Below are 55,717 nucleotides of genomic sequence, written 5' to 3'. Positions count from 1 at the left end.
TGTCTACACCCTCGACTGGGACAACCGCGCGGTGGTTCGCCATCGTCTGCACTGGACCCATTGCGAAGCCAGCGCCGCTGCCAGTGCGTTGCTCAAACGCACCGGCGAGGAGCAATACGAAGCCTGGTACCGACTGTTCTGGGATTTCTGTGACAGTCATTTCATCGACCGCTGCGATGGCAGTTGGCACCATGAACTCGACCCGCAAAACCGCCCGAGCGCCGATATCTGGGCCGGCAAACCGGATCTGTATCACGCCTGGCAAGCCGTGCTGATTCCGCGCCTGCCGCTGGCGCCGAGCATGGCGACTGCCTTGGGGCAGTTGTCCCAGAGTGCTCCTGTGTAACCATGTGGTGACATTCAAGCGTCCCTTCGTTACCTGCGAAGGGATAACTCCTGTTTAAAATCCCATGCAGCGCAAGCACCAGACTTGCATGCATAACAACAAGAAAGGTAATTCTAGATGAATGCGATTTCTCGCCTCGCTACTGTCATTTCTCTTGCCTCATTGCTTCCTATCTCTGCATTCCCTGTCAGTGCGCTTGCCGCCGAATCCAAAGGTTCGGTAGAAGTCGTTCACTGGTGGACCTCCGGTGGCGAAAAAGCTGCCGTTGACGTGCTCAAAGCCCAAGTCGAAAAAGACGGTTTCACCTGGAAGGACGGCGCTGTCGCCGGTGGTGGCGGAGCTACGGCCATGACCGTGCTCAAGAGCCGCGCCGTTGCCGGTAACCCGCCGGGTGTCGCACAGATCAAAGGTCCAGACATCCAGGAATGGGCGTCTACCGGTCTGCTCGACACCGACGTCTTGAAAGACGTTTCCAAATCAGAGAAGTGGGACAGCCTGCTCGACAAGAAAGTCTCTGATACCGTGAAGTACAACGGCGACTATGTGGCCGTGCCGGTGAATATCCACCGCGTCAACTGGCTGTGGATCAACCCGGAAGTCTTCAAGAAAGCCGGCATCGAAAAAGCCCCAACCACACTCGAAGAATTCTACGTCGCCGGCGACAAGCTGAAAAAAGCAGGCTTCATCGCGCTTGCTCACGGCGGCCAGCCTTGGCAGGACAGCACCGTGTTTGAAGCGGTGGTTCTTTCTGTCATGGGCGTCGACGGTTACAAGAAAGCCCTGGTCGACCTGGACAACGCTGCTCTGACCGGTCCTGAAATGGTCAAGTCGCTGACCGAGCTGAAGAAAGTCGCGACCTACATGGACGTCGACGGCAAAGGCCAGGACTGGAACCTGGAAGCGGCCAAAGTCATCAACGGCAAGGCCGGCATGCAGATCATGGGTGACTGGGCCAAGAGCGAGTGGACAGCGGCCAAGAAAGTCGCCGGCAAGGACTACGAGTGCGTAGCCTTCCCGGGCACCGAAAAGGCATTCACCTACAACATCGACTCCCTGGCAGTGTTCAAGCAGAAAAACGCGGGCACTGCTGCCGGTCAGCAGGACATTGCCAAGGTCGTGCTGGGTGAGAACTTCCAGAAAGTCTTCAGCATCAACAAGGGCTCGATCCCGGTTCGAATCGACATGCTGAACGACATGGCCAAGTACGGCTTCGACTCCTGCGCCCAGACCGCTGCCAAGGACTTCCTGGCGGATGCCAAGTCCGGCGGCCTGCAGCCGAGCATGGCGCACAACATGGCGACCACGCTGGCGGTACAGGGTGCGTTCTTTGATGTCGTGACCAACTTCATCAACGACCCGAAAGCCGATCCGGCCGATGCTGCCAAGAAACTCGGCGCAGCGGTCAAGTCTGCCAAGTAACTGTTAGAGCCGCAGCCCCCTGTGGGAGTGGCTTTTGTGGGAGCCGGGCTTGCCCGCGATGCAGACAACTCGGTTTATCAGTTGCACCGAGGTAATGCCATCGCAGGCAAGCCAGCTCCCACAGAAGCCCGCTCCCACAAGGGAATGCGCTTGTAATCCTTTCTCTACGTACTGGATCTTCCCATGAGTTCTGTTGCTGTGTTCAGCAAGGCCTCGCCGTTAGATGCACTGCAGCGCTGGCTCCCAAAACTGGTGCTGGCGCCTAGCATGTTCATCGTCCTGGTGGGCTTCTATGGCTATATCCTGTGGACGTTCGTCCTGTCGTTCACCACTTCGACCTTCCTGCCGACTTATAAATGGGCCGGTTTGGCGCAATACCAGCGGCTGTTCGAGAACGACCGTTGGTGGGTAGCAAGCAAGAACCTCGCGGTTTTCGGCGGCATGTTTATCGGCATCACCCTGGTGATCGGTGTGCTGCTGGCGGTGTTCCTGGATCAGCGCATTCGTCGCGAAGGTTTCATTCGCACCATTTACCTGTACCCGATGGCGCTCTCGATGATCGTCACCGGTACGGCCTGGAAATGGCTGCTCAACCCGGGCATGGGCCTGGACAAATTGCTGCGTGACTGGGGTTGGGAAGGCTTCCGCCTGGACTGGCTGATCGACCCGGATCGCGTTGTGTATTGCCTGGTGATCGCTGCGGTATGGCAAGCCTCGGGTTTTATCATGGCGATGTTCCTCGCCGGCCTGCGTGGCGTTGATCAATCGATCATCCGTGCCGCCCAGATCGATGGCGCGAGCATGCCGCGCATTTACCTGAAAGTGGTGTTGCCAAGCCTGCGCCCGGTGTTCTTCAGCGCCGTGATGATCCTGGCCCACATCGCGATCAAGAGTTTCGACCTGGTGGCGGCAATGACTGCCGGTGGTCCGGGTTACTCCTCCGACCTGCCTGCGATGTTCATGTATTCCTTCACCTTCAGTCGCGGCCAGATGGGCATGGGTTCGGCCAGTGCGATTCTGATGCTCGGTGCGATTCTCGCAATCATCGTGCCTTACCTGTACTCCGAGCTGAGGACCAAGCGTCATGACTAGTTTCGCCGCCAAACCTTCCATCAGCCTGAGTCGCATCGCGATCTACGCGGTGCTGATCCTTGCGGTATTTCTTTACCTGATACCGCTGGTGGTCATGCTGTTGACCAGTTTCAAGACGCCGGAAGACATCAACACCGGCAACCTGCTGAGCTGGCCGACCGTGGTCAGCGGCATTGGCTGGGTCAAGGCCTGGGCCACGGTCGACGGGTATTTCTGGAACTCGATCAAGATCACCGTCCCGGCGGTTTTGATCTCCACGGCCATCGGTGCGCTGAACGGCTATGTGCTGTCGATGTGGCGCTTTCGTGGGTCGCAGCTGTTCTTCGGCCTGTTGCTGTTCGGTTGCTTCCTGCCGTTCCAGACAGTCCTGCTGCCAGCCTCGTTCACCCTCGGCAAAATGGGCCTGGCCAGCACCACCACCGGCCTGGTGTTTGTGCACGTGGTCTACGGCCTGGCGTTCACCACGCTGTTTTTCCGTAACTACTACGTCAGCGTTCCGGATGCGTTGGTGAAAGCGGCGCGGCTGGATGGCGCGGGTTTCTTCACCATCTTCCGTTTGATCATCCTGCCGATGTCCACCCCGATCATCATGGTCTGCCTGATCTGGCAGTTCACCCAGATCTGGAACGACTTCCTGTTCGGCGTGGTGTTCTCCAGCGGTGACTCGCAACCCATCACAGTGGCGCTGAATAACTTGGTCAACACCAGTACCGGTGCCAAGGAATACAACGTTGATATGGCGGCGGCGATGATCGCCGGGCTGCCGACCCTGCTGGTCTATGTGGTCGCAGGCAAGTATTTCGTGCGCGGGCTGACGGCCGGCGCAGTCAAGGGGTAATCATGGCTACGCTCGAACTTCGCAATGTAAACAAGACCTATGGCCCCGGCCTGCCGGACACCCTCAAGAACATCGAACTGTCGATCAAGGACGGTGAGTTCCTGATCCTGGTCGGACCTTCGGGTTGCGGCAAGTCGACCTTGATGAACTGCATCGCCGGCCTGGAAACCATCACCGGCGGCGCGATCATGATCGGTGACCAGGACGTCAGTGGCATGAGCCCGAAAGACCGCGACATCGCCATGGTGTTCCAGTCCTACGCGCTGTACCCGACCATGAGCGTGCGCGAGAACATCGCCTTTGGCTTGAAGATCCGCAAAATGCCCGCCGCCGATATCGAAGCCGAAGTGGCGCGGGTGTCCAAGCTGTTGCAGATCGAACACTTGCTTAACCGTAAACCCGGCCAGCTCTCCGGTGGCCAGCAACAGCGTGTGGCCATGGGTCGTGCCCTGGCGCGGCGGCCGAAGATTTACCTGTTCGACGAACCGCTGTCCAACCTCGACGCCAAGCTGCGGGTCGAGATGCGTACCGAAATGAAACTGATGCACCAGCGCCTGAAAACCACCACGGTCTACGTGACCCACGACCAGATCGAAGCGATGACTCTGGGCGACAAAGTGGCAGTGATGAAGGACGGAATCATTCAGCAGTTCGGTACGCCGAAAGACATCTACAACAACCCGGCCAACCTGTTCGTGGCGAGCTTCATCGGTTCGCCGCCGATGAACTTCATCCCGCTGCGTTTGCAGCGCAAGGATGGTCGTCTGGTAGCGCTGCTCGACAGCGGCCAGGCCCGTTGCGAACTGCCAATGGGCATGCAAGACGCTGGGCTGGAAGATCGCGAAGTGATCCTCGGCTTGCGTCCGGAGCAGATCGTGCTGGCCGGCAGCGAAGCCAATGGTTTGCCGACCATTCGTGCCGAAGTCCAGGTGACTGAGCCGACCGGTCCGGACACCCTGGTGTTCGTCAATCTGAATGAAACCAAGGTCTGCTGCCGCTTGGCGCCAGACGTTGCGCCGGGTGTGGGCGAGACCCTGACCCTGCAATTTGATCCGTCGAAAGTGCTGTTGTTCGATGCCAAGACTGGGGAGCGCCTGGGGGTTGCCGGTGTGCCAAAAGCCGAAGCATCGGTAGGCAACATCGCCCAGTTCAAGGGTCGCTGAAGATCAAATGTGGGAGCGGGCTTGCTCGCGAAAGCGGTCTGACATTCACCTGTGATGTCGACAGATACACCGTTTTCGCGAGCAAGCCCGCTCCCACAAGGGGATACGCGACGGATGGGGACATCCGTCGCATTCAATGTAAACCGCGTTAGATAAAAACAGTTAATAACAATAAAACGAGGATGTAGGGATGAAGAAGAAGAACAACGCTCAGCTTATCTGCCAGTTGTCTGCTGTTGCGGCGGCATTAACCCTGGCCGGTAGCGTTCACGCGGCTGACGCGTTCAGCGCCGATTCCAAGTGGATGACCGGTGACTGGGGTGGCGAGCGGACCAAGCTGCTTGAGCAGGGTGTCGACATCAAGGCTGACTACGTCGGTGAAGTGGGCGGCAACCTTCATGGCGGCTACAACAACGACAAGACCGCGCGTTACGCCGACCAGTTTGGCTTGGGCGTGGCGCTGGACCTGCAAAAACTGATGGGCTGGGATAACACCCAGGCCAAGATCGAGCTTACCAGCCGTAACGGTCAGAACATCTCCAATGACCGTGTGGGCGACCCGCGTGCCGGCACCTTGAGTTCCTCCCAGGAAGTCTACGGCCGTGGCCATATGGTCCGTCTGACCCAGTTGTGGGTTCAGCACCAGTTCCTCGACGGCAAGCTGGACGTCAAGGCCGGTTACTTCGGCGAAGGCGAAGACTTCAACACCTTCCCGTGCGAGTTCCAGAACCTGGCGTTCTGCGGTTCCCAGGCGGGGAACTGGGCGACCGGTATCTGGTACAACTGGCCAGTCAGCCAAGCCGCGCTGCGTGTGAAGTACAACATCACACCTGAGTTGTATGCGCAGATCGGTGCGTACAACCAGAACCCGTCGCAACTGGAACACGGCAACGGTTTCAAACTCAGCGGCAGTGGTACCGCGGGCACCGTGTTGCCGGTCGAATTGGTCTGGTCGCCGAAGCTCAACGGCCTGCCGGGTGAATACCGTGTGGGTTACTACAAGAGCACGGCCAACGCCAATGACGTTCTCAAGGACAGCAACGGCAATGACGCAGCGACCACCGGTGAAGCCTATCGCGTTCACGACAGCAAGCACGGCTACTGGGGCGTCATCCAACAGCAACTTACGACCCACAACGGCGACGCTTCCCGCGGTCTGAACGTTGCGGCCAACGCCACCTTCCACGACAAAGACACCAACGTCGTCGACAACTATCAGTCGCTGATGTTTGTCTACAAAGGTCCGTTTGATGCACGTCCAAAAGATGACGTCGGGATCGGTTTCGCCCGTATCCATGTCAACGATGACGTGAAGAAAAACGCCGAGTTGGTCAACGCCGCCGATGGTGCCACCAACTACGACGATCCGCTGTTCTCGCCGCTGCGTTCCACCGAATACAACTACGAGATCAACTACGGCTTCCACGTTACTAACTGGCTGACTGTGCGTCCTAACCTGCAATACATCACTCACCCGGGCGGTGTTGATGAAGTCGACAACGCGCTGGTGGCCGGTCTGAAAATTCAGTCGGTGTTCTAACGCTGTTGCGATAAGCTCCTCTCTATGTGCGCATATTTGCGGATGGCCAAGGCTATCCGCTTTTTTTTGGGGGCTGCGCACCCCGGGTAAAAGATGATTTTCAGGACCGCGGCACATGCATGAGCATCCGCTACAACGCTTCTTCAAATCCTTGCGCGAACGTCCGGTGTTTGCGTGGGAACGCTATCAGATGCGCGATGTGCTGGTGATCGATCATCCGCTGTGCCAGGCGGTGTTCAGTCGCCAGGGCGCGCAGTTGTTGCACTTTCAGCCAAAGGGGCAGAAACCCTGGTTATGGTGCGCAGCGAAATGGCCGCAGGTGGGTGCCATTCGGGGCGGCGTGCCGGTGTGCTGGCCGTGGTTTGGTCGTCATCCGAGCGAAAACGCCTGGCCGTCCCATGGTTGGGCGCGGCTGATTGACTGGAAGCTGCTCGACAGCAGTCATGACGACGATGGTGTGCGCCTGCATTGGCAATTGCAGCTGTGCGACTGGACGGTGGACCTGCATGCGCACCTGGGCGAACGCATGGATTTGCGCCTGAGCACTGAGCATCAAGACACCTTACCGTGCCAACTGAGTCAGGCATTGCATGCTTACTGGCGTATTGGTGACGTGGGTGAGGTAGCGCTGTCCGGGCTTGATGGGGCGCAAGGTTACGATCAGTTGAACCGCCAGGTTTGTCATCAGGAAGGCGAGTTGCGGGTCGACGGCGGCTGTCAGCGAGTGTTCCAGCATGACGGCGAATTGCAGCTCAAGGATCACGCCTGGCAGCGCGAATTGTGCATCGACACCGGTGACCATGCAGACACGGTGGTCTGGCATCCGGGGGCGCGGCCGTTGCTGGGAGTGAGCTGGAACGAGGTGTTGGAATTTGTCTGTGTGGAAGCGGCGAGTGGCGGGACCGACAGCCTGAGCCTGGCGCCGGGGGAGAGGGCGCATCTGAGCTTGCAGGCGTGGGCTGCGGCTTAGTGAATTGATGATGACATTGTTGCCCCTCACCCTAGCCCTCTCCCGGAGGGAGAGGGGACCGAATGGGGGATGCTTAAGAGTTACGCCGACGTGAAAGTGCAGTACTGAATCTAAAATCGACTCGATCATTCGGGTCGATGGACAGCGCAAGACACCTCGATCGCCCCCTCTCCCTCCGGGAGAGGGCTGGGGTGGGTAAAGACCGGGTACATCCTTTACGTTTGAGACCGGGGACATGGTTTACAGGTATCAATCATGGTCAGGAGGTGCTGACCATGCCCTGGAATCAAGAATCCCCAATGGATCAACGAGTGAAGTTAGTCAGCGACTGGCTTGGCGGCAGTTACACCAAAAGCCAATTAAGTCGGCGCTATGGCGTCAGCCGTCCAACCATCGACAAGTGGCTGGAACGGTATGCAGCGCTGGGCGTGGATGGCTTGAAAGAGCAATCGCGTAAGCCATTGAATTGCCCTCATCAGACTCCCGACGAAATCATAGCCACGCTGCTGACCAAGAAAAACGAGCATCCCGATCGGGGGCCGAAGCAGATCATTGATCGTCTACGCGTCTCCGATCCGGATATCCACTGGCCGGCCGCGAGTACCGCCGGGATATGGTTGAAGAAGGCTGGTCTGGTCACCGCGCGGCGCCCCTATCCCGTGCGCCCACGCGCTCCGACGCATTTGCGTCCGGTCGATCAACCCAATCAGACCTGGTGTGCCGATTACAAAGGGCAATTCAAAATGCAGGATGGCAATTGGTGCTATCCGCTGACCATTACCGACCAGATGAGTCGCTATCTGCTGCTTTGCCGGGCATTGCCCAGCACGCATGGGGAGCCGACGCGGCAGGGCTTCGAGTGGGCCTTCCGGGAGTTTGGGTTGCCGGATGTGATTCGCACGGACAATGGCGCTCCCTTCGCATCAACGGGTTTGGCGCGTTTGTCGAAGTTGTCGGTGTGGTTCATCAGGCACGGAATCCACGTCGAGACAATTACGCCTGGCCGTCCCGACCAAAATGGCCGGCACGAACGGATGCACCGAACGCTGAAAGCAGCGGTATTACGAACACCTGCGGAAAATCTTGTGCGCCAGCAATTGGCCTTTGAGGATTTCATCCAGGACTTCAATCAGGTTCGACCGCACACCGCGTTGGACATGAAGCCACCCGCTTCGGTGTATAGCCCGTCGTTACGACCCTACCCCGGTTACCTGCCAGCGGTTGAATACGGCACTGACGTTGAAGTGCGTAAGGTTCGTTCGAACGGAGAGTTCAAATGGAAAGGACAGCTGATTTTTCTGGGAGAGGCACTGATCGGCGAAGAGATCGCGCTGAAGGAGGTGGCTGATGATGTGTGGGAGTTGTACCTTTGCACCTTCTGTTTAGGCAGGCTTGAACGCGGCGCTAAACGCGTAGCAAGCCTGGAAAAGGTGTAAACGATGTCCCCGGTCTAATGTGTAAAGGATGTACCGGTCTCTACAGTGAGGGGCTTTTGATCTCTAGTTGAACTCGTCACCCACCGGATATCGGCTTGCATTCAAACTCTCTTTGATCTTGCGCAAATGCGGCTGGAAATCCACCCCGCGGCGCAAGGTCATGCCGGTCGCCAACACGTCCAGCACGGTCAGTTGAATAATTCGCGACGTCATCGGCATATAGATGTCGGTGTCTTCTGGCAGCGGAATGTTCAAGCTCAGGGTACTGGCCTTGGCCAATGGCGAACCTTCGGCGGTCAAACCCAGCACCGAAGCACCGTTCGCCCGGGCGATGCGCGCCACTTCCACCAGTTCGCGGGTGCGGCCGGTGTAGGAAATAATCACGAACAACTCGCCGGTGTGCGCCACGGAGGCAATCATCCGTTGCATCAGCACATCGGCGTGGGCGGTAACGGCCAGATTGAAACGGAAGAACTTGTGCTGCGCATCCAGCGCCACCGGGGCCGAAGCACCGAGGCCGAAAAAGTGGATCTGCCGGGCCTGGATCAGCAGGTCGACGGCGCGGCTGATCAGGCTTGGGTCCAGGGCCTGCAAAGCACTGTCCAGCGAGGCGATGGCGCTGCCGAAGATCTTCTGGGTGTAGGCTTCAGGATTGTCATCGGCCTCAACCGCTCGGCTGACATACGCCGCGCCACTGGCCAGGCTCTGGGCCAGTTGCAGTTTGAGTTCCGGGTAGCCGCTGACGCCGAATGAGCGGCAGAAACGGTTGACCGTCGGCTCGCTGACTTTTGAAGCTTGGGCGAGCGCAGCGATGCTGAACCGGGTGGCCTGCTGTGGGTTGAGCAGGATCACTTCAGCGACTTTGCGTTCGGCCTTGTTCAGGTCTTCAAGGCGACTCTGGATTTGTTCCAGTAAATTTCGCACGCGGTCCATAGATGTTCCTTGAGTCAGCAGCGCAAACACGCAGTCTGCTATGCAAAAAGGGCCTTTGATGTGGCCCGTAACGGTGGCCTATCCTACTGATGGCTCCGACCGACCACCACTCGGAATCTGTATTTTGAGAAAATGTTGTGGTTATTACTACATTTTCCCTTGAGTGATGCCTTGAAAAAAGGTATTTGTAGCTTAACTTGATAAAAGAACAAACATCATGCCTTCGATTACGGTTGAACCGTGCACCTTTGCCTTGTTCGGCGCCCTTGGCGATCTGGCCTTGCGCAAGCTGTTTCCTGCCCTTTATCAACTCGACGGCGCCGGCCTGTTGCACGAGGACTCGCGAATCATCGCGCTGGCCCGTGAACCCGGCAGCGAGCAGCAACACCTGGCGTTCATCGCCTCGGAGCTGCGCCGCTACGTCGACGCCAAAGAGCTGGACGAGGCCGTGCTCGAACGCTTCCTCGCTCGGTTGAGCTACCTGCACGTCGACTTCCTCAAGGCTGACGACTACGTCGCCCTGGCCGAACAGGCCGGGACCGCTCAGCGAGTCATTGCTTACTTCGCCACCCCGGCAGCGGTCTACGGCGCCATCTGCGACAACCTGTCGAAGGTCGGTCTGACTGAAAACACCCGTGTCGTTCTGGAAAAACCCATCGGTTCGGACCTGGAATCCTCGCGCAAGGTCAACGACGCTGTGGCGCAGTTCTTCCCGGAGAACCGCACCTACCGCATCGACCATTACCTGGGCAAAGAGACCGTTCAGAACCTGATCGCCCTGCGGTTTGCCAACAGTCTGTTCGAAACCCAGTGGAACCAGAATTACATCTCCCACGTGGAAATTACCGTGGCCGAGAAGGTCGGGATCGAAGGCCGCTGGGGTTACTTCGACAAGGCCGGCCAGCTGCGGGACATGATCCAGAATCACCTGCTGCAACTGCTCTGCCTGATCGCCATGGACCCACCGGCCGACCTGTCCGCCGACAGCATCCGTGACGAGAAAGTCAAAGTGCTCAAGGCGCTGGCGCCGATCAGTCCGGAAGGCCTGACCACTCAGGTCGTACGCGGTCAGTACATTGCCGGTTACAGCGAAGGCAAACCGGTGCCGGGTTATCTGGAAGAGCCGAATTCCAATACCCAGAGTGACACCGAAACCTTCGTCGCCCTGCGTGCTGACATCCGCAACTGGCGCTGGGCCGGCGTGCCGTTTTACTTGCGTACCGGCAAGCGCATGCCGCAGAAGCTGTCGCAGATCGTCATCCACTTCAAGGAGCCGTCGCACTACATCTTCGCTCCCGAGCAGCGCCTGCAAATCAGCAACAAGCTGATTATCCGCCTGCAACCGGACGAAGGCATCTCCTTGCGCGTGATGACCAAAGAACAAGGCCTGGACAAGGGCATGCAGCTGCGCAGCGGTCCGTTGCAGCTGAATTTTTCCGACACTTATCGCAGCGCGCGGATTCCCGATGCCTACGAGCGGTTGTTGCTGGAAGTGATGCGCGGCAATCAGAACCTGTTTGTCCGTAAAGATGAAATCGAAGCCGCGTGGAAGTGGTGTGACCAGTTGATCGCCGGGTGGAAAAAATCCGGTGATGCGCCCAAGCCGTACGCGGCCGGGTCCTGGGGGCCGATGAGCTCCATTGCACTGATCACGCGGGATGGGAGGTCGTGGTATGGCGATATCTAATTTGAAACTGCCTCAGGGCGTCAGCGCCCATGAGTTCAAGAGCCCGGCGTTGTTGGCCGAAGGCCTCGCGCTGAGCGTGGCCAAGCAACTGAGTGAGGCGGTCGACGCTCGCGGCACCGCGACCCTGGTGGTTTCCGGTGGTCGCAGCCCGGTAGCGTTCTTCCAGCATCTGGCCAAGCAGACGCTGGACTGGTCCAAGGTTGTCGTGACCCTGGCCGACGAGCGCTGGGTACCCGTCGAGCACGCCGACAGCAATGCTGGTTTGCTCAAGCGGTACTTGTTGCAAGGCCCGGCGTCGAAGGCGAAGTTTCTGAGCCTCTATAGCGCCACGGCCAACCTTGAACTGGCAGCCGAGCAGGCCGACCGTTTGCTCGCCGAACTACCGGCGATCGACGTACTAATCCTGGGCATGGGCGACGACGGTCACACCGCCTCGCTGTTCCCCAACAGCCCGAACCTGGCCGACGCCTTGAAAGTCGACGGCAGCCGTCGTTGCTGGCCGATGCTGGCGCCGACCGTGCCGCATCAGCGCCTGACCATGAGCCTGGCGCTGCTGGCTTCGGCGAAGAACACCGTTCTATCGATTTCCGGTCAGTCCAAGCTGACCACCCTGAGTGCCGCATTGGCCGGTGACGATGTCGCCGCCATGCCGATTCGCGCGTTTCTGCAACCTACGTTAGAGATTTACTGGTGCCCATGAGCCAAGGATCAGCCGCTATGACAAACACATCCCCGACCGTTTCCATGGCGGACAAAGTTGCCCTGATCGACAGCCTCTGCGCCAAAGCGCGGATTTTGCCGGTGATCACCATCGCTCGCGAACAGGACATTCTGCCTCTGGCCGACGCCCTGGCCGCCGGTGGCCTGACAGCCCTGGAAGTGACCCTGCGTTCGCAGTTCGGCCTCAAAGCCATCCAGATCTTGCGCGAGCAGCGTCCGGAACTGGTGACCGGTGCTGGCACCGTGCTTGACCGCACTATGTTGGCCGCCGCCGAAAGGGCCGGTTCGCAGTTCATCGTGACCCCGGGCATCACCCGTGACTTGCTCGAAGCCAGTGTCGACAGCTCGATCCCGCTGTTACCCGGCATCAGCAACGCCTCCGGCATCATGGAAGGCTATGGCCTGGGCTATCGCCGCTTCAAGCTGTTCCCGGCGGAAGTCAGCGGTGGCGTCGCGGCCATCAAGGCGTTGGGCGGTCCGTTCGGCGAAGTTAAATTCTGCCCGACTGGCGGCGTGAGCCCGGCCAATATCAAAAGCTACATGGCGTTGAAAAACGTGATGTGCGTGGGCGGTAGCTGGATGCTTGATCCGGAGTGGATCAAGAACGGCGACTGGGCCCGCATTCAGGAATGCACCGCCGAGGCCTTGGCGCTGCTGGACTGATGCTGGACTGATTGTTACCTGACACTTCGTTGTGTGTTCTACGGCTTTAGCGGTGCACTTGGTCGGTGCACCGTTTTTTTGCCCGCAGAAAATCCAGCATCAAAAGATCGCAACCTTCGGCAGCGCCTACAAAAGCACGTTACGACGCGATACATAGTTACCGCACACAGGTTTTTGCGTAGCGCTAATCTGCGTTCATCTTATGGAAGAGAGAACGCGTCATGGATCGAGACTCTGCAACAGCCTCACCGAACCCCGTGTATCAGTTGGCCCCCGAACAAATCGCCGGGCCGTATTTCCGTAACCCGCAACTATTGCGCCGCAACATCAGTGAAGGTGCAGATGGTCTGCCACTGCTGTTGCGCCTGAGCATTGTCGATGCCATGACCGGTGAGCCGGTGAGCGGCGCGCTGGTGGATATCTGGCATTGCAACGCGCGAGGCGCGTATTCGGGCTGGAGCCGCATCAACCCGGACCTTGAAGTCGAATCCGACGCCATCGGTTCAATCCCGCGTACCGACGATGACACCTACCTGCGCGGAAGCCAGTTCTGCGATAAAAAAGGCAAGGTGCGTTTCACCACGATCTATCCGGGCTTCTATGCCGGCCGCGCACTGCACATTCATGTGGCGGTGCGCATGGTGACCGGCAGCGAATATCTTGAAGAGCGCAACGTCGCTTGGGTCGGCCAGTTGTACTTTCCCGAGGTCGTCTCGCGCTCGGTGCTCAATGCCAAAGCCTATCGCGGGCGATCCTCGGCGGCGCTGAACAATGTCGAGGACAGTATCTACGCTGGCATGGGCGGCGAAGCTTCGACCCTGGCCGTGTGGCCGATCGGCCGCGACACCTATGAAGACGGCTTCTTCGGACACCTGACCATCGGCATCGACACCTTCGCGGTGTCGTCGCAGATCAAGCCCGAGGACTTCGACAAATACACCGTCTAGGCCAACTAACGCAGTTCGTTCAGCGCGCGGGTGAGCAATTGCATTTCACCCGCGGTGGTGGTCAGCCCCGGCGTTATCCGGATGCACGGCCCGCACGCGGCACCGGTGCGCACCACGGTGAACAGATTGAAGTCGTTGAGCAAACGCTCGGCCATCGCCTGTTGATCGTCATGGCGAGTGAAACGCAGCGCCGTGATCCCGCAATAAAGGCGCGGATCGTCCGGCGTCAGCACCTCGATGCCCGGCAAATGACGGACGGCGCTGACCCACAGGTTACGCAGGTAATTCAGGCGCGCACCCTTGGCCGCGGCACCGCCGAGTGAGCGATGCTCCTCGAAGACCAACGGCAACGTCATCAGCGCCGGGATGTTGGGTGTGCTGTAAGAGGTGCGGGCGCGAATGTCGTTGACCGGGAAATGCATCTCGCCCATGTCCGGGTCGATATCGGCCAGGCGTTGGGGAGCTATGTAGATGAACCCGAGGGTTAGCGGCGCGCCGATCCATTTGTGCAGGTTGTAGCCGGCAAAGGCGATGCCCAGCGTTTCCAGATCGAAGTCGATCTGACCCAGGGCATGAGCGCCGTCGAGGATCACATCAATGCCGTGCTCCTTGGCGAGTGCGGCAATCGCCTGCACCGGCATTACCAGGCCGGTGCGGTGGGTGACATGGGTCAGGGCCATCAGTTTGAGTCGCGGATAGCGCACGAAAGCTTCGCGGTAAGTGGCCAGCAAACTCTCGAATGTGGCGGGGTGCTGGTGGTCGATTTCGATTACTTCGACGCCGCGATGCCGGGCCAGCCAGCGCATCGCGCCCTTGACCGTGTCGTACTCCAGGTCGCACAGCAGCACCTGATCGCCGGGTTGTAAACGGTTGTAGTTGCGGATCAGCGACTGCAGGCCATCCGAGGCGTTGCGGGTGAAGGCGACGGATTGAGCGCGCACGCCAATCATCTCGGCCAGCTGCGCTCGAATGTCCAGGCTTTCGCCCTGTTCGAAACGCTGGCGCACATGGACCGAGTTGCTGCGATTGATCAGCTCGATATTGCGCTGGTACTCCTCGACCACCGTGCGCGACATGCGCCCGAAGTAACCGTTCTCCAGGTTGATGGGGCCAGGTTCGACTGCGTAACGGTCGGCAAAGGTTTGCCAGAAGGCTTCATCACGGGCACGGCGAGTATTCTCGGGCATGGGCTACTCAATCAATTCAGTGGCGGGGGGCTGGTCTACCATGTTTGGCGCGCAGCGGTTCGAGCAGTTCCGACAAACCGTTGTGATCGATTTCCTGCATTAGCGCCAGCAATCCCCCCAGTTCGCCATGGGGGAAACCTTCGCGAGCGAACCAGTTCAGGTACTGGCCGGGCAGGTCGGCAATGATGCGGCCCTTGTATTTGCCGAAGGGCATTTCGCGGGTAATCAGCAGTTCGAGCTTTTCAGGATTCATCAATTAATCGTCTTGATTCAAACAGTCTGGAAAATACAGGCATTCTGCATGCAGGCCAATTGACAGATCATGCAAATAAAGCGGATGCAGATTTCTGATTAAAGGTTAAGCAATTGAAAAATAACAAATAAATTATCAATTCAAGGCTGGCATGCGAGCTGCAACAACTATTGCATCTTTCATCAACCCGCAAGGAATTGAAAAATGACCGACCTCAATAAAGAAGCGATCTCTGTACTCAACGACCTGATTGAAACCAGCAAAGACGGTCAGGAAGGGTTCAAGACTTGCGCTGAAGACATCAAACACCCAGAACTCAAAACCCTGTTCGTTCAGCGTTCCGCCGATTGCGCGACTGCTGCTGCCGAACTGCAGAGCGCTGTGCGTTCCATGGGTGGCGATCCGGAAACCTCCACCAGCGTTAGCGGTGACTTGCATCGTCGCTGGGTCGATGTGAAAGCAATGTTTACCGGCAAGGGCGAGGAGGCTGTGCTCAACGAAGCCGAGCGCGGTGAAGACCATGCGCTGAAGGCCTACAAGGAAGCGCTGGAAAAAATTACCAAACACAACTTGGTGGGTATTCGTGACCTGGTTGAGCGTCAGTATCACGGCGTGCAACGCAACCACGACCAGGTGAAAGCCCTGCGTAATCAGGCTCGTGCTCGTTCGTAAGGGTTCTTGGCTGTAATAAAAAACGCCAGTCTGACTGGCGTTTTTTTATGTGTCCGGGAAAGCAGAAGCAGAAGCAGAAGCCCCTCACCCTAGCCCTCTCCCAAAGGGAGAGGGGACTGACCGAGTTGTTTATTCGAGGTACATCGACCTGACAGTCCGAGGTGAATGTAGATCTCAAGAACAACACAGATCGGCTCCCTTTCCCCTCTACCCCTTGGGGGCGGTCCGACGTTTCGGGAGGGCTGGGGTGAGGGGGAAAAGCTCCCACTGACATTCCTCTAATCAATCAGCCAATGCTGATCGGCGGCAGAACCGGCAAGTTCACCGTCTGCTGCTTACGCGGCGCCAGAATCTCGGCCTCGCCATCCACTACCAACTCATCGCGCTGGTTGAACACGCGAGTGGCAATGCGCACCCGAAACTTGGGCAGCTTTTCGAGAATTTCCAGACGCACGGTCAGGGTGTCGCCGATTTTCACCGGTTTCTGAAAGGTCATCTGTTGACCGATATAAATAGTGCCCGGCCCAGGCAACTCGCAGGCGACGGCAGCGCTGATCAGGGCGCCGCTGAACATGCCGTGGGCGATACGTTCCTTGAACATGGTGCCGGCGGCGAATTCGGCGTCCAGATGCACCGGGTTGTGATCGCCGGACATCGCGGCGAACAACTGAATGTCGCGCTCTTCGACGGTCTTGCTGTAACTGGCGGTCTGGCCGACTTCAAGGGCTTCGTAAGGGGTGTTGGTAACCTGGGTCATCTGTCTCAATTCCTGTGACGAATTTAAAAATCCACAAAAAAACTATTCGAAAAACTATTCGGTTCTGGCCGGACGGCGGTGGCTGAGCGCCTGGGCGATCCAGTTCAGTACGTCAGCGGTCACTTCATCGCGGTTGCTCTCGTTGAACAGCTCATGCCGTGCCTGCGGGTAAATATTCAATTGCAGGTTCTGGCTGCCGGCCGCGCGTAGCGCATGAGCCAGATCTTTGAGACGCTTACCTTCGCTTACCGGATCACATTCGCCGCCTATTACGAGCAAGGGCAGGCCCGGATCGACCTGGGCGAGATTGGACGCTTTGCTGATTTGCTGCAAGCCGCCGAGCAAATCGATCCACAGCTGATTGGTACAGCGAAAGCCGCAGAGCGGGTCGTTGGCGTATTTATCGACTTCGAGCGGGTCGCGGCTCAGCCAGTCGAATCGCGTGCGCGCCGGTTTGAATTGCTTGTTGAACGAGCCAAAGGACAGGAACTCGATCAACGCGCTGCGCCCCTTCGGCCCCTGACGCAACCGTTCGAGACGGGCAATCTGCCGCGCCGCGCGATAAAGCGCCACGGGCTGGAAGTTCGAACCACTGAGAATCGCCCCGTGCAGGCTGGCGCTGTGATGCAGCAGATAGGCTTGGGCGATGTAGCTGCCCATGCTGTGGCCAAGCAGCACAATCGGCACCCCGGGGTGCTGCTGGCCGATGTGCTGGTTGAGGCTGGCCAGGTCGCCGACGACCTTGCACCAGCCATCGTCATCAGCGAAATGGCCCAGTGTCCCGTTTTCGGCAGTTTTGCCATGTCCACGCAGGTCCGGCGCGCAGACACCGTAGCCCTGCTCGCAGAGTTTTTCTGCCAGACGCCCGTAGCGACCGCTGTGCTCGGCCATGCCATGGGCCAGCAGAATCACGGCTTTTAAAGGCGTGGCGGGCAACCATTGGTTGACGAAGAGGCGGCTGTGGTCAGACGCGGTCAGCCAGAAAGTGTCGTGGATCATGGCGATTCCTTTGCACGATGTGGTTGCATTGTATAGCGCATCCCTCGCCCGGCGTCTGATCAGCCCACAGCACGCTAGGAAGATTCACACGATCAATGACGGTGTTGGCCGTATTTGCCTGATTCGCCATAGCTGCTAGTGTCCGTGAAGCTCCGCTTTTCACTTTTTGTTTTTTCAGAAGTGACAGAAAAGTGGCCGAGGTGATTCAGGTAAAGAGGACAAGAACAATGCAACCTGATTTCTGGAATGACAAACGCCCGGCCGGCGTGCCCCTGGACATTGATCTTGGGGCTTACAAGTCGGTGATCGAGGTGTTCGAGCGTTCCTGCAAGAAGTTCGCGGATCGCCCGGCGTTCAGCAACATGGGCGTGACCCTGACCTACGCCGAACTCGAACGCCACAGCGCTGCCTTCGCCGGTTACCTGCAAGCCCACACCGACCTGCTGCCGGGCGATCGCATCGCGGTGCAGATGCCCAACGTCCTGCATTACCCGATAGCGGTGTTTGGTGCCTTGCGCGCCGGGCTGATCGTGGTCAACACCAACCCGCTGTACACCCCGCGGGAGATGCGTCATCAGTTCAAGGATTCCGGTGCCCGGGCGCTGGTCTACCTGAACATGTTCGGCGCCAAGGTTCAGGAAGTGCTGGCCGACACCGACATCCAGTATTTGATCGAAGCGAAGATGGGCGACCTGATGCCCACCGCCAAAGGCTGGCTGGTCAACACGATGGTGAGCAAGGTCAAGAAAATGGTCCCGGACTATTCCTTGCCCCAGGCTATTTCCTTCAAAAGCGCGCTGCGTCTGGGCCGGGGCCTGGGCATCAAGCCACTGAGCGTCGGCCTCGACGACATCGCGGTGTTGCAATACACCGGCGGCACCACCGGTCTGGCCAAGGGCGCGATGCTCACTCATGGCAACCTGGTGGCAAACATGCAGCAGGCGCGGGCGTGCCTGGGGCAGTTCGGCGACGACGGTCAGCCGCTGCTGCGCGAAGGGCAGGAGGTGATGATCGCGCCGCTGCCGCTGTACCACATCTATGCATTCACGGCGAACTGCATGTGCATGATGGTGACCGGTAACCACAACGTGCTGATCACCAATCCACGGGACATCAAAGGCTTTATCAAGGAACTCAAGAACTGGCGGTTTTCGGCATTGCTGGGGCTCAACACATTGTTCGTGGCGCTGATGGATCACCCGGACTTCAAGACCCTCGACTTCTCCAGCCTCAAGCTCACCAACTCCGGCGGCACCGCGTTGGTCAAGGCCACCGCCGAGCGTTGGGAACAGCTCACCGGTTGCCGCATCACCGAAGGTTACGGCCTGACCGAAACCTCACCGGTGGCCTGCACCAACCCGTATGGCGATAAGTCGCGAATCGGCACGGTCGGCCTGCCGGTGCCGGGCACTACGCTCAAAATTATCAATGATGACGGCATTGAGCAGCCGTTGGGCGAGCGGGGCGAGTTGTGCATCAAGGGCCCGCAGATCATGAAGGGCTACTGGCAGAAACCCGAAGCCACCGCCGAAGTGCTGGATGCCGAGGGCTGGTTCAAGTCGGGTGACATCGCGGTGATCGACCCGGACGGTTTCGTGCGTATCGTCGATCGCAAGAAAGACATGATCATCGTCTCGGGCTTCAACGTGTACCCGAACGAAATCGAAGACGTGGTGATGGCTCACCCGAAAGTCGCCAACTGCGCAGTCATCGGCGTGCCGGACGAACGTTCGGGGGAAGCGGTGAAGTTGTTTGTGGTGGCCCGTGAGTCGGGAGTCAGCCTTGAAGAGTTGAAGGCGTACTGCAAAGAAAACTTCACCGCCTACAAAGTGCCCAAGCATATTGTGTTGCGTGAGTCGTTACCGATGACGCCGGTGGGCAAGATCTTGCGGCGGGAGTTACGCGATATCGCGTAATGAATTGTTAGCGAAGCTACAGCAAAAAGGGGCGACCAAATGCGGTCGCCCCTTTTTTTGTATTCGCTGTTTGGCTGTAAGGCTTGTTTTAGAGCGTTTTCTGTCGCTATAGAATCTTTGCTCTAAAAAAGACCATTGATTGGTCTTGAGTCACTAATATGACTGTGGAGGCTGTTTTGGGCTCTAGGCGGCCCTTTGCAAAGCTGCTACTCTCGGCGCGCTTTGTGACATCTCGGCTATATAAAAGCCAGACTCACCAATAAAAAACATACACCAATAATAATCGCATCAAATGCGGTGATGAATTCGCGTTGCTGAGGAGTGGGCTTCCATGATCGAAGACTTTTGGAAGGATAAGTACCCTGCCGGGATTGCTGCCGACATCAATCCAGACGAGTATCCGAATATTCAGGCAGTGTTGAAGCAGTCCTGCCAACGCTTCGCCAACAAACCGGCATTCAGCAACCTGGGCAAGACAATCACCTACGGTGAACTGTACGAATTGTCCGGTGCCTTTGCCGCTTACCTGCAACAGCATACCGACTTGCAGCCCGGTGATCGAATCGCCGTGCAACTGCCTAACGTGTTGCAGTACCCGGTCGCCGTATTCGGTGCGATCCGCGCCGGGCTGATCGTAGTCAACACCAACCCGCTGTACACCGCGCGGGAGATGGAACACCAATTCAACGACTCCGGTGCCAAAGCCCTGGTCTGCCTGGCCAACATGGCGCATCTGGCCCAGATCGTGGTGCCGAAAACCGGCGTCAAGCACGTCATCGTCACCGAAGTCGCCGACCTGCTGCCGCCACTCAAGCGTCTGCTGATCAACAGCGTCATCAAGTATGTGAAGAAGATGGTCCCGGCGTATCACTTGCCCAAGGCCGTCAAGTTCAACGACGTGCTGAGCAAGGGCCACGGCCAGCCAGTGGCTGAAGCCAACCCGGACAGCGGCGATGTCGCGGTGCTGCAATACACCGGCGGTACCACTGGCGTAGCGAAGGGCGCGATGCTGACCCACCGCAACCTGGTGGCGAACATGCTGCAGTGCAAGGCGCTGATGGGTTCCAACCTTAATGAAGGTTGCGAGATCCTGATCACGCCGCTGCCGCTGTACCACATCTATGCCTTCACCTTTCATTGTATGGCGATGATGCTGATCGGCAACCACAACATCCTGATCAGCAACCCGCGCGACCTGACGGCGATGGTCAAGGAACTGTCGAAGTGGAAGTTCAGCGGTTTCGTTGGCCTGAACACATTGTTCGTGGCGCTGTGCAATAACGAAGCGTTCCGCAAGCTGGATTTCTCGGCGCTGAAGGTCACCCTGTCCGGTGGCATGGCCCTGCAACTGGCCGCCGCCGAGCGCTGGAAAGCGGTCACCGGTTGCGCCATCTGCGAAGGTTACGGCATGACCGAAACCAGCCCGGTGGCCACGGTCAACCCGATCCAGAACATTCAGGTCGGCACCATCGGTATTCCGGTTCCATCGACCCTGTGCAAAGTCATCGACGATGCCGGTGTTGAACAGCCGCTAGGCGAAATCGGCGAACTGTGTGTGAAAGGTCCGCAAGTCATGAAGGGCTACTGGCAGCGTCAGGAAGCCACCGATGAAATGCTCGACAGCGAAGGCTGGTTGAAGACCGGTGACATCGCGCTGATCCAGCCTGATGGCTACATGCGCATTGTCGATCGCAAGAAAGACATGATTCTGGTCTCGGGTTTCAACGTATACCCGAATGAACTGGAAGATGTGCTCGCGACCCTGCCGGGCGTGCTGCAATGCGCAGCCATCGGTATTCCGGACGAGAAGTCGGGCGAGGCGATCAAGATCTTCATCGTTGCCAAGCCGGGCGTCACGCTGACCAAGGAAACGGTGATGGAGCACATGCGCGCCAACGTCACCGGGTACAAGGTCCCGCGTTCCGTTGAGTTCCGCGATGCGCTGCCGACCACCAACGTCGGCAAGATCCTGCGCCGCGAACTGCGCGACGAAGAGCTGAAAAAGCTGGGCCTGAAGAAGTAAGCCCCGCGTAAAACACAAAAGCCCCGCAGATGCGGGGCTTTTTGTTGGTGCAGAGCATAGCTTGGATTTTGGGGTGAATCCTGCCCCTCACCCCAGCCCTCTCCCTAGGGAGAGGGAGCTGATCATCTGCACTTCAAGATCTGCGTTCGCCTCGATATCTCAGGTCGGTGTGGCTCGCTCAAACACCTCGGTCAGCCCTCTCGCCCTCAGGAAGAGGGGGCTGATCATCTGCACTTCAAGATCTGCGTTCGCCTCGATATCTCAGGTCAGTGTGGCTCGCTCAAACACCTCGGTCAGCCCTCTCTCCCTCAGGAAGAGGGAGCTGATCATCTGCATTTCAAGATCTGCGTTCGACTCGATATCTCAGGTCGGTGTGGCTCGCTCAAACACCTCGGTCAGCCCTCTCTCCCTCAGGAAGAGGGAGCTGATCATCTGCACTTCAAGATCTGCGTTCGACTTGATATCTCAGGTCGGTGTGGCTCGCTCAAACACCTCGGTCAGTCCCCTCTCCCTCCGGGAGAGGGCTAGGGTGAGGGAAAAAGGCGCCCCCAATCTTATTGACGGAACGGCGCGAAGTTGACGTTGGTGCCCGCCGGACGCATGTCCTGCAGGTACGAGTCCTTGTCGGCGCTCAGTTCCAGGCTCAGGGCTGCTTTGCGTTTGCCTTCATTGCGCACCACCAGGCCTTCGAGCTTCTCGCGCAGGAACACCGTCGGCACTTTCAGGTGCACCAGTTCGTCGGTGTCCGGTGTGTGCATCAGCAGGTGAACCCATTCGTACTGACCAACGGCAAGGCGTGCTACCGGGATGTCGAACCACCAGATGTTGCGATTGCGGTTCAATTCGGTGAAATGGCAGTTGTTGACGCCAAGCACAGCACCGCCGAGCTCCAGGTTTCTGCGGGCAATGGCCTGCTTTTTATCGAGTTTCATAACATTCCTACGGGATTGGATCTTCAGCGCCATGGCCTGAATACGTTGCGCATTCTCGGGGGTTGGACGGCAAACATAAAGCCCAACCTGCGCGCAGCGATGAAATGTCGCGTTAAAAATAAATGAAACTCCGTGCAAACGCTGCCGGTCAATCTTTGTGTAACGACTATGCCCTTTGAATTGTTCACAGGAGAAACACCATGAGCAGCACTGGCGATAAAGTTAAAGGCGTGACAAACGAAGCGGTCGGCAACGTCAAGCAAGGCGTCGGCAAGGCCACTGACAACACCAAACTGCAAGTTGAAGGCAAGATGCAGGAGAAGAAAGGCGAGGCACAGCAAGCGGTCGGCAAAGCCAAGGACGCGATCAAGAAAGCGGTCGATAAGTCCTGACGTGCCGCCCCTTCAAGGCACACTGAAACGGCCATCCGCGGATGGCCGTTTTTACGTCAGCCGTCCCGGTTAAAACAACGAAATTGTTTCAGAGTCGCCAAGTAGGCTACTTTGATGTAGAAAACGGCCCCTGAGTCGCCCCGACTTCAACCTTTTTGCGGCGAAAGGAGACGCTAATGATTTTCCCGGACATGAAAGGTCTGCCCCTGCACCACGTGATGGTGCGTACGGTCAAAGAGTTCATCGACGATGAAATGTCGACCTACGCCTCGGCGCTGGCCTATCAAATGCTGTTCTCGTTGTTCCCCTTCATTCTGTTCCTGATTGCCCTGATCGGTTTCCTGCACCTGCCGGACTTTTTCTCCTGGCTGCGCCTGCAATCGGAACTGGTATTGCCGCCCCAGGCCCTGGAACAAGTGAACCCGGTCATTGATCAACTCCAGCAATCCAAGGGGGGGTTACTCTCGGTCGGTATCGTCATCGCCCTGTACACCGCCTCTGCCGGTGTGCGGCTGATGATGAACGCGATGAACGCCGCCTACGATGTGGTCGAGGGTCGTCCGCTCTGGAAGCGTTTTCCACTGTCGATTTTCTACACCGTCGGCATTGCTGGCATGCTGCTGGCCGCTGCCGCATTGATGGTGCTCGGGCCGCAGGTGATGGGCTGGATCGCGTCGCAGGTCGGGCTGGAAGATTTCATCGTCACGGTTTGGACCATCGCGCGCTGGCCGGTCATCGTGATCCTGATGATGGTCGCGGTGGCGTTGATCTATTACGTCATGCCTGACGTCAAACAAGAGTTTCGCTTCATCACCCCAGGCTCGGTGCTGGCCGTGGTGGTGTGGATTATCGCGTCGTTGGGTTTCGCGTTTTACGTCAAGACCTTCGCCAACTACAACGCCATGTATGGCAGTATCGGCGCGATCATCGTGCTGTTGCTGTACTTCTACATTTCCTCGGCGGTGCTGTTGCTCGGCGCGGAGATGAATGCGGTGATCGAGCATATGTCGAGCGAAGGCAAGGACCCTGGCGAAAAGGTCCCTGGCGAGAACGACGAACCCAAACAACACGTTTCGGGACTGGGACGGGACCACTCGCTCAAACCGACCTCTGACGAAGCCTGAACATGATCCGTGAAATTCTGAAAATGGGCGATGAACGCCTGCTGCGCATTGCCCCTCCCGTGCCGGCCGAAATGTTCGACAGCCCCGAGTTGTGGCAACTGATCGACGACATGTTCCAGACCATGGAAAGCGTGGGTGGCGTTGGCCTGGCCGCGCCGCAGATCGGCGTCGACCTGCAACTGGTGATCTTCGGTTTCGAGCACAGCGAACGCTATCCCGACGCCGAAGCCGTGCCGCAGACGATTCTGATCAACCCGCTGATTACGCCGTTGAGTCCGACCCTGGAAGAGGGCTTCGAAGGTTGCCTGTCGGTGCCCGGCCTGCGCGGCGCGGTGGATCGTTACCAGCACATTCGTTATGAAGGCGTTGACCCGAGGGGCCAGCCGATCGTGCGTATTGCCTCGGGGTTTCATGCGCGGGTGGTGCAGCATGAGTGCGATCATTTGATCGGTCGGTTGTACCCGTCGCGGATCAGTGACTTCACTAAGTTCGGCTTCACTGAAGTGATGTTTCCGGACCTCGACCCCAACGCCGACGACTGATCCAAGACCCGGCACATACCCCTGTGGGAGCGAGCCTGCTCGCGAATGCGTAATTTCAGTGACAGGTTCTGTGACTGACCCAGCGCTTTCGCGAGCAGGCTCGCTGCCATTTTGGTTTTGCATTGCACATCAGGATTGAGCAGGAATCAGCTCCATGGCGATCATGGGTTTGCTACGCGCGTAACGGCTCAAGCGCTCGACCATGGCGTAGGGCATTTGCGGGTCGAAATAAAAGCCGCGACGCTCGTAAAATCCGCGCAAATCCGGGTGGCAGAACAGCCACGCCGGGCTGTCGAGGTCCTTGACGGCTGCGGCGATCAGCGCCGCCGCCACGCCTTGCTCGCGACAGGCCGGATCGACAAACAACCCCGTCAACCAATGCCCGCCCGACACGGGGCGCAAGCACAGCGCGGCGACGATTTCCCCGCGCCTGGCCACCCAGAGTTGAGCATCGCGCACCGCTTTCATTGGCGATTGGTGGGCGCGGTAAAACTTGTTCATCAACGGCCATAACGGCTCGTCGAGCAAGGTGTATTGGGTGTCTGGCATGGGCTTTGGCTGTCGGTTGGCTGAGCGGGCGATTATAAAAGAACGCGAGCGGCGCGATAGGTGTATACCTGACTTCACATCCCGTATGAGTGGAGTACGTATCATGGCCAAAGGCATGGATTCAAAGAAAGCTGCGAAGAAAAAACCGGCAAAAACCGCCGATGAAAAGCGCGCGGACAAGAAGGCCAAGAAGGTGGACGTGTTCGGGCACTGAGACCTGAATCACCCTGTGGCTAAGGGGCTTTTTGTGGTGAGGGGGCTTGCCCCCGTTGGAGCGCGAAGCGCTCCCCTGCGGTTGACCTGAAGAATGGTCATCGCCTTTGCGACTGCTGCGCAGCCGAACGGGGGCAAGCCCCCTCGCCACAAATGCTTAACCAACACACTCTGACGACCTAACCAAATAATCTGCAAGATTTCCCCACGCTATTGCACAGAGAGGGACAAGTCCCGTTCTGAGCAAAGCCATGTCCCATTACTTCGACGCCGCCCATCGAGAAGAAATCGAAACCCTGCGCCAACGCCTGACCGCTCGCACCGAATGGCCCACCTGGTTGTTGCTGATTGGCGTGTACGCGGCCTGGTTCAGCATTGTCTTGGCCAGTGACCGGCTGGGCCTTTGGTGGAGCACGCTGTTGCTGATTCCGTTGGTGGTGCTCTGGTTGTCGGTGCAACACGAATTGCTCCACGGGCACCCCACGCGCAGGCTGGCCCTGAACAAACTCCTCGGTTACGCACCGTTTGCAGTGTGGTTTCCGTACACCCTCTATCGCGACAGCCATTTGCTGCATCACCACGACGAAGACCTGACCGTCCCCGGTCGCGACCCGGAAAGCCGTTACCTCAGCGCCGCGCACTGGCAACGCAACTCGGTGTTCAAACAGGCCCTGCACCGGCTGAACAAAACCGTGCTCGGGCGCGTCATGGTTGGCGCGCCCATGGCGTTGCAGGCCCTGGCCCGCAAAGAACTGCGACGCCTGCGCACGGGCGAGCGCCAAGCCTGGCTGATGTGGTTGACCCACAGCACGCTTACGGTGTTGATGCTGGCGTTCATCGCGCACTTCAGCGTGCTGCCGGTGTGGCATTACCTGTTGCTGATCAGCGTGCCGGCGCTGTCGATTGCAATGATTCGCTCCTACTATGAACACCGCCCGAACGCCCAACCCGAGCAACGTACCGTGCTCAATGAAGCGGCGTGGCCGTGGAGCTGGCTGTTCCTGAACAACAACCTGCACCTGGTGCATCACGACTTGCCGAGCCTGCCCTGGTATGACTTGCCCACGGCTTATCACGCACGTCGTGAGCAATGGCTGGCGCGCAGTGGCGGGTTTTTGGTGCAGGGTTATGGGCAGTTGTGGCGCCAAAATGGCGTGAAGGCGATCGACAGCCCCCAACACCCTTACCACTGACCCAAGAACACCGCCGCCCCTACAGTTGGAAATTTGTTGTCAGGAAACATGTGTATGACCCAGCACCACGCCGAACTGCTGATGTATGCCGCCCCCGAGCCCATCCGCGTGGCCAATGAGCGTTGGCTCGCGCGCATTCTCGAACACCTCGGGCATACGCGGTTGAATGCTCAAGGCTTGTCGCTGCCTCAACTCTGGCTGTCGCCCGCTCTGCTTGTCACGCAAACCTGCGGCTATCCGTTGATGACGGTTTTAAAGGGGCGGGTGCGCGTCATCGGTCGCCCGCGTTACGAACTGCCCGACGCCAGTGCCGGCAAGCATTGCAGCCTGATTCTCAGCCGAGCCGATGACTCACGCAAAACCCTTGGCGAATTTCGCCACAGCCGTGGGGTGATCAACAGCGAAGACTCCAACAGTGGCATGAACCTGTTGCGCCAGCGCCTGGCGCCGTTGCAACAGGACGGTCAATTCTTCACTGCCGTCGGCACCAGTGGCGGTCACCGCGAGAGTCTGCGCTGGCTGCGCGACCAGCGTGCCGATCTGGCGGCTATCGACAGCGTCACCTATGCCTATCTTGCGCAACACGCGCCTGAAGAGGTCAGCGGCTTGCGGGTACTCGCGCGCAGTGCTTGCAGTCCGACGTTGCCTTTCATCACGGTTGCCAGCGCTACCGACGAACGCGTCGAACTCCTGCGGCAAGTGATGAACCAGGCCCTGCGCGAACTTCCTGATGTGGTGCGAACACTGGGTTTGCCCGAAGTGCTGCCGGCAGGCGAAGGCGATTATCAGGTTGTCCTCGACTATGAGCACGAGGCTGAAAAATTGGGGTATGGCCGCTTGCGCTGAAACATCGCCGCCAGTGATCTTTTGATCGAATATTCCTATAAGTAATATAAAAATGCCTTTTAAGTCTTATTAAAGAATAAGGCTCTTGGCTAGAATCGCTCCACCGGATCACCGGACATTCAGCGACCCCTAACCCCAGGAGCCCCTATGTCCGGCGCCGACCTTTCCCATCGTCAGGTTGTTGGCAGCCTGTTCCGCGCCCACTACCCGTGGCTCTGCCTGTACCTGCGCCGTCATCTGCACGATGTAGCCAGCGTCGAAGACATCGCTGCCGAAACCTTCGCGCAGCTGCTCGAAGCTCCGGCATTGAGCGCCATCCGTGAGCCCCGCGCGCTGCTGACCACCGTCGCCCAGCGTCTGCTCTATCAGCGTTGGCGCCGGGCCGATCTGGAGCGTCGTCATGCGCAGCAAGTCGAGATCGATTTCGCCACCTCGCCCGAAGTGCTCGCGCAACTGACGCAAACCCTCAACCGTCTCGACCGCACGCTTGAACGCTTGCCGGGCAAGGTCCGGGCAACGTTCCTGTTGTCGCGAATCGATGGCCTGACCTACCCGCAAATCGCCGCCGAACTGGGCATTTCCCAGCGTTCGGTCAGCGTCTACATGACCCGCTCCCAGGCTTTGTGCGTCCAGCACAGCGCCAATGAATCCATCAATCGAACACCTTTGACCCAGAGGTCCGCATGAGATCGATCAAAACCCTGCTCGGCAGTTCGCTGCTGGCCCTGAGCCTCGTGGCTACCCACGTTCCTGCCGCCGAAAAACCCACGCCGATCCACTTTGGCGACATTGCCTGGGAAAGCGGCAGTTTCATCACCGAAGTCCTGCGACTGATCGTCGAGAAAGGTTACGGCTACCCGACCGACACCTTGCCCGGCAGCACCGTCAGCCTCGAAGCGGCGCTGTCCAAGAACGATATCCAGGTGATCGGCGAAGAATGGGCCGGGCGCAGTCCGGCGTGGGTCAAGGCCTCGGCCGAAGGCAAAGTGTTCGGCCTCGGCGACACGGTCAAAGGCGCCACCGAAGGTTGGTGGGTGCCGGAATACGTGATCAAGGGTGACCCGGAACGCGGCATCAAACCGTTGGCCCCGGAGCTGAAGTCCGTTGCTGACCTGGCCCGCTACAAGGACGTGTTCCGCGACCCTGAAGACCCGAGCCGCGGGCGCTTTCTCAATAGCCCTACTGGCTGGACTTCGGAGATCGTCAACAGCCAGAAACTCAAGGCCTATGACCTGACTGCCGACTACGTCAACTTCCGTACCGGCTCCGGTGCGGCGCTGGATGCCGAGGTGGCGTCGTCGATCCGCCGTGGCAAACCGGTGCTGTTCTACTACTGGTCGCCGACACCGTTGTTGGGCCGTTTCAAACTGGTGAAACTTGAAGAGCCGCCGTTCGATGCCGAAGCCTGGAAGACCCTGGCCGATGCCAACAACCCGCATCCGAAGGGCACCCGTTCAATGCCGGCCAGCTTGGCGATTGGCGTGTCCGCGCCGTTCAAGACGCAGTACCCGGACCTGGTGGCGTTCTTTGAAAAGGTCGACTTGCCGATTGGTCTGCTGAACCAGACCCTGGCGCAGATGAGCGAAAAACGTCAGCAACCGCGTCAGGTGGCCGAAGCGTTTTTGCGTGATCAGCCGCAGGTATGGAAGGCTTGGGTGCCGGGGGAGGTGGCGACCAAGGTGAGTGGGAGTTTGTAGGTTCTTTCTGATGTTTTTGTGGTGTTTGAGCGATAGCCTTCGCGAGCAAGCCCGCTCCCACAGATAGTGCGCTGATTTGAAATAGCGCAGAACCCTGTGGGAGCTGGCTTGCCAGCGATAGCGTCAGACCCGCCAACACCTCCCGCGCTGAATCGATTTTTGTGCAAAAAGTGCCAGCTACTGGCCGACTAGTGGCCTTGCGCAAGGCTTTGCGCTGGCTATGCTGCTCTGTAACTAACTATGTCGACCGTGCACGGTTAGTGCGCAAATTCATGCTGCCAGAGTGCGCAACTCAAGGCACCGACACTGAACAACATGGAGCCATCCGGTAAATGGAGTTACTTAGCAAAACGTTAGGTTGGCCCGACCGGGCTATCAAGAGAAGGATGCCTTGATAAGAGCGTCGCAGCAGGGACTCTCCGATTAAACATCATTTATCACCTGACAAATCCTTCCTGTGGAGGGATGCGTGCGCCTGTTCCGTGGAACGTAGTGGTGGATCTTGAAAGACCAAGAACTTTCATCAATCAAAAAAACGCGCTTAAGGTGATAGAGCCATGTTCAACCTACATCACAAGGCTGACTTGCTGGAGATCGAACGCTTCAACTGTGCATTGACCGAGACCAACGCCAAGTTGGCGGCGGTCAGTCGTTCGATGGCGATGATCGAGTTCAGCCCCGAAGGCATCGTGCTCGACGCCAACGAAAACTTTTGCGCCGCCATGGGCTACAGCGTCGAAGAAGTTCGCGGTAAACACCACCGCATTTTCTGTGAAGAAGCGTTCTATCGCAGTGAAGCCTACGCCAAGTTGTGGCGCGACCTCGCTCGTGGCGAACCGGTCAGTGGCACCTTCCTGCGAGTGAACAAGGCGGGCAAAGAGATCTGGCTTGAAGCCAGTTACATGCCGGTATTCGGACCCGATCGCCAGATTAAAAGTGTGATGAAAGTGGCCTCGGACATCTCTGGCCGAATCTATAAAGAGCACGAAGAGGAGAGCATGCTGGCGGCCATCGGGCGGTCCATGGCGGTAATCGAATTCACCCCGGACGGTCGCGTTATTACCGCCAATGAAAACTTCCTCAAAACCATGCATTACTCGCTCCACGAAGTAGTGGGTCAACACCACAGCCTGTTCTGCCACCGTGCCGAAGCCGAGTCCGCGCAGTACAAAGCGTTCTGGGCGTCACTCAATCGCGGCGAATATCACTCGCACCGTTTCGAGCGCAAAGACAAGTACGGTCATACGGTATTCCTGGAAGCGTCCTACAACCCACTGTTCGATACCAAGGGCCGGTTGTACAAAGTGGTCAAGTTCGCCAGCGATATCACTCAACAGGTCACGACCCTGCAAACCGCCGCGGAATCGGCCCACAGCACCTCGGTACAAAACGACGCCTGTGCGCAGAAAGGTTCCCTGGTGGTTCAGCAAACGGTGCAGATCATTCAGGACATTTCCCGCGACCTCAACGAAGCGGCCCTGAGCATCGATGCGGTGAGCAAGCAGTCCGACATCATCGGCACCATCGTCCAGACCATTCGCGGCATCGCCGACCAGACCAACCTGCTGGCGCTCAACGCCGCGATCGAAGCGGCCCGGGCCGGGGAGCATGGGCGCGGGTTCGCGGTGGTGGCGGATGAAGTCCGCAGCCTCGCGGCCCGAACCAGTCAGGCAACGCTGGAGATTGTCGAGGTGGTGCGCAAAAACCATGATTTGTCGCTGAGCGCGGTGTCGAGCATGCAATCGAGTTTGAGCCGAACCGGGCTAGGCGTGGAACTGGCGAACGAGGCGGGGGAGGTGATTCTGGAGATTCAGCAAGGGTCGCGGCATGTGGTGGATGCGATCAGTCAGTTCAATGAGACGTTGCAGTTGAATTGATGCTCTGAAATCGTGAGGGTCATTTTCTAACAACCAAGGGCAGTTGCGACTGCCCTTGTTTTATTACTTGCACCTGTTACTTCAATTCGTAATTGGCACTGAACGTACCCTTGAAGGTAATCGGCCGCCCAATATCATCAAGGTAACTGGCGTCAATTGTTCCTTTTTGGGTATCCAGATTCGGCCCGATGGTGACTTTCCCTGTTCCGGTCAATCTGAGTAATATTTTTCCATTGTGATACTGCAGTGTAGTAGCCCCAGCTGGAGTAAAATCCAGATCGTATTCACCAGGCTTGAGGTTTTCGGCGGCATATCCTATCTGGACATAATGTTTGTCCATGGTCGCTATAAAGCTAAGTTGATTAAATTCAACCTGTTCTGTATCAAAGTCCTTCCCGACGGGGTTTCCGTTGTAGGAGGACTTGCAATTGCAAAGACCGGTGAATGATTTGGCTTCCATGATTATCTCCTGATCCTGACTGTGACCCCGAGTGTGATCACTCGACCCATTAAACAAGCGATGTTCAATCAGCACTACTGTCAGTTCTTACAGGTATCAGGATTTTCAGATGTAGGGTAGCGAGCCGGAGGGAAGGGCGTGACACAGGACGGAGGCCTCCGTGTCCCCCGTCCAGTTGTTTGGCACTGACCAAGATGATGAATTGACCTGTAGGTGATGACTGACTGCTGTACAGGAGCAATTACCGGGTTTCAACGATGGGCAATGTTCTCCAGTGCCAGGTTCCGGGTGCGCGGCCCGAAGTAGCCGATGGTGATCATCACGATCAACATGCTGCTGACAATAAACGCCAGCACCCCCGGCGTGCCGAAGTGTTCGAGAAAGATCCCGATCAGCAAACTGCTGAACACCGTCGACAAACGGCTGAACGAATAGCAGAAGCCCACCGCCCGGGCGCGGATGTTGGTGGGGAACAGTTCGCTTTGGTAGGAGTGATAGGCGAAGCTCAGCCAGGCGTTGCAGAAGGTGATCATCACCCCACAGACGATCAGTCCGACAGCGCTGGTCTGCAGCGCGAACAGCGTGCCGAAGGTCATGGCGCCCAAGGCCGAACCGACGATCTGCCATTTGTTCTCGAAGCGGTTGGCAAACTTCACGAACAGCAGCGGCCCGAGCGGGTAGGCCAGCGTGATGATGAAGGCGTACATCAGGCTGTGGGTCACGCTCACGCCTTGGCCCGAAAGCAGCGCCGGCAACCAGTTGCCGAAACCGAAGAAGCCGATGGCCTGGAACACGTGGAAGACAATCAGCATCAACGCCCGACGACGATAGGGTGGCTGCCAGATATCGGCAAAACGGCCCGGGCCCTGAACGTCGACCGCCGCGAGTTCCGGCTCGTCCAGTGGCTTGCCCTGATCCTTCACACAACGCGCTTCGACGCCATCCAGAATCCGGCTGGCCTCATCAAAACGGCCATGCTGGGCCAACCACCGCGGCGACTCCGGCAAGCGCGAACGCAACCACCAGATGAACAAGGCAAACACCGCACTGGCCAACACCACCCAGCGCCAGCCGGACACCCCGAACGGCGCCTGCGGCACCAGCCACCAGGACATCAGTGCCACCGCCGGCACCGACAGAAACTGCACGAAAAACGCGAAGGCAAACGCCGAACTGCGCATGCGTTTGGGCACTAATTCCGAGAGGTAGGCGTCGATGGTCACCAACTCAATGCCCAGACCAATGCCCACCAGAAAGCGCATGCAGATGATGCCCAATGCCGAACTCTGCACGCCCATGGCCACGGTCGCGATGGTGTACCAGATCAGCGCAAACGTGAAGATCGCACGCCGCCCGAAGCGGTCAGCCAAAGGGCTCAGCAAGCTCGCGCCAAGGAACAGTCCAAGAAATGTCGCCGAGGCAAACGCTGCCTGATCGGAGAAACCGAACACACCCTGACTGCCGGTGGTGAAGATCCCGTCGCGGATCAGGCCGGGGCTGATGTATGCGGTCTGGAACAGGTCATACAGCTCGAAAAAACCACCAATCGACAGTAATGCCACCAGCCTCCATATCGTGGAGACGGCGGGGAGGCGGTCGATGCGGGCGGAAATCTGTGCGGCACGAACAGGGTCGATGCCGTCTGACTGAGCAGCGGCGGGGGAGTGAGCAGGCATGGGCTGATCCGATTCTTGTTGAAGAGGAAGCTTAGCCTGCTATCGGAGTTCGCGGATTGTGAATATGCGCGGTTTAATCGGCTAAACCGCTGATTTTTTGCAATATCTGTTTACGAATTAACGATTTATGCCGCTGTCGCTGCATCCGGCAGCGCCGACGCCGGCAAGCCAAACGTGCGATCGAACAACCAATTGAACGCGAAGGTGTAGCACGGGATGAAGATGATCAGCGCCAGGTCGAGGAGAAACGCCTGGACCAGGCTGATGTTCATCCACCAGGCGATCAACGGGATGAGGAACACAATCAAGGTTAGTTGAAAACCCACGGCATGGGCGATGCGCCGTTTAACGGTACGGGTGCGCGAAGGCTGGCGGCTTTCCCAGCGTTCGAACAGCGAGGTGTAGATGAAATTCCAGGTCACGGCGAGGGTGGTGATGATCACCGCCAGCGGGCCAGTGCTGCCGGGTGAAGTGCCGGACAACAGCGCCAGACCGAGGGCCGAGAAGGTCATGCCGATGACTTCATACAGCGACACGTAGACCAGTTTGCGTTTAACGCCTTGCATAGGGTTTTGCCTCTTTCTTGCGAACAAATGCCAGCAGCACTGGCGAAGGCGACAAAAGATAGCTTCAATAGAGCTGATAGAAAAAGTCAGTAGCTTTCAGTTTTATTGATAGGACGTCGGATGAACTTCAACAGCGACAGCATCGAATTGTTTCTCGCGGTGATCGAGCGCGGCTCGTTTTCCGCCGCTGCCCGGGCCTTGGGCAAAGTACCGTCGGCGGTGAGCATGGGCATCGGCAACCTCGAAGCCGAGCTCGGTTATCCGCTGTTTGACCGCAGTCATCGCGAACCGGTGCCGACCGCCATGGCCAGTGCCTTGGTGCCTCATGCCCGGCTGATTTTTGATCAGCTCAAGCAGTTGCAGGTGCATGCGGTCGAGTTGTCGTTGGGGCTGGAAAGCAAGTTATCGATCGGGGTGGTGGCGGACATCGACAAGCGCGGTTTGATGGCGGCGATCAAGGTCATTGCCGAGCGTCATCCGCTGCTGGAAATCGAAGTGCTCAGTGCGCCCCAGGATGATGTGCTGGCGATGCTTCACAGTGGACGGGTCAGCGTGTGCCTGGCATTCGCCGGGTTGAGCATGAACGTGCTGGAGCGGTTTCAGTTCGTCGGCACCGAGCGGATGATCGCCACGCTGGCGGCGGACAATCCGCTGTTCCAGGGGCAGGGTTTGTTTCTGGAAGACCTGGTGCATGTACGGCAGATCATCGTCGCCAGCCGAGACTTGCCGATCAGCGAAACCCGGCCCTTGGTGGCTGAGTCTTACTGGCGCACCGACACCTTGGCGGCGGCACTGGAAATGGTCGAAGCCGGGTTGGGCTGGGGCAACTTTCCGTTGTCGGTTGTGCAGCCGTTGCTGGACGCTGGAAGGCTCAAGCGCCTGAGGTTCAGGAACATCGAAAACGGCTTGGTGTTGCCGGTGCATGCGGTGTGGCTCAAGAGCCAGCCGCTACAGAAAGGCGCATCGGCCTTGGTCGATCTACTCAGTCACTAAAGTCTGTGGAGATCCAATGTGGGAGCGAGCCTGCTCGCGAAAGCGGTGTGTCGCTCGGCACAGGCTTATCTGACACACCGCTTTCGCGAGCAGGCTCGCACACAGGATGGTGTTTCAACCTCGAATCTTTGGGGATCAGGTGCTTTCGCGGATTTTCAGTTCGAAACCCATGTCTTCAACCGGGCGTGCCACCGAGTTGCCGGCCATCAGCGTCAGCATCTGTTCCGCCGCGCGCCGGCCGATGGCTTCGCGTGGGGTGCTGATGCTGCTCAGGCGCGGCACCATGTGCGCCGAGGCCGGCAGGTCGTTGAAGCCGAGGATCGCCACTTGCTCGGGGATCTTGATCCCGCAACGCATGGCTTCGAGCAGTGCACCCTGGGCCAGGTCGTCGTTGCCAAAGAAGATCGCATCGACGTCCGGATGGCTGGCCAGCAGTTGCAGGAACAGTTCGCCGCCCAAACCGACGGAGGACGCGCGCGGGGTCAGCACTTCGAGGTCCGGGTCATACAAGCCGGCCTTTTGCAGGGATTTGCGGAAACCTTCGCCGCGCAACAAGGTGCGTTGGTCGAGCTGCGCGCCGATGTAGGCCAGGCGTTTGCGACCGCGGGACAGCAGATGCTCGGCTGCCGTTTCGCCAGCGGCCAGTTGCGAGAAACCGACGCAATTAAGGCCCGCGCCGCTGTCCAGTTCCATCATATACACGCAGGGAATATTGCTCGCCTCGATCATCCGTCGCGAGCTTTCGGTGCGGTCGAAACCGGTCAGCAGCAAGCCGCGTGGCTGATAGGCCATGTAGTTACGCAGCAGGTTTTCTTCTTCATCGCGCGAGTAATGGAAGTTGCCGATCAGCACTTCAAAGCCCTTGGGCCGAAGAACCTGATGAATGGCTTCCAGGGTGTCGATGAACAACAGGTTGGACAGCGACGGCACCAACACCACCACCGAATGGCTCTGGGCCGAGGCGAGGGCGCGGGCGGCGGGGTTGACCACGTAGTTCAGCTCAAGCGCCGCTTTCTGGACTTTTTCCACCAGTTCGGTGGCCACGGTGCTGACACCGCGCAAGGCCCGGGAAGCGGTAATCGGACTGACGCCGGCCAGGCGCGCGACTTCATTGAGGGTAGGGCGGCCGGTGGTGCGTGTATTTTTGTCGTTTTTAGGGGAGGTCATCGGGCGGCTTGCCAAACAAAATTCAAGGCACTAAGGTAGCGCTGTCCCGAAGCAGCTGCAAATGCGTAAGCGAGTTTTGCCTGATCCTCGCTTTTTGGCGTTGGGAACGAACATGCTGCAACCCACAAAAATGACAAGAAGGCGTCGGCAACTTCTACTTTTGGTCTAGTGTCATAACTGGCAAAGGTAGCGCTGTCTGCGCGCTGAGGTGTTTCATGAATCATCCCATCACCGCCCTGGTCATCATGGGCGTTGCCGGTTGCGGCAAGACTTGCGTCAGCGAGGCCTTGTGCCAACTCAGCGGCGCGACTGCCATTGAAGGCGATACTTTCCACCCTGCCGCCAATATCGAAAAGATGAGCGCGGGTATTCCCCTGAATGACGAAGACCGTGCCGGCTGGCTCGACAGCCTGTGCGATGAACTGCGCCGCGTCGATGCCAAGGGCGAACGCCCGGTGCTGACCTGTTCGGCCCTCAAACACAGTTACCGCGAAGTACTGCGCAGTGCCTTGCCGGGCCTGGGCTTTGTGTTCCTTGAGCTGACCCCTGAAGTCGCCGCCGAGCGGGTGTCCCATCGACCGGGCCACTTCATGCCGTCGACCCTGATCGACAGCCAGTTCGCCACCCTTGAGTCGCCAGTCGGCGAACCCTTGACCCTGGCCCTCGACGCCTCGAATCACAGCGTCGACGAATTGGCTCAACAAGCTCAAGCCTGGTGGCTCAAACACGGTTTGAAACTCGCCGGTTAAGTCTTGCTCCAAGAGATAGCGCTGTCCTGATAGCTTTTGAATAATTGCTTTCATAACAACAACAAACAGGAGACACCCCCCCATGTTTGGCATGTCCCATGAAACCTTTCTACTGCTAGATGCAGTGGTCACTGTGATCGGGCTTATCTTCCTGATCACCAAGTTCAAGCTGCACCCGTTCATTGCCCTGATCATTGCCGCCGGTTTCCTCGGCCTGACTTCCGGCATGCCGGTAGGCACCATTCTCAAGGCGTTCCAGGACGGCTTCGGTGGTGTGCTTGGTTTTGTCGGGATCATCCTGGCGCTGGGCACCATGCTCGGCAAAATGATGGCCGAATCAGGCGGGGCGGATCAGATTGCCCAGACGCTGATTCGCGCGTTCGGTAAAGAACGCGTGCAATGGGCCATGATGTTCGCGGCGTTCCTGGTGGGTATTCCGCTGTTCTTCGAAATCGGCTTCGTGTTGCTGATTCCATTGGTGTTCATCGTTGCCCGGCGTACCGGCGTGTCGATCATCAAGATCGGTATCCCGCTGTTGGCCGGTCTGTCGGCGGTGCACGGCCTGGTGCCTCCGCACCCCGGTCCGCTACTGGCCATCGGCGTGTTCGGTGCCGACATCGGTAAAACCATTCTGTACGGTCTGATCGTTGCGTTGCCGACGGCCATCATTGCCGGCCCGATCTACGGCACGTTCATCGCCAAGTACATTCCCGGCCATGCTAACCAGGAACTGGTGGATCAACTGGCGCGCGAGCCACAAGCCACGACCCTGCCGAGCTTCGCCATCACCCTGATCACCGTGCTGCTGCCGGTGTTCCTGATGCTGCTCAAGACTTTTGCCGACGTGGCACTGCCGGACGGGCATTTCTTCCGCAACTGGATGGACCTGATCGGTCACCCGATTTCGGCACTGTTGCTGGCGTTACTGTTGTCGCTGTACACCTTCGGCCATCGTCAGGGCATCGGCTCCAAACAGATTCTCAAACTGCTGGATTCGAGTCTTGCGCCGACTGCGGCGATCATTCTGATCATCGGTGCCGGTGGTGGTTTCAAGCAGATGCTGGTGACCAGCGGCGTGGGTGACGTGATCGGCCACATGGCAGTGAACGCGCAGATCTCGCCGATCCTTCTGGCCTGGCTGGTAGCGGCGGTGATTCGCGTGGCAACGGGTTCGGCGACCGTGGCGACCATTACTGGCGCGGGCATCGTGGTGCCGGTGGTGGGGATGATTCCAGGTGTGAACCGTGAGCTGCTGGTGTTGGCCACCGGTGCCGGTTCGTTGGTGCTGTCTCACGTCAACGACGCGGGTTTCTGGCTGGTGAAGCAGTACTTCAACATGACCGTAGCGGAAACCTTCAAGACCTGGACTGCGATGGAAACCATCCTGTCGGTGGTGGCGCTGGGCTTCATTATGTTGTTGTCGCTGGTGGTCTAAGTACACCGCAAAACCAAATGTGGGAGCGGGCTTGCTCGCGAAAGCGGTCTGACAGTCAACATCATCGTTGAATGTCAGGCCCTCTTCGCGAGCAAGCCCGCTCCCACATTGGTGTGTGTCAGGCGTTGGTTTTTGCTACCAACCCATCCGCCCGGAACATCCCGCGAATCCCGCGTACGGCCTGACGAATCCGGTCCTGGTTTTCGATCAGTGCGAAGCGCACATGATCATCCCCGTATTCGCCGAATCCTACCCCCGGCGAGACGCAAACCTTCGCCTCGGCGAGCATTTTCTTGGCGAATTCCAGCGAGCCCAAATGTGCATAGGCCTCGGGAATTTTGGCCCAGACGTACATCGATGCTTTCGGATTTTCGACCATCCAGCCCAGTTCATGCAGGCCTTTGACCAGCACGTTGCGACGCTGGCGGTACTGCTCGGCGATGTCTTTGACGCACTGCTGATCGCCTTCGAGCGCGGCAATCGCTGCAACTTGTAGCGGAGTGAAGGTGCCGTAGTCGTGGTAACTCTTGATCCGCGCCAAGGCGTTGACCAGTTCAGCGTTACCGACCATGAAACCAATCCGCCAGCCGGCCATGTTGTAGCTCTTGGACAGGGTGAAAAACTCCACTGCGATGTCCTTGGCGCCTGGCACTTGCATGATCGACGGGGCTTTCCAGCCGTCGTAGACGATGTCGGCGTAGGCGAGGTCGTGCACCACCAAAACGTCGTACTGTTTGGCGAGGGCGATCACTCGTTCGAAGAAATCCAGCTCTACGCATTGAGCGGTAGGGTTCGACGGGAAGCCAAGGATCATCATCTTCGGTTTCGGGATCGAGCCGCGAATCGCGCTTTCCAGTTCGGCGAAGAAGTCCACGCCCGGTATCAACGGCACCGAACGCACCTGGGCGCCGGCAATCACCGCGCCGTAGATGTGAATCGGGTAGCTCGGGTTCGGCACCAGCACGGTGTCGCCCTGGTCGAGGGTGGCCAGCATCAAGTGCGCCAGGCCTTCCTTGGAGCCGATGGTGACAATGGCTTCGGTTTCCGGGTCGATGTCGACCTCGTAGCGATCCTTGTACCAATTGGAAATCGCCCGGCGCAGACGTGGAATGCCTTTGGACGTTGAATAACCGTGGGTGTCTTCGCGCTGGGCGACGGTCACCAGTTTTTCGACGATGTGCGGCGGGGTCGGGCCATCAGGGTTGCCCATGCTGAAGTCGATGATGTCTTCGCCACGACGACGGGCGGCCATCTTCAGCTCGGCAGTGATGTTGAATACGTAAGGGGGGAGTCGATCTATGCGCGCAAAGCGGCGCGGCGAACCTGGGTTAGCCATTGTTGCCTCGGATAACGTGAGCGCCCGGAACCGTCCGAGCGACGCTGGCCACTGCGGTGGCCTGTGGCGGAATGTAAGGGCTGATGTGGCACACTGTCCAGCGACTATGTGAACAATTTTTTCCGAAGGAAACGGGTTGATGGAATTTAGCAGCGGCTTCTTGCTGAGCCTTTCGCTGTGCCTGGATATCGGCGTGGCCAACATTGCAATGATCACTTTGGCGATGCAGCGCGGCTATTTTCAAGGCTTTGCGCTGGGGTTGGGGACGTGTGTCGGCGACCTGATCTACGCCGTGCTGGCTCTGGCCGGTATGACCGTTTTGCTGCAATACGAAACCGTGCGCTGGGTACTGTGGATCGGTGGTTCGGCGCTGCTGGTGTACTTCGCGGCGAAGATGATTTATTCGGCGATTCACCACGAAGCAGCGTTGGCCCAGACCGCCGAAGTCGGTCAGAACTCGCACCGCAAAGAATTTTTTCGTGGCATTTTCCTGGCGATGTCGTCGCCTAGCGCGATTCTCTGGTTCGCCGCGGTGGGCGGCACGCTGATCGCGCGTTCCGGCGGTGGTGGTGCACTCAGTTCTGCGTTGTTCCTCGGTGGGTTTCTCTGTGCCGGTCTGCTCTGGAGTGCCGGTTTGTGCTTCGCTGCGAGCCATGGCGGCAAATTGCTGGGTGACAAGTTACTGCGCTATTCCTACATGGCATCAGCGGCGATCTTCTGCTATTTCGCGGTTTACGTGATTCTATCGGGCTATAACGAGTTCATCGAAAAGGCTGCCGTCGGGCAGCTTCCATTCGTTGTAACCGTGCGAAATGGGTTTGGCTTTCTATACTCCCAGCCGAACCCCTTTTTTGTTCCAGGAGTCGAGTCATGGATGAGCAAAAACGCGTCGAAGTGGCTGAACCTCGCTTCGAACATGGACACTTCCTGCTGATTGCAGGGCTGGGTGAGCGATATACCCAGGAAACCGCGCATAACATTCCGGCGTTGTGGGAAAAATTCCTGCCCCATCTGGGCCAGATTCCGGGTCAGAAAGGTGAAGTCACCTACGGCGTCTGCTGCAATTTCGATGGTAAGGGTGGGTTCGATTACATCGCTGGGGTGGAAATCAGCAAGCTCGATGAGTTGCCTCAGGATACGTTTCGCTGGGTTGAGGTTTTGCCCCGACAATACGCGGTGTTCGAGCACAAAGGCTCTCTGGAGCACCTGCCGCAGACCCTGCAATACATCTACAAGACCTGGCTGCCAGCCTCCCACTACGTGGAGCTCAACGCTCCGGAACTGGAGCGATACAGCGCGGACTTCAACCCGGCGCGTAAAACCGGCAAGCTGGAAATCTGCGTACCGGTCGAAGCCCGGCGGTAATCAAACAATGAGGCGACGGATTTACGATCCGCCGCCTCGTTTTCATCTCTGTTTTGCCTTGTTGGTCCGACGCGTGCGCATCAGGTCGATGCCCAGGGTGATAAAGCCGAAAGTACTGATGCCCAACACCATCAACAGGCCAATCTCAACGCTGCTCATAAGCGGTTTCCCTCAAGGGTAGTCAGAGACACGCCCTACAAGTAGCCGCCCGCGAAGCCAAAGAAAAGCGCTTATACGCAGGCTTTACGCTGCACCTGCGGATCGATATGCAGACCTTATTCAATTATGCTTTCGGCTCTTTCTTCTGCTGATTTTCGAGTTGCCATGAACACCCTCATTCGTAACGTCACCGCCGCCGACCTGGAACGCTGCTACGCCATCGAAACCGTCGCCTACGAAGGCGACGAAGCCGCCACTCGGGAAAAAATCGCCACCCGCATCGCCACCTGGCCAGAGGGCTTTATCGTGGCTGAAGTCGATGGCGTTGTAGCCGGTTTCGTCAATTCCGGTGCGGCGTTTGAGGTGGAAATGTCGGACGAAGCGTTCAAGGAACTGATCGGCCACGACCCGGCAGGTCCCCATGTGGTGATCATGTCGGTGGTGGTGCATCCGGATTATCAGGGGCTTGGCTTGGCAAAGCGCTTGATGGGTGAGTTCATCGAGCGGATGCGCGCGATGGGCAAGGCCAGCATCCACCTGATGTGCAAGGAACGGCATGTTCCGCTGTATGCCGGGTTCGGGTTTGCCTACATCAAGCCCTCGGCGTCGGATCATGGCGGGATGGCGTGGCATGAGATGATCCTCACTCTCTGAACCGGCACCCATCTAAATTGTGGGAGCGAGCCTGCTCGCGAAGAGGCCGTGTCAGCCAACCGATTTGTTGACTGATCTAGCGCTTTCGCGAGCAGGCTCGCTCCCACAGGGTTTTGTTGTGTTTGCAGCTCTGCGTTTAGTACAGCGTGTCCAGCACCCGTTTTGGCGCTTCGCGGTCGTAACTGTCCGCATCGAACTGGCCGTCATTCAGGCGCTTGTGGAAGGCGCCAGCAGAGGGCAACGCTGAGCGTGGCAGGTGCGTTTCCGGGTTCCACGCATCCGAGCGCACAAAAGCTTTCGAACAATGGAAAAACGCCGCTTCCACCGTCACCAGCAACACGGTTTTCGCCGGTTTGCCATTCACCGCAAAGCTTTCCAGCAGCGCCGGATCTGCGCTGATCGTCGCGGTGCCGTTGACCCGCAACGTTTCGCCAATCCCCGGGATGATGAACAGCAGCGACACTCGCGGATCGTGCAGCACATTGCGCAAGGTATCGATGCGGTTGTTACCCGGGCGATCCGGCAGCGCCAGCGTGCGTTCGTCGATGATCCGCACAAACCCCGGTGCATCGCCACGCGGTGAATTGTCGAGGCCATCGGCGCCCACCGAGCTGACGATCACCAGCGGCGAGACGCGCACCATCGCCTGATAATCCGCGTTGAGAAAGGTGATCTGCTTGCGCACCGCACGTTCGTGGGGCAGTCCGTAAATAGCTTCCAATGCTTCGATTGAATCGATCATCGTGCATCCCTCGATGATTCAGAAAACCAAACCCATCCGCCGCTCGTAACCGATCCGGCCCTTGTACGCCTCGCCGCTGTCGACAAAGCCATATCGGGCATACAACGCAATAGCCGCTTCATTGTCGGCATCCACCGACAATTCCAGCCCTTTTATTTCCGGGAACGCCTGGCGCGCGGCTGTGGGCAGGGCTTGCAGGCAGGCCTTGCCGTAACCTTTGCCCTGGGCGCGTTGATCGACCTGCAAGGCGTGCAACGTGGCGCTGTGTTCATTCGCCCAGGCGGGTAAAACCGGTGGGCGCTTGAGCAGCAGGAACGCCACGGGAATCTCTTCGACCAATAAAGCAAAGCCTTTGACGCCGGGGCCGGGTTTGGACAGCAGGGTGTGCAACGCACCATGGATGTCGCCGCTAAACTTGATCTGTTCCGAATGGACTTCAATGGCCTCGACCTGTTGGCGCTGCAACGCATTCAGGCTTTCGTATGGCACAAGTAGGGCTGTCACTGGAGTGTCCTTTTCCCAATAGAAATGAGCTTCGGATTCTAGCGAGTTTGCGTTGTTGGATTATTTTTATTTCGGTTGTCGATTTGGCTTTTCGCCGAACGACTAAGGGTGTCTTCACAACAAAAAACATGGAGAACCGCCATGAATGCGCAAACCCAAATTCGCAACCTGATCGAAACCTACCGCCAGGCTGTCATCGCCAAGGACCTGGAAAAAGTCATGGCCTTGTACGCCGACGACATCGTCTCCTTCGACGCGGTCAAGGCCCTGCAATTCAAGGGCAAAGCGGCGTACCGCGCGCATTGGCAGGAATGCCTGGAAATGTGCCCCGGCCCGCACATCTTCGAATTCCATGAACTCGACATCGAGGCGTCGCAAGAAGTCGCGTTCGCTCATTGGCTGGCCCATTGCGGTGGCACCAATGACAAGGGCGAAACCCAGGCCTGCTGGATGCGCGTCACCGCGTGCTATCGGCAAGAGTCGGGGCTCTGGCAGATCATCCATGAGCACTGGTCGGCGCCGTTCGACATGATGACCGGCACTGCGCTGTTCGGCCTGCAACCCTGATCGCCCGGGCCAATTCGTCGAGCTTATTCGTCGGAAAAGCAGCCACCCCACCCAACAGCAGCCATAGTTGATCAGCCGATCACGGAGAGCCCCATGAAATACCTATGTCTGGTTTACAGCAACGAGCAGGCGCTGCACTCACTGCCCGACAGCCCCGAAGACGCCGAATGCATGGCCTATGCCGAGTCGATCCAGGGCAGCGGCCGGATGCTCGCCGCCGAGGCGCTGGAGTCGGTGCAGACCGCCACTACCGTGCGTATGCGCAACGGCAAACTATCGATCACCGATGGCCCGTTTGCCGAAACCAAGGAGCAGTTGGCCGGCTTCTACCTGATCGATGCCAAAGACCTTAATGAAGCCATCCAGGTCGCCGGCAATATTCCGGCGGCCCGGGTCGGCTGCGTCGAGGTCCGTCCCGTTCGCCAGTTGAATGTCTGAGCTGCGCACGCGGGTCGAGCAGGTCTACCGCGAAGACTCGCGGCGGATTCTCGCGACGCTGATCCGTTTGCTCGGCGATTTCGACCTCGCCGAAGAGGCCTTGCACGAGGCCTTCTTCGTCGCGGTCGAGCGTTGGCAGCGCGATGGTGTGCCGGACAATCCACGGACCTGGCTGGTGTCCACCGGGCGCTTCAAGGCCATCGACGTGTTGCGTCGGCGCGCTCGTTTCAACGCGTCGCGACCGATGTTGATCGCTCAGTTGGAAGCGCTGGAACAGGCCGACTGGAGTGACGAAGACGTGGAAGACGATCGCTTGCGGCTGATCTTCACCTGCTGTCACCCGGCACTCGCGGCCGACGCCCAAGTGCCGCTGACCTTGCGCGAAGTCTGTGACCTGACCACGGAAGAAATCGCCCGGGCCTTCCTCTCGGCGCCGGCCACCATCGCCCAGCGCATCGTGCGGGCCAAAGCGAAGATTCGTGACGCGAAAATCCCTTATCAAGTACCGTCACTGGCCGAGTTGCCCGAGCGCCTCGACAGCGTGTTACGAGTGATTTACCTGGTGTTCAACGAAGGTTACTCGGCGTCCATCGGCGCCGAACTGACCCGGGAAGATCTGACCCGCGAAGCGATTCGCCTTGGGCGCTTGTTGATGGAATTGTTGCCCGAGCCCGAGGTAATGGGGTTGCTGGCGCTGATGCTGTTGCATGAATCGCGGCGCCCGGCCCGGACCTCGGACACTGGCGAGCTGATCCTGCTGGATGAGCAGGATCGTTCTTTGTGGGACGCCGGGATGATTGCCGAAGGTTGTGCATTGGTGGAGCGGGCGCTGACTTTGCGGCGCTTCGGGCCGTATTGCCTGCAAGCGGCGATTGCGGCGGTGCATGCCGAAGCACCGACGGCGGGGGAGACCGATTGGCCGCAGATTGTTGGCTTGTATGACTTGTTGCTGCGGGCGGTGCCGTCGCCGGTAATCGAACTGAACCGTGCGGTGGCGCTGGCCATGCGCGATGGACCGTTGGCGGGGTTGACGGTGGTGGAAGGGATACTGGCGCGCGGGGAGTTGCGCGATTACCACTTGGTGCACTCGGCGCGAGCGCAGTTTTGTCGGCAGTTGGGACGGGTGGAAGAGGCGCGGGAGGCGTATCAACGGGCGCTTGAACTGACGCAGCAAGAGCCGGAGCGGCGGTTTATCGAGGGGCGGCTCAGGGATCTGGAATGATTCGGGAGGTGCTTTATGATTGCCGGCCTCTTCGCGAGCAAGCCCGCTCCCACATATGATCGCCTGTGTGCCACAGATTGTATGCACACCGAGGATCCACTGTGGGAGCGGGCTTGCTCGCGAAAGCGTCATCAGGACCGGTGATAAAGGATCAGGCCTGCTGCCGAGTCGCGGTCAACACGATCTCGCGAACACACACGTTCTGCGGCTGCTGATACGCATAAGCAATCGCCGAAGCCACATCCTCGGCACTCAACACTGTACCGCCCATGTCCTGTTTCCAGGCCTGGTAACCGGTCTTGATCGCCTCATCGGTGGTGTGGCTCAACAGCTCGGTTTCCACCGCGCCCGGTGCAATGGTGATGACCCGCACATTGTGCGGCGACAACTCTTCACGCAGGTTTTCCGACAAACCATGCACCGCGAACTTGGTGCCGACATACGCCACGTGATTCGGGAACGTCTTGCGTCCGGCCACCGAGCTGATGTTGATGATCGTCCCGTGTTTGCGCTCGACCATCCCCGCGACCACCGCGTGCACGCCGTTGAGCAAACCCTTCACATTGACGTCGAGCATCTGGTCCCACTGGGCCGGGTCCTGCTTGGTCATTTCACCCAGCAGCATCACCCCGGCGTTGTTGATCAAGGCATCCGCCGGGCCGAATTGCGCTTCAGCTTCGGCGACCGCCGCGAGCAGGGCGGCGCGGTCGGTGATGTCGACGCGGCGGCTCAGGGTGTTCGGCAGTTCCAACGCCTCCAGGCGTTCAACCCGACGGGCCAGCAGCAACAGTGGATGGCCGGCAGCGCTCAACAGCCTTGCAGCGGCTTCGCCAATGCCCGAACTGGCCCCGGTGATGATGATCAATGGCTTGCTCATGGCTAGACTCCTGAAATAAGAAAAACAAATATCTGAACGTGGGGCGCAGTATATTTACCGCCGTTCAGGCTGAAAAATGCCTTATTCCTCTGTCTGCTATCGGAATTTCCTATGGATATCCGTCATCTCAAAGCCTTCCTCACGGTGTTCGAGGAACGCAATATCACCTCGGCGGCCCAGCGGCTGTTCATCAGTCAGCCGACGTTATCCGTGACCATCAAGCAACTCGAAGAAGAAATGGGTGCCGTGCTGTTTGTACGTCAGCCCCGAGGTGTCGAGGTCAGTGACGAGGCGCGGGTGCTGTATCCGCAAGCGCGGCGGATGGTGGCCGAAGCCGAGGCCTTGAGCCGTTTGTTTCGGGGCCGGGAAAACCGTGCGCCGCTAACCTTGGGCATTGAAGGCGATATCGCAGATCGTCAGATCGAAGCCTTCGTGCGCATGGCTCATCAGGCGCTGCCCAACCTGCTGCTGACGCTGGAAGAAGGCTGTCACGGCGACGGTCGGTTGGCGGTGGAAGAGATGTGCTGCGAGGACGAATTGTTCCTGCCATTGTGGGAAGAGTCCTATGTGATGGCGTTGCCGGTCGGGCATCCGATGGCATCGGCGGAATCGGGACAGGCCTGGGCGCCGATCGATGACTGGATCACCTGCCCGCAACATCCGTCCCATCAGCGCTTGATGGCGTTGTACGGGCGTTCGCCGGAAGCGGTGGCGGGGCAAGCAGGGTCATTGAAACAGGCGCTGCACATGGTCGCCGCCGGGGTCGGTGTGGCGATGTTGCCGCAGTCGTTGGTCAGTGGGCACGAACGGGTCGTGACCCGCGCCTTGCACCTGCCGGCACCGACGCGTCGGGTCGGGTTGTGTTACGCGGCGCAGGCGCTGGAGTTGCCGGCGTTGCGGGGGTTGCATGAGTATTTTCAGGTGAATCGGCCGGTAGAGGTTGAGGCTGCATAACAAAACCAAAATCAAAAGATCTCATTCCAGCATCTTGCTCAATAGCCAACTCCCCGCCGGCCCCGGCGGATGCAGCCGTGACCACAGTGCATCGACATACACCGGTTTTGGCCAGCCCCGCACCTCCAGTTCTACCAGCGACCCGGCGCCAAACCGCCCCACCAGCCAACGCGGCAGCGGTGCCCAGCCGAATCCGCCCTGAGCCATTTCCAGCAGCATCAAGTAACTCGGCGCCGACCAGACCCGGCCCTTGGCCCGGCTTTCATACGGGTTGACGATGGTCGCCAGACGCAACTCCCGGTGCTGTCGCAACACGTCTTGATCGATCCCGCTGAGCGTCGCCAACGGGTGCTTTTGGGCAACGAACAACGCGATTTCCGTGCGCTCATCGACAGTCGAACTGACCAGGTCCGGCGGGTAACTGTCCTGCATTTCGGCAAAGGCGACTTGAGCCCGCCCCCGTTGCAGCAAGGCCACCAGGTCGTCGCATTCGGCGATCAGGCATTCAAGCTCCAGGTCCGGATAACGCTGCTCGAACGCACTCAGGGCCGCTTCGAAACGGTCGGACTGATAAGTGTCGGAAATCGCCACGGTCAGCTTCGCCTCGACCCCTTGGGACAATTGGCTGGCGGTCATTTCCAGGCGACTGGTGGCGGCGAGGATTTCTTCGGCCCGTTGCAGCATCACGTGCCCGGCCGGGGTCAGGCTGGGCTTGCGGCTGCTGCGGTCGAACAGAACCAGGTTCAGGTCGATTTCCAGGCTCGCCACGGCGGCGCTGATGGTCGACTGACTGCGCCCGAGTTTACGTGCCGCTGCGGAAAACGAACCTTGGGTCGCGGCCTGGACAAACGCGAGCAACACTTCGTGAGAGGCCATGAACTATCGCCTTGATCGATGGTTATTGGTTATGAAGTATCGGTGTGCTGACAGATCATGGCAACCACAGTCACTCAGGGAGTCTGGCCATGAACGCCAACAAATCCATTACTGAACGTATTTTCCAGGCCGTCGGTTTCGAAACGCTCGCCGTGATGATCTGCACCCCGCTGCTGGCCTGGGTCATGGACAAACCGATGGTGGAAATGGGTCTCGTCACCATGGCCATCGCCGCGCTTGCCCTGATCTGGAACGTGATCTTCAACGGCATGTTCGACCGGTTGCTCAAGCGTCTGGATATTGTGCGCAACGCCTGGGTCCGGGTGGTGCACGCGTTGTTGTTTGAAGGCGGCCTGATCGTGATGGGCGTGCCGCTGATTGCCTGGTGGCTGAGCGTCAGTCTGTGGCAGGCGTTCCTGCTGGACATCGGTGTGCTGCTGTTCTTCCTGCCATACACCTACGTTTACCACTGGGGGTATGACGTGGTGCGCGAACGCTTGCTGATCGCCCGTACGATCTAACGCTGGAATGCAAGTTGTGGCGAGGGGATTTATCCCCGTTGGACTGCGCAGCAGGCCCATCTTTTCTGGATCAAAAGAGGGGGCGCTGCGCACCCCAACGGGGATAAATCCCCTCGCCACAATGGGGCGGTGTCAGATTTAGAGAAACATCCCGCCGGAGGCTTCGACGCGTTGGCCATTGATCCATTGCGCACCCGGTGACAGCAGCAGCGCCAATGCTCCGCCAATGTCATCCGGCTGCCCGGCACGGCCCAGCGCGGTGTTTTCGGCGACCATCGCATTCACCGCCGCGTTGTCGCGAACGGTGCCGCCGCCAAAGTCGGTTTCGATCGCACCCGGCGCCAGGGTATTCACGGCAATCTGTCGCGCGCCCAGCTCTTTTGCCTGATAACGAGTGAGTACTTCAATCGCGCCTTTCATCGCCGCATAAGCACTGGCGCCCGGGAGGGTGAAACGCGCGAGGCCGCTGGAGATATTGATGATGCGCCCGCCATCGTTGATCAGCGGCAGCAGTTGCTGAGTCAGGAAGAACGGCCCTTTGAAATGCACGTTCATCAGCAGGTCGAATTGCTCCACGGTGGTTTCGGCGAAACTCACGTGCAAACCGACCCCGGCGTTGTTGATCAGAAAATCGAAGCGCTGACGATCAAAGTGTTGCAGCGCCTTTTCGACGTGTGTGCCGAACGCAGCAAAGCTTTCGCTGCGGCCGACATCCAGTTGCAGCATCACGGCTTTACCGCCGAGTGCTTCGATTTCGCTTACCAGTGCCTGGGCTTCATCGGCGCGGCTGTGGTAGGTGCCGATGATGTCGACGCCTTGCGCGGCGAGGTGCAGGGCGGCGTTTTTGCCCAGGCCACGGCTGGCGCCGGTGATCAATGCGATTTTTCGGTTCATGAGGCTTCCTCGATTGCGCTGAGTGGTGGTGATGGGCTCAGTTTATTTATCCGTCGGGAGGTGATAAACAGACTGAAATCGGAATCACTGGTCGGATCAAGCGAACAATCGAGGGTGAGCCATGAACAAACTGGAGCTGCTGCGAACCTTCGTCCGGGTCAGCGAATTGTCGAGTTTTACCCTTGCCGGTGAGAGCCTCGGCTTGCCGCGCTCGACCGTGTCCGAGCATGTGCAAGCGCTGGAAGCGTTACTCGGCACGCGCCTGTTGCAGCGCACCACGCGCAAGGTGCAGGCGACGCAGGATGGTCTGGTGTTGTACGAACGCAGTAAGGATTTGCTGTCGCACATGGACGAGATCGAAGGATTGTTTCGCCAGGACGAAGCCTCGCTGACCGGGCGCATTCGTGTCGACCTGCCAAACATTCTCGCGCGGCGCCTGATCCTGCCGCGCCTGCCGCAGTTCATGGATCGTCACCCGAATCTCGAGCTGGAAATCAGCAGCACCGACCGCCGCGTCGATTTGCTCAGCGAGGGGTTCGATTGCGTAGTGCGGATCGGCGCGCAGCCTGATCAATCGGTGGTCGCGCGGCACCTCGGCGACTTCTCGATGATCAACTGCGCGAGCCCCGCGTATCTCGAACGCTACGGAGTGCCGCAGACTCTGGAGGATCTGGCGCAGCATCGATTGGTGCATTACGTCGGCGTACTGGGTTCGCGTTCGGAAGGGTTTGTGTACGAGGAGGGCGGTCAGGTCAAACGCTTGCCGATGGCTGGCAGCGTGACGGTCAACAGCACCGATGCCTACGAATCGGCGTGTCTGGGCGGCTTCGGGCTGACTCAGGTGCCACGCACCGGCATGCAGCCGCATCTGGACAACGGCGAACTGGTAACGGTGTTGCCGCAATTCACCGCGCCGGCGATGGGCATTTCATTGTTGTATGCGCGGCAGCGACATTTGCCGCTGCGAGTGCGCGTGTTCATGGATTGGCTCGGCGATGTCATCCGCTCGACTCTCTGACCACACTCTGGACTCAAACCTTGCCGGATCTCTCTCTATTACGGCTACCGGTAGGAGCTGCCGCAGGCTGCGATCTTTTGATCTTGCGTTTGAACAACAAGATCAAAAGATCGCAGCCTGCGGCAGCTCCTACAGGGGTCAGAACAATTTGGTGAACAACCAGTACAAACTGCCCGACAACAGGATCGCCGCCGGCAAGGTCAGCACCCAGGCCATCATCAGGTTGCGGATGGTCTTCATCTGCAAGCCACCACCATTGGCGACCATGCTCCCGGCCACACCCGAAGACAACACGTGGGTGGTGGACACCGGCAGGCCAAACATGTCGGCGGCACCGATGGTCAGCATGGCCACGGTTTCGGCCGACGCGCCCTGGGCATACGTCAGGTGGGTCTTGCCGATTTTTTCACCGACCGTCACCACGATGCGCTTCCAGCCGACCATGGTGCCCAGCCCCAGTGCGATGGCCACGGCGATCTTCACCCACAGCGGAATGAAGCGCGTGGCGTTGTCGATCTGTTGCTTGAACAGTTGCAGCTTGCCGGTGGTGTCAGCGTCGAAGTTACCGACCTTGTTCTTGTCCATCAGGCGAATGGTTTCGCTGGTCAGGTACATGTCGTTACGCACGTTGCCCATGGCTTCGGCCGGGACTTTCGACAGCGAGCCGTAGCCCTTCACTTCGTTCCCGATGTTGCCGGCCAGCGAGGCGAGGGCGGGCACCAGTTGCGGCGTGACTTCCTTGCTGCGCACGTAATCGGACAGCACTGCACGCGGGTCGGCAGGTGTCGGCAGCGGTGCACTTTTCACTAGGGCTTGCTGGGTGACTTCGGCCACGGCGGCGAACTGCAACGCTTGATCGGCCGGCATGGTGCGGTTCAGCGCATACGCCATCGGCAGGGTGCCGACCAGAATCAACATGATCAGGCCCATGCCTTTCTGGCCGTCGTTGGAGCCGTGGGCGAAGGACACGCCGGTGCAGGTCAGAATCAATAAACCGCGAATCCACCAAGGTGGCGGCGCATCACCTTCCGGTGCCTTGTACAGCGCACGATTCTTGACGAACGCCCGCAGGGCCAGCAGCAACAGTGCGGCAAAGCCGAAGCCGACCAACGGCGAGAGCAGCAGCGCGTAACCGATCTTGGTGGCTTGCGCCCAATCCACGCCGCTGGTGCCATCGCGGCCATGCATCAGGGCATTGGCGACGCCGACGCCGATGATCGAGCCGATCAGGGTGTGCGACGAGGAGGCCGGCAAGCCCAGCCACCAGGTGCCGAGGTTCCACAGGATCGCCGCGATCAACAGGGCGAAGATCATCGCGAACCCGGCGGAGGAGCCGACTTGCAGAATCAGCTCCACCGGCAGCAACGCGATGATACCGAACGCCACCGCGCCACTCGAAAGCAATACACCGAGAAAATTGAAGAACCCTGACCAGGCCACCGCGAAGTTCGGCGGCATCGAGTTGGTGTAAATCACCGTGGCCACCGCGTTGGCGGTGTCGTGGAAGCCGTTGACGAATTCAAAACCGAGGGCGATCAGCAGCGCCACGCCCAGCAGCAGAAACGGTGTCCAGGTGGTTACCACCGTGCCGAGTTCGTGCATGTCGTGCATCAGGCTGTAGGCGGTGAACAACAACCCGCTGGCCAGCACCCCGAAGAAAATCACGAAGGTGAACAGGCCGGGTTTTTTATCGAAGTGCGGTCTGGCGCTGCGGGCAGGCGCCTGACCAGCGGACAAGGAAGGAGTAGCCATCACGGACAATCCTGAGTGAGGAAGGAGTATCGCCCATGATCGTTTCAAAATATGACAGAGAGACTGCGGTGGGTCAGGGTTTGGCGGATTAGCCCAACCACTGATCTGTTGACCCCATCCCTAAGCTCAGGAGGGGAAGTTGATTAAAGTGAGCTCTGTGTGGCGAGGGGGTTTACCCCCGTTGGGTTGCGAAGCGGCCCCAAAACCAGCCACCGCGGTATATCAGGTACACCGCGTGCAAGGATTTACGACTGCTTCGCAGCCGAACGGGGGCAAGCCCCCTCGCCACAGAATTTCTGTCAGCACAATGGATCTGTGGTGGGCAAGGGTCAGTAATCGCCTCTTTTGCGGAACGCCCAGCGCCCGGCAATCACGGTGAACGTCGCCACCAGCGCGACCAATATCCAGAAGCCTTCCTGCCCAACCGCGCCCACCGAGGTGAGCTCTTTGTGGCGAGGGGATTCATCCCCGCTGGGTTGCGAAGCAGCCCCAAAACCAAACACCACGCTGTTTCAGGTGTACCGAGTGAACCGGATTTACGGCTGCTTCGCAGCCGAACGGGAGCAAGCTCCCTCGCCACAGAATTTCTGTCAGCACAATGGATCTGCGGTGGGCAAGGGTCAGTAATCGCCTCTTTTGCGAAACGCCCAGCGCCCGGCCAGCACGGTAAACGTCGCGACCAATGCCACCAGAATCCAGAACCCTTCCGGGTCGCCCGAGAGCGGGATCCCGCCGACGTTCATGCCAAAAAAACCGGCAATGATGTTGATCGGCAATGCCAGCACTGTCACCACCGTCAGGGTGAACAACGTGCGGTTGCTCTGTTCGTTGAGGTTGGCCGCGATTTCTTCCTGCAACAGCTTGATCCGTTCACCGAGGGCCGTGAGGTCGTTGATGATCAGCGCAAACTCCTCGGTGGACTTGCGCAACTCCTTGACGTCCTCCTTCTGCAACCATTGCGGCGGACGGTTGAGCAGGCGCAATAGCGACCCCGGTTCAAGTGCCAACAACCGCTGCAACCGCACCAGTACCCGGCGATTGGCGCCCAGCTCAGCACGGTTGGTCGACAGCCGCGAAGACAACAACTCATCTTCGATCTGATCGACACTCTGGCTGGTCTTGCGCACGATCTGCGTCAGCACTTCGCCCTGATCGCGCAGCAGGTGCACCAGCAACTCCAGCGGTGAGCGAAAGCATTCCCCGGCCTTCACCGAAGAACGCAGCTTGTCCACCGAGTGCAACGGTTGCAATCGCGCGCTGATGATCAGCTTGCTGCGGGCGCAGACCCATAGCGTCGAGACATCCGAAGACACCATGCTGCTGAGGTTGAACACCACGTCGTTGACCACCGCCAGCAACGCCGAGTCGACATGCTCGATGCGGGTCGAGCGCGAACCTTCGTGCAGCGCCTCGAAAAACTCCTCGGGCAATTCCAGATGGCTTTTCATCCAGCGCTCGCACGCGGCGTGGGCCAGGTTCAGGTGCAACCAGAGGAATTCGTCGTTGTCTTCGGTGTGTTGCAAGCATCGCAGGGCTTCGGCCGAGTCGATCTCCCGGCCGCGCTCACCGGGACGAAAACGGAAGCCGTAAAGCAGGCCGAACAAGTCAGTGTCGCGATGGCTTTGGTCGATGCTGTGGTTCATGAGGTCTCGCTGAGAGGAAGCGCCTGTCGCGGGTTCACAGGTTCACTTGGGCCGCATCTTCGCAATGTCACATGACGTTTGTGTGACAGCAAAATGACGTCAAATCAGCAGCTTACCGACAGTCGGATTTTCTTCAAGAAGCGCTCTGGTACGCCGATCACGCTTAGGTTACGTTGCGCGCCTTTGGCCATGAGCCAAGGCTCGCCGACATGGATGTCCGGCAAAATTCCACGCCTTATCGGGCGTGCCTCATCCCTGTCATGAGTACCTGCGATGCTGCAAAAATCCTTGAGAGCGCAAATTCTCGCCCTGCTGAGCGGCAGTCTGCTGGCGATGTTGTTGATCGCGCTGGCCTGCTTCCACTTCCTGTCCAACGGTGTGCAAAGTTACAGCCAGTTGATCGCAGGCCCGTTGCACACTTCGCAATTGATCGATGAAGCCAACCTGCAATTCAAGGTGCAGGTTCAGGAGTGGAAAAACGTTCTGCTGCGCGGCAAACAGCCGGCGGACCTGGACAAATACTGGCAGCAATTCGAGGACCGTCAGCGCGACGTGCAGGGCATTCTCGGCGAACTGGCCGGGCAGAAAGGTCTGGATAGCCAACTCAAGAGCAGCATCGAACGCCTGCGTGACGAACATCGTCAGTTGGGCAACGCCTATCAGAAAGGTCGTGATGCCTATGTTGCTGCCGGTGCCGATCCAGCCGCTGGCGACAACGCGGTCAAGGGTATGGACCGCACCACCAGCGATCAGATGAGCGAGTTGGTCGGCGAACTGCGCAAGCACGGCACCGAGCAGTCGGCATTGATCAGCGCCAGTGCCGATCGCACGGTGTTGTTGGGGATCATCGTGATGCTCGCGTCCGGGCTGCTGATCGGGCTGTTGAGCTTGTGGCTGATCAACCGAAACCTGGTGGACCCGATTCGCAAACTGATCGACTACGTGGCACAACTCAGCCAGGGCAAATTCGCCGAACGCGTGGCCAGCGACCGTCAGGATGAGTTGGGCAATCTTGCTGCGGCCGCCAACACCTTGCGCGATTTCCTTGCCGAAACCTTCACCCGTTTGCAGCGCAGTGCGTCGGACCTGGACAGCGCCAGCGGCGAGCTGAACTCCATCGCCACGTTGATGGCCAACGGCACCAACGAGCAGTTCAACCGCACCGATCAGGTAGCCACGGCGATGAACGAAATGTCTGCCACCGCGCAGGAAGTTGCTCGTCATGCAGCGGACGCAGCACGCGCGGCCGATGATGCCGACCAGTCCGCCCAGCAGGGCGAAAAAGTCATGCAGGGCACCATTCACACCATCACTCAAATGCGCGGCGAGATCGCCAACACCGCCACCGTGATCCGTCGTCTGGAAACCGACAGCGGGCGTATCGGCAAGGTGCTGGAAGTGATTCGCGGCATCGCCGAGCAGACCAATTTGCTGGCGCTGAACGCGGCGATCGAAGCGGCCCGCGCCGGTGAAGCCGGACGCGGTTTCGCAGTGGTGGCCGATGAAGTCCGCAGCCTGGCCCAGCGCACGGCGGCGTCGATCATCGAAATCAACCAGATCATCCAGACCGTGCAAACCGGCGCGGTGGACGCGGCCCAGGCGATTGAAAGCGGTCAATCGCGCAGCGAAGAAAGTGTCGAGCAAGTGACCCAGGCCGGCGCCATGCTGGAGCGCATCACCCATGCCGTGGAAGCCATCCGCGACATGAACCGCCAGATCGCCACGGCGGCCGAAGAGCAAACGTCGGTGGCCGAAGACATCTCGCGCAACCTGACCGAGATCACCAGCATCGCCAGTACCAACCTGGACCACGTGCAGCGCACTGAAGCGGCGAGCCACAACCTGCACGGGTTGTCGGGGCAGTTGAATGAAGTGACGTCGCGCCTGAGCGCGTAACCGAAAAGGCTGTGTACCGGCTTGCTTACCGAGTCGGTACACAGTTGATCTCAAGTTGCGCTGACCCTCGACGATGACCGGTTATCTATAACCGGCATTGGAGCCTTCCCATGGTCAGCATCACTTCTGTTTCGATCACTCAACCCGTCGCTACATCGGCCAGCAAAGCCGCAGTCAGCGACACCGCTGAAGAAAACTCCACCAGCGCAGTCGCTGGCACCGGCGCCAACACCGATGCACCGAAAGCAGCCAGCGGCGCCGCGCCGGCTGGCGACAGTAGCAGTTCGAGCAGCAGCACCGATTCCGATGCCGTAAAAGAGCTGCGCA

At 58.8% G+C, this 55,717-nt stretch carries 55 protein-coding genes and 3 pseudogenes (2 of these 58 cut by a window edge); 38 read left to right on the top strand and 20 right to left on the bottom strand.

Translation table 11 applies throughout. The features are described 5' to 3' along the window. The 8 genes from JFT87_RS26140 to JFT87_RS26105 all read left to right on the top strand — a co-directional run. Positions 1-346 carry the end of a D-mannose isomerase gene (locus tag JFT87_RS26140; protein WP_201206110.1) on the top strand. Its footprint begins 914 nt before the window's first position, so only the last 346 of its 1,260 coding nucleotides appear in the window; its start codon lies beyond the left edge, outside the window; its stop codon occupies positions 344-346. 117 nt (positions 347-463) lie between these two features. Continuing rightward, complete coding sequence (locus JFT87_RS26135) at positions 464-1,765, top strand: ABC transporter substrate-binding protein (protein ID WP_201206109.1); 1,302 nt, start codon at positions 464-466, stop codon at positions 1,763-1,765. A gap of 183 nt (positions 1,766-1,948) precedes the next feature. Next, positions 1,949-2,857, top strand: coding sequence for a carbohydrate ABC transporter permease (locus JFT87_RS26130; protein ID WP_201206107.1), 909 nt, complete (start codon positions 1,949-1,951; stop codon positions 2,855-2,857). After that, on the top strand, positions 2,850-3,695 hold the full coding sequence (locus JFT87_RS26125) for a carbohydrate ABC transporter permease (protein WP_201206105.1): 846 nt from the start codon (positions 2,850-2,852) through the stop codon (positions 3,693-3,695). Before JFT87_RS26130 ends, JFT87_RS26125 begins: the two co-directional genes overlap by 8 nt. A gap of 2 nt (positions 3,696-3,697) precedes the next feature. Then, positions 3,698-4,858 (top strand): ABC transporter ATP-binding protein, encoded by a 1,161-nt coding sequence (locus tag JFT87_RS26120; RefSeq protein WP_201206103.1) that lies wholly within the window; start codon positions 3,698-3,700, stop codon positions 4,856-4,858. 190 nt (positions 4,859-5,048) lie between these two features. Continuing rightward, positions 5,049-6,398: a carbohydrate porin gene (locus tag JFT87_RS26115; RefSeq protein ID WP_201206101.1), complete on the top strand. Its 1,350-nt coding sequence runs from the start codon at positions 5,049-5,051 to the stop codon at positions 6,396-6,398. A 115-nt stretch (positions 6,399-6,513) separates the two neighbouring features. Beyond that, the gene (locus JFT87_RS26110) at positions 6,514-7,368 is read left to right on the top strand and encodes a D-hexose-6-phosphate mutarotase (protein WP_201206099.1); all 855 of its coding nucleotides are present in this window, start codon (positions 6,514-6,516) and stop codon (positions 7,366-7,368) included. A 275-nt stretch (positions 7,369-7,643) separates the two neighbouring features. Then, the gene (locus JFT87_RS26105) at positions 7,644-8,804 is read left to right on the top strand and encodes an integrase core domain-containing protein (RefSeq protein WP_141130028.1); all 1,161 of its coding nucleotides are present in this window, start codon (positions 7,644-7,646) and stop codon (positions 8,802-8,804) included. Between the two features lie 63 nt (positions 8,805-8,867). Here JFT87_RS26105 and JFT87_RS26100 read toward each other — a convergent pair whose 3' ends face one another. Next, positions 8,868-9,728: a MurR/RpiR family transcriptional regulator gene (locus tag JFT87_RS26100; RefSeq protein ID WP_201206763.1), complete on the bottom strand. Its 861-nt coding sequence runs from the start codon at positions 9,726-9,728 to the stop codon at positions 8,868-8,870. A gap of 226 nt (positions 9,729-9,954) precedes the next feature. Between JFT87_RS26100 and zwf the strand changes: the two genes are divergently transcribed. The 4 genes from zwf (at position 9,955) to JFT87_RS26080 (ending at position 13,754) form a co-directional block, all read left to right on the top strand. After that, positions 9,955-11,424, top strand: a complete 1,470-nt coding sequence (gene zwf, locus JFT87_RS26095) for a glucose-6-phosphate dehydrogenase (protein ID WP_201206097.1) — start codon at positions 9,955-9,957, stop codon at positions 11,422-11,424. Next, the gene (pgl, locus tag JFT87_RS26090) at positions 11,411-12,124 is read left to right on the top strand and encodes a 6-phosphogluconolactonase (protein ID WP_201206095.1); all 714 of its coding nucleotides are present in this window, start codon (positions 11,411-11,413) and stop codon (positions 12,122-12,124) included. The genes zwf and pgl overlap by 14 nt, the downstream gene beginning before the upstream one ends. 17 nt (positions 12,125-12,141) lie before the next feature. Continuing rightward, positions 12,142-12,807 (top strand): bifunctional 4-hydroxy-2-oxoglutarate aldolase/2-dehydro-3-deoxy-phosphogluconate aldolase, encoded by a 666-nt coding sequence (locus JFT87_RS26085; protein WP_201206093.1) that lies wholly within the window; start codon positions 12,142-12,144, stop codon positions 12,805-12,807. Between the two features lie 221 nt (positions 12,808-13,028). Next, positions 13,029-13,754, top strand: coding sequence for an intradiol ring-cleavage dioxygenase (locus JFT87_RS26080; RefSeq protein ID WP_201206091.1), 726 nt, complete (start codon positions 13,029-13,031; stop codon positions 13,752-13,754). 5 nt (positions 13,755-13,759) lie between these two features. On the opposite strand, the gene JFT87_RS26075 is transcribed toward JFT87_RS26080, so the two are convergent. Both JFT87_RS26075 and JFT87_RS26070 read right to left on the bottom strand, forming a co-directional pair. Further along, positions 13,760-14,941: an aminotransferase class V-fold PLP-dependent enzyme gene (locus tag JFT87_RS26075; protein ID WP_201206089.1), complete on the bottom strand. Its 1,182-nt coding sequence runs from the start codon at positions 14,939-14,941 to the stop codon at positions 13,760-13,762. A 16-nt stretch (positions 14,942-14,957) separates the two neighbouring features. Continuing rightward, positions 14,958-15,194, bottom strand: coding sequence for a DUF3820 family protein (locus tag JFT87_RS26070; protein ID WP_201194005.1), 237 nt, complete (start codon positions 15,192-15,194; stop codon positions 14,958-14,960). 204 nt (positions 15,195-15,398) lie between these two features. On the opposite strand from JFT87_RS26070, the gene JFT87_RS26065 reads away from it, so the two are divergent. Then, complete coding sequence (locus tag JFT87_RS26065) at positions 15,399-15,866, top strand: ferritin-like domain-containing protein (protein ID WP_201194003.1); 468 nt, start codon at positions 15,399-15,401, stop codon at positions 15,864-15,866. Between the two features lie 286 nt (positions 15,867-16,152). On the opposite strand, the gene JFT87_RS26060 is transcribed toward JFT87_RS26065, so the two are convergent. Beyond that, positions 16,153-16,623, bottom strand: a complete 471-nt coding sequence (locus JFT87_RS26060) for a MaoC family dehydratase (protein ID WP_201206087.1) — start codon at positions 16,621-16,623, stop codon at positions 16,153-16,155. A 54-nt stretch (positions 16,624-16,677) separates the two neighbouring features. Beyond that, positions 16,678-17,622 (bottom strand): alpha/beta hydrolase, encoded by a 945-nt coding sequence (locus tag JFT87_RS26055; RefSeq protein WP_201206085.1) that lies wholly within the window; start codon positions 17,620-17,622, stop codon positions 16,678-16,680. Positions 17,623-17,849: 227 nt separating this feature from the next. Between JFT87_RS26055 and fadD2 the strand changes: the two genes are divergently transcribed. Next, complete coding sequence (gene fadD2 / locus JFT87_RS26050) at positions 17,850-19,538, top strand: long-chain-fatty-acid--CoA ligase FadD2 (protein WP_201206083.1); 1,689 nt, start codon at positions 17,850-17,852, stop codon at positions 19,536-19,538. Between the two features lie 331 nt (positions 19,539-19,869). After that, positions 19,870-21,561 (top strand): long-chain-fatty-acid--CoA ligase FadD1, encoded by a 1,692-nt coding sequence (gene fadD1, locus JFT87_RS26045; protein WP_201206081.1) that lies wholly within the window; start codon positions 19,870-19,872, stop codon positions 21,559-21,561. A gap of 554 nt (positions 21,562-22,115) precedes the next feature. On the opposite strand, the gene JFT87_RS26040 is transcribed toward fadD1, so the two are convergent. Continuing rightward, positions 22,116-22,493, bottom strand: coding sequence for a hypothetical protein (locus tag JFT87_RS26040; RefSeq protein ID WP_201206079.1), 378 nt, complete (start codon positions 22,491-22,493; stop codon positions 22,116-22,118). A 200-nt stretch (positions 22,494-22,693) separates the two neighbouring features. On the opposite strand from JFT87_RS26040, the gene JFT87_RS26035 reads away from it, so the two are divergent. From JFT87_RS26035 to def, 3 genes are all read left to right on the top strand, one after another. Further along, positions 22,694-22,885, top strand: a complete 192-nt coding sequence (locus JFT87_RS26035) for a CsbD family protein (RefSeq protein WP_201206077.1) — start codon at positions 22,694-22,696, stop codon at positions 22,883-22,885. A gap of 176 nt (positions 22,886-23,061) precedes the next feature. Beyond that, positions 23,062-24,009, top strand: coding sequence for a YihY/virulence factor BrkB family protein (locus JFT87_RS26030; RefSeq protein WP_201206075.1), 948 nt, complete (start codon positions 23,062-23,064; stop codon positions 24,007-24,009). 2 nt (positions 24,010-24,011) lie between these two features. Next, positions 24,012-24,551: a peptide deformylase gene (gene def / locus JFT87_RS26025; protein ID WP_201206073.1), complete on the top strand. Its 540-nt coding sequence runs from the start codon at positions 24,012-24,014 to the stop codon at positions 24,549-24,551. A 129-nt stretch (positions 24,552-24,680) separates the two neighbouring features. On the opposite strand, the gene JFT87_RS26020 is transcribed toward def, so the two are convergent. Beyond that, on the bottom strand, positions 24,681-25,100 hold the full coding sequence (locus JFT87_RS26020) for a GNAT family N-acetyltransferase (protein ID WP_201206071.1): 420 nt from the start codon (positions 25,098-25,100) through the stop codon (positions 24,681-24,683). Between the two features lie 464 nt (positions 25,101-25,564). Between JFT87_RS26020 and JFT87_RS26015 the strand changes: the two genes are divergently transcribed. From JFT87_RS26015 to JFT87_RS28960, 6 genes and pseudogenes are all read left to right on the top strand, one after another. Beyond that, positions 25,565-26,506, top strand: a complete 942-nt coding sequence (locus JFT87_RS26015; protein ID WP_201206069.1) for a fatty acid desaturase — start codon at positions 25,565-25,567, stop codon at positions 26,504-26,506. A 54-nt stretch (positions 26,507-26,560) separates the two neighbouring features. Next, on the top strand, positions 26,561-27,352 hold the full coding sequence (locus JFT87_RS26010; RefSeq protein WP_201206067.1) for a phosphate/phosphite/phosphonate ABC transporter substrate-binding protein: 792 nt from the start codon (positions 26,561-26,563) through the stop codon (positions 27,350-27,352). Between the two features lie 147 nt (positions 27,353-27,499). Continuing rightward, positions 27,500-28,039: a sigma-70 family RNA polymerase sigma factor gene (locus JFT87_RS26005; RefSeq protein WP_201206065.1), complete on the top strand. Its 540-nt coding sequence runs from the start codon at positions 27,500-27,502 to the stop codon at positions 28,037-28,039. After that, positions 28,036-29,049: an ABC transporter substrate-binding protein gene (locus JFT87_RS26000; RefSeq protein WP_201206062.1), complete on the top strand. Its 1,014-nt coding sequence runs from the start codon at positions 28,036-28,038 to the stop codon at positions 29,047-29,049. The genes JFT87_RS26005 and JFT87_RS26000 overlap by 4 nt, the downstream gene beginning before the upstream one ends. A gap of 557 nt (positions 29,050-29,606) precedes the next feature. Beyond that, positions 29,607-30,383 (top strand): annotated as a pseudogene (locus tag JFT87_RS28965) (PAS domain-containing protein); the annotation flags it as partial. 84 nt (positions 30,384-30,467) lie between these two features. Further along, positions 30,468-30,926, top strand: a complete 459-nt coding sequence (locus JFT87_RS28960; protein WP_446739750.1) for a methyl-accepting chemotaxis protein — start codon at positions 30,468-30,470, stop codon at positions 30,924-30,926. A gap of 76 nt (positions 30,927-31,002) precedes the next feature. Here the strand turns inward: JFT87_RS28960 and JFT87_RS25990 are convergent, their stop codons facing one another. The 3 genes from JFT87_RS25990 to JFT87_RS25980 form a co-directional block, all read right to left on the bottom strand. Next, positions 31,003-31,386, bottom strand: a complete 384-nt coding sequence (locus JFT87_RS25990) for a hypothetical protein (RefSeq protein ID WP_201206058.1) — start codon at positions 31,384-31,386, stop codon at positions 31,003-31,005. A 251-nt stretch (positions 31,387-31,637) separates the two neighbouring features. Next, positions 31,638-33,062 carry an MFS transporter gene (locus JFT87_RS25985; RefSeq protein ID WP_201206056.1) on the bottom strand — a complete coding sequence of 475 codons (1,425 nt, stop codon included), beginning with the start codon at positions 33,060-33,062 and terminating at the stop codon, positions 31,638-31,640. Between the two features lie 125 nt (positions 33,063-33,187). Continuing rightward, positions 33,188-33,628, bottom strand: a complete 441-nt coding sequence (locus JFT87_RS25980; protein ID WP_201206054.1) for a PACE efflux transporter — start codon at positions 33,626-33,628, stop codon at positions 33,188-33,190. 120 nt (positions 33,629-33,748) lie between these two features. Between JFT87_RS25980 and JFT87_RS25975 the strand changes: the two genes are divergently transcribed. Continuing rightward, entirely contained in the window at positions 33,749-34,621 is an 873-nt protein-coding gene (locus tag JFT87_RS25975) for a LysR family transcriptional regulator (RefSeq protein WP_201206052.1), read from the top strand. Positions 34,622-34,756: 135 nt separating this feature from the next. Here the strand turns inward: JFT87_RS25975 and JFT87_RS25970 are convergent, their stop codons facing one another. Then, on the bottom strand, positions 34,757-35,788 hold the full coding sequence (locus tag JFT87_RS25970; RefSeq protein WP_201206050.1) for a LacI family DNA-binding transcriptional regulator: 1,032 nt from the start codon (positions 35,786-35,788) through the stop codon (positions 34,757-34,759). Between the two features lie 215 nt (positions 35,789-36,003). Here JFT87_RS25970 and JFT87_RS25965 point away from each other — a divergent pair, with 215 nt between their 5' ends. Together JFT87_RS25965 and JFT87_RS25960 are read left to right on the top strand one after the other, a co-directional pair. After that, positions 36,004-36,537 carry a gluconokinase gene (locus tag JFT87_RS25965; RefSeq protein WP_201206048.1) on the top strand — a complete coding sequence of 178 codons (534 nt, stop codon included), beginning with the start codon at positions 36,004-36,006 and terminating at the stop codon, positions 36,535-36,537. Between the two features lie 82 nt (positions 36,538-36,619). Next, positions 36,620-37,972 carry a GntP family permease gene (locus tag JFT87_RS25960; RefSeq protein WP_201206046.1) on the top strand — a complete coding sequence of 451 codons (1,353 nt, stop codon included), beginning with the start codon at positions 36,620-36,622 and terminating at the stop codon, positions 37,970-37,972. Between the two features lie 118 nt (positions 37,973-38,090). Here the strand turns inward: JFT87_RS25960 and alaC are convergent, their stop codons facing one another. Continuing rightward, entirely contained in the window at positions 38,091-39,308 is a 1,218-nt protein-coding gene (gene alaC / locus JFT87_RS25955; protein WP_201206045.1) for an alanine transaminase, read from the bottom strand. A 139-nt stretch (positions 39,309-39,447) separates the two neighbouring features. On the opposite strand from alaC, the pseudogene JFT87_RS25950 reads away from it, so the two are divergent. From JFT87_RS25950 to JFT87_RS25940, 3 genes and pseudogenes are all read left to right on the top strand, one after another. After that, positions 39,448-40,098 (top strand): annotated as a pseudogene (locus JFT87_RS25950) (LysE family translocator); the annotation flags it as partial. Between the two features lie 80 nt (positions 40,099-40,178). Then, complete coding sequence (locus JFT87_RS25945) at positions 40,179-40,673, top strand: GyrI-like domain-containing protein (RefSeq protein ID WP_201206043.1); 495 nt, start codon at positions 40,179-40,181, stop codon at positions 40,671-40,673. Between the two features lie 324 nt (positions 40,674-40,997). Further along, on the top strand, positions 40,998-41,486 hold the full coding sequence (locus JFT87_RS25940; protein ID WP_201206041.1) for a GNAT family N-acetyltransferase: 489 nt from the start codon (positions 40,998-41,000) through the stop codon (positions 41,484-41,486). A gap of 136 nt (positions 41,487-41,622) precedes the next feature. Here JFT87_RS25940 and JFT87_RS25935 read toward each other — a convergent pair whose 3' ends face one another. Both JFT87_RS25935 and JFT87_RS25930 read right to left on the bottom strand, forming a co-directional pair. Continuing rightward, on the bottom strand, positions 41,623-42,228 hold the full coding sequence (locus tag JFT87_RS25935; protein WP_201206039.1) for a pyridoxamine 5'-phosphate oxidase family protein: 606 nt from the start codon (positions 42,226-42,228) through the stop codon (positions 41,623-41,625). Positions 42,229-42,246: 18 nt separating this feature from the next. Beyond that, positions 42,247-42,732 (bottom strand): GNAT family N-acetyltransferase, encoded by a 486-nt coding sequence (locus tag JFT87_RS25930; protein ID WP_201206037.1) that lies wholly within the window; start codon positions 42,730-42,732, stop codon positions 42,247-42,249. Positions 42,733-42,873: 141 nt separating this feature from the next. Here JFT87_RS25930 and JFT87_RS25925 point away from each other — a divergent pair, with 141 nt between their 5' ends. From JFT87_RS25925 to JFT87_RS25915, 3 genes are all read left to right on the top strand, one after another. Then, positions 42,874-43,299, top strand: coding sequence for a YybH family protein (locus JFT87_RS25925; RefSeq protein ID WP_201206035.1), 426 nt, complete (start codon positions 42,874-42,876; stop codon positions 43,297-43,299). Between the two features lie 93 nt (positions 43,300-43,392). After that, positions 43,393-43,737 carry a YciI family protein gene (locus JFT87_RS25920; protein WP_201206033.1) on the top strand — a complete coding sequence of 115 codons (345 nt, stop codon included), beginning with the start codon at positions 43,393-43,395 and terminating at the stop codon, positions 43,735-43,737. Further along, positions 43,730-44,959, top strand: coding sequence for an RNA polymerase sigma factor (locus tag JFT87_RS25915; RefSeq protein WP_201206031.1), 1,230 nt, complete (start codon positions 43,730-43,732; stop codon positions 44,957-44,959). The genes JFT87_RS25920 and JFT87_RS25915 overlap by 8 nt, the downstream gene beginning before the upstream one ends. Before the next feature lie 151 nt (positions 44,960-45,110). Here JFT87_RS25915 and JFT87_RS25910 read toward each other — a convergent pair whose 3' ends face one another. Continuing rightward, positions 45,111-45,836, bottom strand: coding sequence for an SDR family oxidoreductase (locus tag JFT87_RS25910; protein WP_201206029.1), 726 nt, complete (start codon positions 45,834-45,836; stop codon positions 45,111-45,113). A 111-nt stretch (positions 45,837-45,947) separates the two neighbouring features. On the opposite strand from JFT87_RS25910, the gene JFT87_RS25905 reads away from it, so the two are divergent. Beyond that, positions 45,948-46,790: a LysR family transcriptional regulator gene (locus tag JFT87_RS25905; RefSeq protein ID WP_201206027.1), complete on the top strand. Its 843-nt coding sequence runs from the start codon at positions 45,948-45,950 to the stop codon at positions 46,788-46,790. Positions 46,791-46,811: 21 nt separating this feature from the next. Here the strand turns inward: JFT87_RS25905 and JFT87_RS25900 are convergent, their stop codons facing one another. Beyond that, complete coding sequence (locus tag JFT87_RS25900) at positions 46,812-47,666, bottom strand: LysR family transcriptional regulator (RefSeq protein ID WP_201206025.1); 855 nt, start codon at positions 47,664-47,666, stop codon at positions 46,812-46,814. A gap of 89 nt (positions 47,667-47,755) precedes the next feature. Here JFT87_RS25900 and JFT87_RS25895 point away from each other — a divergent pair, with 89 nt between their 5' ends. Next, positions 47,756-48,187 (top strand): multidrug/biocide efflux PACE transporter, encoded by a 432-nt coding sequence (locus JFT87_RS25895; protein ID WP_201206023.1) that lies wholly within the window; start codon positions 47,756-47,758, stop codon positions 48,185-48,187. A gap of 138 nt (positions 48,188-48,325) precedes the next feature. Here JFT87_RS25895 and JFT87_RS25890 read toward each other — a convergent pair whose 3' ends face one another. Then, a complete protein-coding gene (locus tag JFT87_RS25890; RefSeq protein ID WP_201206021.1) occupies positions 48,326-49,081 on the bottom strand; it encodes an SDR family NAD(P)-dependent oxidoreductase in 756 nt (251 codons plus the stop codon). A 121-nt stretch (positions 49,082-49,202) separates the two neighbouring features. Here JFT87_RS25890 and JFT87_RS25885 point away from each other — a divergent pair, with 121 nt between their 5' ends. Next, positions 49,203-50,099: a LysR family transcriptional regulator gene (locus JFT87_RS25885; RefSeq protein WP_201206019.1), complete on the top strand. Its 897-nt coding sequence runs from the start codon at positions 49,203-49,205 to the stop codon at positions 50,097-50,099. Between the two features lie 138 nt (positions 50,100-50,237). Here JFT87_RS25885 and JFT87_RS25880 read toward each other — a convergent pair whose 3' ends face one another. The 3 genes and pseudogenes from JFT87_RS25880 to JFT87_RS25875 form a co-directional block, all read right to left on the bottom strand. Then, positions 50,238-51,851 carry an inorganic phosphate transporter gene (locus JFT87_RS25880; protein ID WP_201206017.1) on the bottom strand — a complete coding sequence of 538 codons (1,614 nt, stop codon included), beginning with the start codon at positions 51,849-51,851 and terminating at the stop codon, positions 50,238-50,240. 329 nt (positions 51,852-52,180) lie between these two features. Further along, positions 52,181-52,267 (bottom strand): annotated as a pseudogene (locus tag JFT87_RS28955) (hypothetical protein); the annotation flags it as partial. Positions 52,268-52,471: 204 nt separating this feature from the next. After that, entirely contained in the window at positions 52,472-53,494 is a 1,023-nt protein-coding gene (locus JFT87_RS25875) for a transporter (RefSeq protein ID WP_201206015.1), read from the bottom strand. Positions 53,495-53,767: 273 nt separating this feature from the next. Here JFT87_RS25875 and JFT87_RS25870 point away from each other — a divergent pair, with 273 nt between their 5' ends. Beyond that, positions 53,768-55,390: a methyl-accepting chemotaxis protein gene (locus JFT87_RS25870; RefSeq protein WP_201206013.1), complete on the top strand. Its 1,623-nt coding sequence runs from the start codon at positions 53,768-53,770 to the stop codon at positions 55,388-55,390. Positions 55,391-55,500: 110 nt separating this feature from the next. Next, positions 55,501-55,717, top strand: the 5' end (the start) of a protein-coding gene (locus JFT87_RS25865) for a hypothetical protein (RefSeq protein ID WP_201206011.1). Its footprint extends 227 nt past the window's final position; the window shows 217 of its 444 coding nt (coding positions 1-217); the start codon lies at positions 55,501-55,503; its stop codon lies beyond the right edge, outside the window.

This window comes from Pseudomonas sp. TH15, assembly GCF_016651105.1.
Classification (GTDB): domain Bacteria; phylum Pseudomonadota; class Gammaproteobacteria; order Pseudomonadales; family Pseudomonadaceae; genus Aquipseudomonas.
The sequence above is the reverse complement of the archived record's forward strand: the minus strand, read 5'-3'. Positions and strand labels throughout refer to the sequence as shown.

Excerpts from the sequence above, each read along its gene's own strand:
- JFT87_RS26135 (WP_201206109.1), top strand. The coding sequence starts at position 464 with ATGAATGCGATTTCTCGCCTCGCTACTGTCATTTCTCTTGCCTCATTG.
- JFT87_RS26130 (WP_201206107.1), top strand. The coding sequence starts at position 1,949 with ATGAGTTCTGTTGCTGTGTTCAGCAAGGCCTCGCCGTTAGATGCACTG.
- JFT87_RS26125 (WP_201206105.1), top strand. The coding sequence starts at position 2,850 with ATGACTAGTTTCGCCGCCAAACCTTCCATCAGCCTGAGTCGCATCGCG.
- JFT87_RS26120 (WP_201206103.1), top strand. The coding sequence starts at position 3,698 with ATGGCTACGCTCGAACTTCGCAATGTAAACAAGACCTATGGCCCCGGC.
- JFT87_RS26115 (WP_201206101.1), top strand. The coding sequence starts at position 5,049 with ATGAAGAAGAAGAACAACGCTCAGCTTATCTGCCAGTTGTCTGCTGTT.
- JFT87_RS26110 (WP_201206099.1), top strand. The coding sequence starts at position 6,514 with ATGCATGAGCATCCGCTACAACGCTTCTTCAAATCCTTGCGCGAACGT.
- JFT87_RS26105 (WP_141130028.1), top strand. The coding sequence starts at position 7,644 with ATGCCCTGGAATCAAGAATCCCCAATGGATCAACGAGTGAAGTTAGTC.
- zwf (WP_201206097.1), top strand. The coding sequence starts at position 9,955 with ATGCCTTCGATTACGGTTGAACCGTGCACCTTTGCCTTGTTCGGCGCC.
- pgl (WP_201206095.1), top strand. The coding sequence starts at position 11,411 with ATGGCGATATCTAATTTGAAACTGCCTCAGGGCGTCAGCGCCCATGAG.
- JFT87_RS26085 (WP_201206093.1), top strand. The coding sequence starts at position 12,142 with ATGACAAACACATCCCCGACCGTTTCCATGGCGGACAAAGTTGCCCTG.
- JFT87_RS26080 (WP_201206091.1), top strand. The coding sequence starts at position 13,029 with ATGGATCGAGACTCTGCAACAGCCTCACCGAACCCCGTGTATCAGTTG.
- JFT87_RS26075 (WP_201206089.1), bottom strand. The coding sequence starts at position 14,941 with ATGCCCGAGAATACTCGCCGTGCCCGTGATGAAGCCTTCTGGCAAACC.
- JFT87_RS26070 (WP_201194005.1), bottom strand. The coding sequence starts at position 15,194 with ATGAATCCTGAAAAGCTCGAACTGCTGATTACCCGCGAAATGCCCTTC.
- JFT87_RS26065 (WP_201194003.1), top strand. The coding sequence starts at position 15,399 with ATGACCGACCTCAATAAAGAAGCGATCTCTGTACTCAACGACCTGATT.
- JFT87_RS26060 (WP_201206087.1), bottom strand. The coding sequence starts at position 16,623 with ATGACCCAGGTTACCAACACCCCTTACGAAGCCCTTGAAGTCGGCCAG.
- JFT87_RS26055 (WP_201206085.1), bottom strand. The coding sequence starts at position 17,622 with ATGATCCACGACACTTTCTGGCTGACCGCGTCTGACCACAGCCGCCTC.
- fadD2 (WP_201206083.1), top strand. The coding sequence starts at position 17,850 with ATGCAACCTGATTTCTGGAATGACAAACGCCCGGCCGGCGTGCCCCTG.
- fadD1 (WP_201206081.1), top strand. The coding sequence starts at position 19,870 with ATGATCGAAGACTTTTGGAAGGATAAGTACCCTGCCGGGATTGCTGCC.
- JFT87_RS26040 (WP_201206079.1), bottom strand. The coding sequence starts at position 22,493 with ATGAAACTCGATAAAAAGCAGGCCATTGCCCGCAGAAACCTGGAGCTC.
- JFT87_RS26035 (WP_201206077.1), top strand. The coding sequence starts at position 22,694 with ATGAGCAGCACTGGCGATAAAGTTAAAGGCGTGACAAACGAAGCGGTC.
- JFT87_RS26030 (WP_201206075.1), top strand. The coding sequence starts at position 23,062 with ATGATTTTCCCGGACATGAAAGGTCTGCCCCTGCACCACGTGATGGTG.
- def (WP_201206073.1), top strand. The coding sequence starts at position 24,012 with ATGATCCGTGAAATTCTGAAAATGGGCGATGAACGCCTGCTGCGCATT.
- JFT87_RS26020 (WP_201206071.1), bottom strand. The coding sequence starts at position 25,100 with ATGCCAGACACCCAATACACCTTGCTCGACGAGCCGTTATGGCCGTTG.
- JFT87_RS26015 (WP_201206069.1), top strand. The coding sequence starts at position 25,565 with ATGTCCCATTACTTCGACGCCGCCCATCGAGAAGAAATCGAAACCCTG.
- JFT87_RS26010 (WP_201206067.1), top strand. The coding sequence starts at position 26,561 with ATGACCCAGCACCACGCCGAACTGCTGATGTATGCCGCCCCCGAGCCC.
- JFT87_RS26005 (WP_201206065.1), top strand. The coding sequence starts at position 27,500 with ATGTCCGGCGCCGACCTTTCCCATCGTCAGGTTGTTGGCAGCCTGTTC.
- JFT87_RS26000 (WP_201206062.1), top strand. The coding sequence starts at position 28,036 with ATGAGATCGATCAAAACCCTGCTCGGCAGTTCGCTGCTGGCCCTGAGC.
- JFT87_RS25990 (WP_201206058.1), bottom strand. The coding sequence starts at position 31,386 with ATGGAAGCCAAATCATTCACCGGTCTTTGCAATTGCAAGTCCTCCTAC.
- JFT87_RS25985 (WP_201206056.1), bottom strand. The coding sequence starts at position 33,062 with ATGCCTGCTCACTCCCCCGCCGCTGCTCAGTCAGACGGCATCGACCCT.
- JFT87_RS25980 (WP_201206054.1), bottom strand. The coding sequence starts at position 33,628 with ATGCAAGGCGTTAAACGCAAACTGGTCTACGTGTCGCTGTATGAAGTC.
- JFT87_RS25975 (WP_201206052.1), top strand. The coding sequence starts at position 33,749 with ATGAACTTCAACAGCGACAGCATCGAATTGTTTCTCGCGGTGATCGAG.
- JFT87_RS25970 (WP_201206050.1), bottom strand. The coding sequence starts at position 35,788 with ATGACCTCCCCTAAAAACGACAAAAATACACGCACCACCGGCCGCCCT.
- JFT87_RS25965 (WP_201206048.1), top strand. The coding sequence starts at position 36,004 with ATGAATCATCCCATCACCGCCCTGGTCATCATGGGCGTTGCCGGTTGC.
- JFT87_RS25960 (WP_201206046.1), top strand. The coding sequence starts at position 36,620 with ATGTTTGGCATGTCCCATGAAACCTTTCTACTGCTAGATGCAGTGGTC.
- alaC (WP_201206045.1), bottom strand. The coding sequence starts at position 39,308 with ATGGCTAACCCAGGTTCGCCGCGCCGCTTTGCGCGCATAGATCGACTC.
- JFT87_RS25945 (WP_201206043.1), top strand. The coding sequence starts at position 40,179 with ATGGATGAGCAAAAACGCGTCGAAGTGGCTGAACCTCGCTTCGAACAT.
- JFT87_RS25940 (WP_201206041.1), top strand. The coding sequence starts at position 40,998 with ATGAACACCCTCATTCGTAACGTCACCGCCGCCGACCTGGAACGCTGC.
- JFT87_RS25935 (WP_201206039.1), bottom strand. The coding sequence starts at position 42,228 with ATGATCGATTCAATCGAAGCATTGGAAGCTATTTACGGACTGCCCCAC.
- JFT87_RS25925 (WP_201206035.1), top strand. The coding sequence starts at position 42,874 with ATGAATGCGCAAACCCAAATTCGCAACCTGATCGAAACCTACCGCCAG.
- JFT87_RS25920 (WP_201206033.1), top strand. The coding sequence starts at position 43,393 with ATGAAATACCTATGTCTGGTTTACAGCAACGAGCAGGCGCTGCACTCA.
- JFT87_RS25915 (WP_201206031.1), top strand. The coding sequence starts at position 43,730 with ATGTCTGAGCTGCGCACGCGGGTCGAGCAGGTCTACCGCGAAGACTCG.
- JFT87_RS25910 (WP_201206029.1), bottom strand. The coding sequence starts at position 45,836 with ATGAGCAAGCCATTGATCATCATCACCGGGGCCAGTTCGGGCATTGGC.
- JFT87_RS25905 (WP_201206027.1), top strand. The coding sequence starts at position 45,948 with ATGGATATCCGTCATCTCAAAGCCTTCCTCACGGTGTTCGAGGAACGC.
- JFT87_RS25900 (WP_201206025.1), bottom strand. The coding sequence starts at position 47,666 with ATGGCCTCTCACGAAGTGTTGCTCGCGTTTGTCCAGGCCGCGACCCAA.
- JFT87_RS25895 (WP_201206023.1), top strand. The coding sequence starts at position 47,756 with ATGAACGCCAACAAATCCATTACTGAACGTATTTTCCAGGCCGTCGGT.
- JFT87_RS25890 (WP_201206021.1), bottom strand. The coding sequence starts at position 49,081 with ATGAACCGAAAAATCGCATTGATCACCGGCGCCAGCCGTGGCCTGGGC.
- JFT87_RS25885 (WP_201206019.1), top strand. The coding sequence starts at position 49,203 with ATGAACAAACTGGAGCTGCTGCGAACCTTCGTCCGGGTCAGCGAATTG.
- JFT87_RS25880 (WP_201206017.1), bottom strand. The coding sequence starts at position 51,851 with ATGGCTACTCCTTCCTTGTCCGCTGGTCAGGCGCCTGCCCGCAGCGCC.
- JFT87_RS25875 (WP_201206015.1), bottom strand. The coding sequence starts at position 53,494 with ATGAACCACAGCATCGACCAAAGCCATCGCGACACTGACTTGTTCGGC.
- JFT87_RS25870 (WP_201206013.1), top strand. The coding sequence starts at position 53,768 with ATGCTGCAAAAATCCTTGAGAGCGCAAATTCTCGCCCTGCTGAGCGGC.